The 57,368-nt window shown below is 71.7% G+C and carries 52 protein-coding genes (2 of these 52 cut by a window edge); 26 read left to right on the top strand and 26 right to left on the bottom strand.

What is annotated here, in order from left to right:
- The 4 genes from HEP85_RS42035 to HEP85_RS42020 form a co-directional block, all read left to right on the top strand.
- On the top strand, positions 1–113 hold the final stretch of the coding sequence (locus HEP85_RS42035) for a spherulation-specific family 4 protein (RefSeq protein ID WP_168532647.1). 550 nt of this gene lie to the left of the window's left edge; the window shows 113 of its 663 coding nt (coding positions 551–663); its start codon lies off the left edge, out of view; it ends in the stop codon at positions 111–113.
- A complete protein-coding gene (locus tag HEP85_RS42030) occupies positions 110–1,099 on the top strand; it encodes an endo alpha-1,4 polygalactosaminidase (RefSeq protein ID WP_369658074.1) in 990 nt (329 codons plus the stop codon). Before HEP85_RS42035 ends, HEP85_RS42030 begins: the two co-directional genes overlap by 4 nt.
- 278 nt (positions 1,100–1,377) lie before the next feature.
- Positions 1,378–1,794 carry a UBP-type zinc finger domain-containing protein gene (locus HEP85_RS42025; protein WP_348772482.1) on the top strand — a complete coding sequence of 139 codons (417 nt, stop codon included), beginning with the start codon at positions 1,378–1,380 and terminating at the stop codon, positions 1,792–1,794.
- Between the two features lie 246 nt (positions 1,795–2,040).
- The gene (locus HEP85_RS42020; protein ID WP_168534616.1) at positions 2,041–4,272 is read left to right on the top strand and encodes an FUSC family protein; all 2,232 of its coding nucleotides are present in this window, start codon (positions 2,041–2,043) and stop codon (positions 4,270–4,272) included.
- A gap of 79 nt (positions 4,273–4,351) precedes the next feature.
- Here the strand turns inward: HEP85_RS42020 and HEP85_RS42015 are convergent, their stop codons facing one another.
- Positions 4,352–4,981 (bottom strand): sigma-70 family RNA polymerase sigma factor, encoded by a 630-nt coding sequence (locus tag HEP85_RS42015; protein WP_168532643.1) that lies wholly within the window; start codon positions 4,979–4,981, stop codon positions 4,352–4,354.
- A 434-nt stretch (positions 4,982–5,415) separates the two neighbouring features.
- On the opposite strand from HEP85_RS42015, the gene HEP85_RS42010 reads away from it, so the two are divergent.
- From HEP85_RS42010 to HEP85_RS42000, 3 genes are all read left to right on the top strand, one after another.
- The gene (locus HEP85_RS42010) at positions 5,416–6,306 is read left to right on the top strand and encodes an oxygenase MpaB family protein (RefSeq protein WP_168532641.1); all 891 of its coding nucleotides are present in this window, start codon (positions 5,416–5,418) and stop codon (positions 6,304–6,306) included.
- 124 nt (positions 6,307–6,430) lie between these two features.
- Positions 6,431–8,464 (top strand): regulator, encoded by a 2,034-nt coding sequence (locus HEP85_RS42005; RefSeq protein ID WP_168532639.1) that lies wholly within the window; start codon positions 6,431–6,433, stop codon positions 8,462–8,464.
- A 215-nt stretch (positions 8,465–8,679) separates the two neighbouring features.
- Positions 8,680–9,711 carry a MerR family transcriptional regulator gene (locus HEP85_RS42000; protein WP_356012406.1) on the top strand — a complete coding sequence of 344 codons (1,032 nt, stop codon included), beginning with the start codon at positions 8,680–8,682 and terminating at the stop codon, positions 9,709–9,711.
- A gap of 152 nt (positions 9,712–9,863) precedes the next feature.
- Here the strand turns inward: HEP85_RS42000 and HEP85_RS41995 are convergent, their stop codons facing one another.
- The 9 genes from HEP85_RS41995 to HEP85_RS41955 all read right to left on the bottom strand — a co-directional run bounded on the left by HEP85_RS41995 (position 9,864) and on the right by HEP85_RS41955 (position 17,191).
- Positions 9,864–11,069, bottom strand: coding sequence for a cysteine desulfurase-like protein (locus HEP85_RS41995; RefSeq protein ID WP_168532637.1), 1,206 nt, complete (start codon positions 11,067–11,069; stop codon positions 9,864–9,866).
- A gap of 223 nt (positions 11,070–11,292) precedes the next feature.
- The gene (locus HEP85_RS41990; protein WP_168532635.1) at positions 11,293–11,811 is read right to left on the bottom strand and encodes an ATP-binding protein; all 519 of its coding nucleotides are present in this window, start codon (positions 11,809–11,811) and stop codon (positions 11,293–11,295) included.
- A gap of 46 nt (positions 11,812–11,857) precedes the next feature.
- Entirely contained in the window at positions 11,858–12,229 is a 372-nt protein-coding gene (locus HEP85_RS41985) for an STAS domain-containing protein (protein ID WP_168532633.1), read from the bottom strand.
- A 210-nt stretch (positions 12,230–12,439) separates the two neighbouring features.
- Positions 12,440–12,805, bottom strand: coding sequence for a PRC-barrel domain containing protein (locus tag HEP85_RS41980; RefSeq protein WP_168532631.1), 366 nt, complete (start codon positions 12,803–12,805; stop codon positions 12,440–12,442).
- A gap of 207 nt (positions 12,806–13,012) precedes the next feature.
- Positions 13,013–13,396, bottom strand: a complete 384-nt coding sequence (locus HEP85_RS41975; protein WP_168532629.1) for an STAS domain-containing protein — start codon at positions 13,394–13,396, stop codon at positions 13,013–13,015.
- Positions 13,393–14,508 (bottom strand): B12-binding domain-containing protein, encoded by a 1,116-nt coding sequence (locus HEP85_RS41970; RefSeq protein WP_168532627.1) that lies wholly within the window; start codon positions 14,506–14,508, stop codon positions 13,393–13,395. The genes HEP85_RS41975 and HEP85_RS41970 overlap by 4 nt, the downstream gene beginning before the upstream one ends.
- A complete protein-coding gene (locus HEP85_RS41965) occupies positions 14,505–16,217 on the bottom strand; it encodes a PP2C family protein-serine/threonine phosphatase (RefSeq protein WP_248002574.1) in 1,713 nt (570 codons plus the stop codon). Before HEP85_RS41965 ends, HEP85_RS41970 begins: the two co-directional genes overlap by 4 nt.
- 167 nt (positions 16,218–16,384) lie before the next feature.
- Positions 16,385–16,561, bottom strand: coding sequence for a hypothetical protein (locus HEP85_RS41960; protein WP_148014566.1), 177 nt, complete (start codon positions 16,559–16,561; stop codon positions 16,385–16,387).
- Positions 16,562–16,738: 177 nt separating this feature from the next.
- Complete coding sequence (locus HEP85_RS41955; RefSeq protein ID WP_168532623.1) at positions 16,739–17,191, bottom strand: hypothetical protein; 453 nt, start codon at positions 17,189–17,191, stop codon at positions 16,739–16,741.
- A 589-nt stretch (positions 17,192–17,780) separates the two neighbouring features.
- Between HEP85_RS41955 and HEP85_RS41950 the strand changes: the two genes are divergently transcribed.
- The 3 genes from HEP85_RS41950 (at position 17,781) to HEP85_RS41940 (ending at position 19,777) form a co-directional block, all read left to right on the top strand.
- A complete protein-coding gene (locus HEP85_RS41950; RefSeq protein WP_168532621.1) occupies positions 17,781–17,951 on the top strand; it encodes a hydrophobic protein in 171 nt (56 codons plus the stop codon).
- Between the two features lie 67 nt (positions 17,952–18,018).
- A complete protein-coding gene (locus tag HEP85_RS41945) occupies positions 18,019–18,594 on the top strand; it encodes a Dps family protein (protein WP_168532619.1) in 576 nt (191 codons plus the stop codon).
- 322 nt (positions 18,595–18,916) lie between these two features.
- Complete coding sequence (locus HEP85_RS41940) at positions 18,917–19,777, top strand: RNA polymerase sigma factor SigF (protein ID WP_248002573.1); 861 nt, start codon at positions 18,917–18,919, stop codon at positions 19,775–19,777.
- A 515-nt stretch (positions 19,778–20,292) separates the two neighbouring features.
- Here HEP85_RS41940 and fusA read toward each other — a convergent pair.
- Positions 20,293–22,404: an elongation factor G gene (gene fusA, locus HEP85_RS41935; protein WP_248002572.1), complete on the bottom strand. Its 2,112-nt coding sequence runs from the start codon at positions 22,402–22,404 to the stop codon at positions 20,293–20,295.
- Positions 22,405–22,952: 548 nt separating this feature from the next.
- A complete protein-coding gene (locus HEP85_RS41930; RefSeq protein ID WP_168532613.1) occupies positions 22,953–23,705 on the bottom strand; it encodes an alpha/beta hydrolase in 753 nt (250 codons plus the stop codon).
- A 352-nt stretch (positions 23,706–24,057) separates the two neighbouring features.
- On the opposite strand from HEP85_RS41930, the gene ligA reads away from it, so the two are divergent.
- Entirely contained in the window at positions 24,058–26,193 is a 2,136-nt protein-coding gene (ligA, locus tag HEP85_RS41925; RefSeq protein ID WP_248002380.1) for an NAD-dependent DNA ligase LigA, read from the top strand.
- 328 nt (positions 26,194–26,521) lie between these two features.
- Here ligA and HEP85_RS41920 read toward each other — a convergent pair whose 3' ends face one another.
- Positions 26,522–27,763 carry an NAD(P)/FAD-dependent oxidoreductase gene (locus HEP85_RS41920; protein ID WP_168532609.1) on the bottom strand — a complete coding sequence of 414 codons (1,242 nt, stop codon included), beginning with the start codon at positions 27,761–27,763 and terminating at the stop codon, positions 26,522–26,524.
- A gap of 238 nt (positions 27,764–28,001) precedes the next feature.
- Complete coding sequence (locus HEP85_RS41915; RefSeq protein ID WP_168532607.1) at positions 28,002–28,349, bottom strand: PRC-barrel domain containing protein; 348 nt, start codon at positions 28,347–28,349, stop codon at positions 28,002–28,004.
- 285 nt (positions 28,350–28,634) lie between these two features.
- Between HEP85_RS41915 and HEP85_RS41910 the strand changes: the two genes are divergently transcribed.
- Positions 28,635–29,741, top strand: coding sequence for a PP2C family protein-serine/threonine phosphatase (locus HEP85_RS41910; RefSeq protein WP_168532605.1), 1,107 nt, complete (start codon positions 28,635–28,637; stop codon positions 29,739–29,741).
- Positions 29,742–29,842: 101 nt separating this feature from the next.
- Here the strand turns inward: HEP85_RS41910 and HEP85_RS41905 are convergent, their stop codons facing one another.
- The gene (locus tag HEP85_RS41905; RefSeq protein ID WP_168534615.1) at positions 29,843–32,068 is read right to left on the bottom strand and encodes a M4 family metallopeptidase; all 2,226 of its coding nucleotides are present in this window, start codon (positions 32,066–32,068) and stop codon (positions 29,843–29,845) included.
- 454 nt (positions 32,069–32,522) lie between these two features.
- Between HEP85_RS41905 and HEP85_RS41900 the strand changes: the two genes are divergently transcribed.
- Entirely contained in the window at positions 32,523–33,458 is a 936-nt protein-coding gene (locus tag HEP85_RS41900; RefSeq protein WP_369658073.1) for an endonuclease/exonuclease/phosphatase family protein, read from the top strand.
- Positions 33,459–33,595: 137 nt separating this feature from the next.
- Positions 33,596–34,216 (top strand): L-threonylcarbamoyladenylate synthase, encoded by a 621-nt coding sequence (locus tag HEP85_RS41895; protein ID WP_168532601.1) that lies wholly within the window; start codon positions 33,596–33,598, stop codon positions 34,214–34,216.
- A 116-nt stretch (positions 34,217–34,332) separates the two neighbouring features.
- Here HEP85_RS41895 and HEP85_RS41890 read toward each other — a convergent pair whose 3' ends face one another.
- A complete protein-coding gene (locus tag HEP85_RS41890; RefSeq protein ID WP_248002379.1) occupies positions 34,333–36,150 on the bottom strand; it encodes a CdaR family transcriptional regulator in 1,818 nt (605 codons plus the stop codon).
- A gap of 272 nt (positions 36,151–36,422) precedes the next feature.
- Between HEP85_RS41890 and dnaK the strand changes: the two genes are divergently transcribed.
- The 8 genes from dnaK to HEP85_RS41850 all read left to right on the top strand — a co-directional run bounded on the left by dnaK (position 36,423) and on the right by HEP85_RS41850 (position 43,614).
- Entirely contained in the window at positions 36,423–38,318 is a 1,896-nt protein-coding gene (gene dnaK, locus HEP85_RS41885) for a molecular chaperone DnaK (RefSeq protein ID WP_168532599.1), read from the top strand.
- A gap of 10 nt (positions 38,319–38,328) precedes the next feature.
- The gene (locus tag HEP85_RS41880) at positions 38,329–38,871 is read left to right on the top strand and encodes a nucleotide exchange factor GrpE (RefSeq protein WP_168532597.1); all 543 of its coding nucleotides are present in this window, start codon (positions 38,329–38,331) and stop codon (positions 38,869–38,871) included.
- A gap of 6 nt (positions 38,872–38,877) precedes the next feature.
- Positions 38,878–39,216, top strand: coding sequence for a DnaJ domain-containing protein (locus HEP85_RS41875; protein ID WP_211118175.1), 339 nt, complete (start codon positions 38,878–38,880; stop codon positions 39,214–39,216).
- Positions 39,217–39,297: 81 nt separating this feature from the next.
- Entirely contained in the window at positions 39,298–39,837 is a 540-nt protein-coding gene (locus tag HEP85_RS41870; RefSeq protein WP_369658072.1) for a J domain-containing protein, read from the top strand.
- Between the two features lie 100 nt (positions 39,838–39,937).
- Complete coding sequence (locus tag HEP85_RS41865; RefSeq protein WP_369658165.1) at positions 39,938–40,228, top strand: chaperone modulator CbpM; 291 nt, start codon at positions 39,938–39,940, stop codon at positions 40,226–40,228.
- Complete coding sequence (clpB, locus tag HEP85_RS41860) at positions 40,219–42,861, top strand: ATP-dependent chaperone ClpB (protein ID WP_329525048.1); 2,643 nt, start codon at positions 40,219–40,221, stop codon at positions 42,859–42,861. Before HEP85_RS41865 ends, clpB begins: the two co-directional genes overlap by 10 nt.
- 5 nt (positions 42,862–42,866) lie before the next feature.
- The gene (gene trxA / locus HEP85_RS41855) at positions 42,867–43,310 is read left to right on the top strand and encodes a thioredoxin (protein WP_168534613.1); all 444 of its coding nucleotides are present in this window, start codon (positions 42,867–42,869) and stop codon (positions 43,308–43,310) included.
- A 37-nt stretch (positions 43,311–43,347) separates the two neighbouring features.
- On the top strand, positions 43,348–43,614 hold the full coding sequence (locus HEP85_RS41850) for a UBP-type zinc finger domain-containing protein (protein ID WP_168532591.1): 267 nt from the start codon (positions 43,348–43,350) through the stop codon (positions 43,612–43,614).
- Between the two features lie 118 nt (positions 43,615–43,732).
- Here the strand turns inward: HEP85_RS41850 and HEP85_RS41845 are convergent, their stop codons facing one another.
- Positions 43,733–44,521 (bottom strand): IclR family transcriptional regulator, encoded by a 789-nt coding sequence (locus HEP85_RS41845; RefSeq protein ID WP_168532589.1) that lies wholly within the window; start codon positions 44,519–44,521, stop codon positions 43,733–43,735.
- Positions 44,522–44,627: 106 nt separating this feature from the next.
- Here HEP85_RS41845 and HEP85_RS41840 point away from each other — a divergent pair, with 106 nt between their 5' ends.
- The 4 genes from HEP85_RS41840 to HEP85_RS41825 all read left to right on the top strand — a co-directional run bounded on the left by HEP85_RS41840 (position 44,628) and on the right by HEP85_RS41825 (position 49,912).
- A complete protein-coding gene (locus tag HEP85_RS41840) occupies positions 44,628–45,587 on the top strand; it encodes a 5-dehydro-4-deoxyglucarate dehydratase (RefSeq protein ID WP_168532587.1) in 960 nt (319 codons plus the stop codon).
- Positions 45,588–45,668: 81 nt separating this feature from the next.
- Positions 45,669–46,997, top strand: a complete 1,329-nt coding sequence (locus HEP85_RS41835; RefSeq protein ID WP_168534612.1) for an enolase C-terminal domain-like protein — start codon at positions 45,669–45,671, stop codon at positions 46,995–46,997.
- A 171-nt stretch (positions 46,998–47,168) separates the two neighbouring features.
- On the top strand, positions 47,169–48,572 hold the full coding sequence (sthA, locus tag HEP85_RS41830) for a Si-specific NAD(P)(+) transhydrogenase (protein ID WP_168532585.1): 1,404 nt from the start codon (positions 47,169–47,171) through the stop codon (positions 48,570–48,572).
- A gap of 236 nt (positions 48,573–48,808) precedes the next feature.
- Positions 48,809–49,912, top strand: a complete 1,104-nt coding sequence (locus HEP85_RS41825) for a Gfo/Idh/MocA family protein (protein WP_168532583.1) — start codon at positions 48,809–48,811, stop codon at positions 49,910–49,912.
- Between the two features lie 291 nt (positions 49,913–50,203).
- On the opposite strand, the gene HEP85_RS41820 is transcribed toward HEP85_RS41825, so the two are convergent.
- The 9 genes from HEP85_RS41820 to HEP85_RS41780 all read right to left on the bottom strand — a co-directional run.
- Positions 50,204–51,271: a MerR family transcriptional regulator gene (locus tag HEP85_RS41820; RefSeq protein ID WP_168532581.1), complete on the bottom strand. Its 1,068-nt coding sequence runs from the start codon at positions 51,269–51,271 to the stop codon at positions 50,204–50,206.
- 134 nt (positions 51,272–51,405) lie between these two features.
- Positions 51,406–52,371: a catechol 2,3-dioxygenase gene (locus HEP85_RS41815; RefSeq protein WP_168532579.1), complete on the bottom strand. Its 966-nt coding sequence runs from the start codon at positions 52,369–52,371 to the stop codon at positions 51,406–51,408.
- 10 nt (positions 52,372–52,381) lie between these two features.
- The gene (locus HEP85_RS41810) at positions 52,382–53,470 is read right to left on the bottom strand and encodes a 4-oxalomesaconate tautomerase (RefSeq protein ID WP_168532577.1); all 1,089 of its coding nucleotides are present in this window, start codon (positions 53,468–53,470) and stop codon (positions 52,382–52,384) included.
- Positions 53,467–54,186: a 4-carboxy-4-hydroxy-2-oxoadipate aldolase/oxaloacetate decarboxylase gene (locus HEP85_RS41805; RefSeq protein WP_168532575.1), complete on the bottom strand. Its 720-nt coding sequence runs from the start codon at positions 54,184–54,186 to the stop codon at positions 53,467–53,469. The genes HEP85_RS41810 and HEP85_RS41805 overlap by 4 nt, the downstream gene beginning before the upstream one ends.
- Complete coding sequence (locus HEP85_RS41800; protein WP_168532573.1) at positions 54,183–54,932, bottom strand: PIG-L deacetylase family protein; 750 nt, start codon at positions 54,930–54,932, stop codon at positions 54,183–54,185. Before HEP85_RS41800 ends, HEP85_RS41805 begins: the two co-directional genes overlap by 4 nt.
- A gap of 48 nt (positions 54,933–54,980) precedes the next feature.
- Positions 54,981–55,631, bottom strand: coding sequence for a GntR family transcriptional regulator (locus HEP85_RS41795; RefSeq protein WP_168532571.1), 651 nt, complete (start codon positions 55,629–55,631; stop codon positions 54,981–54,983).
- A gap of 551 nt (positions 55,632–56,182) precedes the next feature.
- Positions 56,183–56,659 carry a DUF5707 domain-containing protein gene (locus tag HEP85_RS41790; protein WP_168532569.1) on the bottom strand — a complete coding sequence of 159 codons (477 nt, stop codon included), beginning with the start codon at positions 56,657–56,659 and terminating at the stop codon, positions 56,183–56,185.
- A gap of 347 nt (positions 56,660–57,006) precedes the next feature.
- Positions 57,007–57,129: a type B 50S ribosomal protein L36 gene (ykgO, locus tag HEP85_RS41785; RefSeq protein ID WP_148014371.1), complete on the bottom strand. Its 123-nt coding sequence runs from the start codon at positions 57,127–57,129 to the stop codon at positions 57,007–57,009.
- 38 nt (positions 57,130–57,167) lie between these two features.
- Positions 57,168–57,368: the 3' portion of a type B 50S ribosomal protein L31 gene (locus HEP85_RS41780; RefSeq protein ID WP_168532567.1), read on the bottom strand. The gene runs 60 nt beyond the window's last position; 201 of the gene's 261 nt are visible here — the last part of the coding sequence; its start codon lies beyond the right edge, outside the window; its stop codon occupies positions 57,168–57,170.

The raw sequence follows: 57,368 nt of genomic DNA, 5'->3' as shown, positions 1-57,368 counted from the left end.
TCGCCGTGCGCACCGCGCGCGAACGCGGCGCGGCGGTCTCGGGACCCGTGACCGGCGAACCCCCGAATCCCTGGGCGCAGTTGACTCCCGCGCTGAGCGGGGCGGAGCGATGAGACACTCCGCGGGGGCGCGCCTGACACTGGTCGGCCTGTTGGTGGCCGCGATGCTGACGGGGTGCTCCGGGTCCGACGGCCAGGACCGGGCCTCGGGCGGACGCCCTTCCGCGGACGGACGTCATCCGGCTTCGGACGGTCGTCATCCTTCTTCCGACGGTCGTGATCCTTCTTCGGACGGCCCGGCCGACGGCTCCCCCGGCGCGACGCACCGGCCGCCACCCGGCGGCGGCGCGACCGCCTCGGCCGGCTCCACCGCACCGGCCGCCACCGGCCGTCACCGGCCCGGACGCTGGCAGCCCAGGCCGGGGGTGGCCTGGCAGTGGCAGCTCGACGGAGAGGTCCGGCCCTCGGCCGACGTGCCCGTCTACGACATCGACGGCTTCGAGAACACCGCGGCGGACGTGGCCCGTCTCCACCGTGCCGGCCGCAGGGTCATCTGCTACGTCAACGTAGGCGCCTGGGAGAACTTCCGGCCCGACAAGGACGACTTCCCACGCTCGGTGCTGGGGGCCGACAACGGCTGGGCGGGCGAACGCTGGCTGGACATCCGCCGTCTGTCCGTACTACGGCCGATCATGGAACGCCGCGTCGACATGTGCCGCGACAAGGGGTTCGACGCGGTGGAACCCGACCTCGTGGAGGGGTACGGCAACGACACCGGGTTCCCGCTGACCGCGCGCGACCAGCTGGCGTACAACCGCATGATCGCCCGCATCACACACGCGCGCGGGATGTCCGTGGGGCTCAAGAACGACCTTCCGCAGATCCCTCAGCTCCTGGGCGACTTCGACTTCGCGGTCAACGAGGAGTGCGCCCAGTACGACGAGTGCGCGCGGCTCAGTCCGTTCATCGCGGCGGGCAAGGCGGTCTTCCATGTCGAGTACAAGGAGCCGACGAGCGCGTTCTGCGCCGAGTCACGCAGACTGAAGCTGTCCTCCATGCGCAAGAAGCTGGAGCTCGGGGTGTGGCGTCAGCCCTGCTGATCCGCGCGCGGCACACGCCAGGCGTTTCCTTGCCTCGCGCTCACTCGTTCTCCGAGCATGTCACCAGCTGATCGGATCAACGAATCACCGGGTCAGGTCTCTCGGCGCAGGCTTTCTACCGCGTCGACCACGGCCACGGCGGCGTCCGCGCCCGTCGGGTCGGCGGCGGTGCGCGGCGCGGACGCGACGGACACGGTTCCGGGGCGTCGGGGCACGGCCGGACACGGGACCACGGCCGGACGCGGGACCCGGCCCGAGCAGCCCGCATCGGCCAATCGATGGGGCACCGTGATTTTCTGAACGGGTGGGGCCGGGCACCGTCGCCCGGAGGAAAACCCCGCCTACGCCGTGGAGGACCGATGGGGACATGGACGGTCGCCGCCGACGGGGGACGCCCCGAAGGGAGGAGCTGTTCGCACCTGGGGCAGGTGGTGCCGGGCATCGGGTCCTCCCCCGGGACCGGCGAAGGACCCGACGTCGCGACCGGTTGCGCGGAGTGCGCCGCCCAAGGACAACGGTGGGTGCACCTCCGGCGCTGCCTCACCTGCGGTCACCTGGGCTGCTGCGACAGCTCCCGCGGCCGGCACGCCACGGCACACCACGAACGGACGGGGCATCCGATCGCCCGGTCGGCCGAGGAGGGCGAGACCTGGGCGTGGTGCTACAGCGACGAGGTCTTCCTCGAGTGTCGCTAGGGCTGGTCCCGTAAACGCCGGTGGATCAGCGCGCGGTGGCCGTACCTGTCGTCGTGCGCGCGCCGGGGATCACGGGACAGCCCTTGGCCCCCGCTCGACAGCACGGACAGCGACTCGTGCCATGCTGGGAAACGCTGATCATGGCGGAGAGCGGGGACGAAAGGCAGCGTGAGGACAGCGACACGGGCGGGCCGGACAAGGATCTGGGACCGATTCGAGGCATCGGATCCCGGGCTGCTGCGGCTCATGGCCGGGCTGCGGACGGTGGGCGCCATCGCGCTCACGCTCGCCGTACTGGCTGTCCTGAGTGTAGATGTGACGCACATGGTGGCCGGAGCCATGGCGGCCATGGTCGGCACCTTCGCCATCAAGGACAAACAGCGCCGCGAACAGGCACTGACGCTCCTGCTCGGACTACCCGTGGCGCTCGCCGCGATGTCGCTGGGGGCGCTGCTCAACAAGACCGTCGTCGTGGGCGACCTCTTCTTCATCGCGCTGATCTTCGCCGCGGTGTACAGCCGCCGGTTCGGGGACCGCGGGACCGCCCTGGGACTCATCGGGTTCCAGATCTACTTCGTCTCGCTCTTCGTCAGGGCCACCTTCTCCGCGCTGCCCGGCCTGTGCGTCACGCTAGCCATCGCGTTCGTGTGCAGCGCGCTGGTGCGGTTCGTCGTCGTGCCCGAGACGCCCGAACGCGTTCTGGAGCGGCTGCGGAAGGCCTTCCGGGCCCGCATCGCCCAGCTCGTGTCCGCCCAGATCGAACTGCTGGACGCCGGACCCGACCGCGTGGAGAAGGCACTGGAGGATCTGCGGCGGCACACGGCCCGGCTCCACGAGAGCGCGATGATGATCCAGGGACAGCTGGCGGAGGGGACCAGCGACAGCGCCACCGCCTCGCTCGTGCAGCGCCGTGTCGCCGACGCCGAGATCGCCGCCGAGCGGCTCGGCGTGCTCCTGCTCACCGCCCGCAGCGCGGAACGGGCCGACACGCTCACCCTGCACCTTCCGCACGCACCCGTTCCCGCCGCCGGAGACCGCCTCCGGGCCCAGGACGGCATCACCGCAACCCTGCGCCGCGATCTCGACGCGCTGCGCCTGCTGGTCCTGCGCCCGATCACCGACGACCGCGGCACCGCGCTGGCCCACCTGCGCAACCGGCTCCTCGGCTACCGCGACGAGGAGAACCTGCCGCAGGCCTCGACCGCCGTGCAGGACGTCTTCCGCGGCATCGGCGAGACGGCGCGCTCCGTGCTCGGTCTGCGACTGGCTCTCGACGGGCCGCAGGACGAGTCCGACGACACTCCGTCGACGACCCGGTCCCGCGAGGAGCTGGACGCGGAGGACGTCTCCATCGCCGGGTCCGAGGAGGCCGAGCAGGAGGAGAGCGACCGCAGAGGCTGGGAGCGTCCGACGACGCGGACCGCGGTCCAGGTGTCGGCCGGCTCGGCGCTGGCCATCGTCGGCGGCGAGTTCCTCTCCAGTCAGCGCTGGTACTGGGCGGTGCTGACCTGCTGGGTCGTGTTCCTGAACACGGCGTCCACCGGGGAGATCCTCGTCAAGGGGTACCGCCGGCTCATCGGCACCGTCCTCGGTGTCGTCGCCGGTGCCCTCCTGGCGGGCCTGGTCGGCACCCACACATGGACGGCGTTCGGGCTCGTCCTGCTGTTCATCTTCGCCATGTTCTTCACCGCGCCGCTGTCCTACGCCCTGATGTCGTTCTTCGTCACGGCGATGCTGGGCCTGCTGTACACCCTGCTCAACACCTACAGCACCGCGGTGCTGGTCCTGCGCATCGAGGAGACCGCGCTCGGTGCCGTCTGCGGGGTCATCGCGGCCGCCCTGGTCCTGCCGGTGCACACCGACCGCCGGACCGACGAACTGCTGGCCACGGTGTTGCGCCGGCTCGGGGACGTCACGGGCGCGGCGGTGGACCAGCTCAGTGGCGGCCCCACGCTCGATCTGCTGGACAGGGCACGGGATCTCGACAAGGCGCTGGACGATCTGCGGTCCTCCGTCCAGCCGCTGACCCATCCAATCACGCCGCTGCGCTCCCGCCGCCAGACGGCCCGCTATCTGGTGGCCCTGCTGGAGACGTGCGCCTATCACGCGCGCTCGCTGGCGGCGACGGCGGAACTTCTCCCCCACAGCAAGACCATCGCGGCCGATCCGCGTCTGAAGAGGGCCGGCCGGCGCATCGCGCACAACATCGAGGTGCTCGTCGCGCGCGTCGAGGACGACGACACGGAGGGCGTGGCCGAGACCGGCGCGAGTCTCGCCGCCCTGCTGGAGCCGGAAGGACCGGACGGCCCCCGCCACGACCGGGTCACCACGCGTGTCCTGCGGCATCTGCAGCGGCTGGACGAGGGCGTGGTCGGTCTGGCCCGTCCGCTCGGCGTCCCCGTCTCGACTGGCGACGTGCCGTCCCCGGGGTCCGCGTCCGCCCGGCAGGCGGCGCCCTCCCGGGGTCCCGCCGTGTAGCGGAGCGGCGGGGGCGGTACGGCGCACCGTGCGTGTACGAGGCGGCCGGACCTCCTTCTTGCTTGTACGCGCGGACGCCTCAACCGCGCCGGCCGCCGGTGCCCGCTTCCTCCCTGAGTCGGCTGCCGAGTCGGTGCAGCCCGCGCCGGGCGTGACTCTTGACCGTCCCCAGGGGCCATCCGGTGAGCTGCGCGATCTGGGTGTGTGTGAGGTCGTCGTAGAAGGCGAGGCTGAGGGCCCGGCGTTGCGGTGCGGGCAGTCGGGCCAGCTCGTGCCGGAGGAGGACCCGGTCGAGCACCGTGTCGGCCGGGGACGCGGAAGCGTGAGCGGTCAGGGACATCACCGCGCCGGCCGCCGCGACGAGGTCGGCGCGCCGGGTGCGGGCCGTCAGCGCGTCGGCGATCTTGCGGCGGGTGATCCCCACGAGCCAGGCGGCGAGGGCGCCGCGCTCGGGCGAGAACCCGGCGCGCCCCCGCCACGCGGCGAGGAAGACGAGCTGGGTGACGTCCTCCGCCTCGGCGGCGTCCCCGAGGGAACGCCGGGCCAGGGTGTACACGAGCCGGCCCCAGCGGTGGTAGGCGGCGGCCAGACACTGCTCGTCGCCGCCCGCGAAACCGGTGGCGAGTTCCTCGTCGGTGAGCGACTCACTCGCCGCGGTCCTCGGCACCGCGGCGTCGGGGGTCCGCTCGGTGCTCTGTTGTGCGGTCATGGTGACTGCTCCTCGTGCCGGGCGGAATCCGTCCCGGTTCCGGGACGGTTCGCCCCGCCGTCAGGGCGTGGCCGTCCCGGAGGTGCCGGGGGCTCCAGTCGTTCGGAGCCGTTCCGTCCCCGCCACCATGCGGAGATTCGATGCGAAGCGGCAACTCGCATCGACTCTGCATCGACTCTGTCGCTGCTCCCCCGCGGGAGTCCGGAGCACGAGGACGAACGGAGAGGGACGGTGGCGGGGGATCGGGGAGCGGTCGCGGGCAAGGACCGGTCCCTGACCGCATCCGAGGGCGCGTGGGCAGGGAATCCATGACGGGACGGTGCCGTGTCCCCGGCCGAAGGGACAATGGAACGTGGTCCCCGGGCCTTCCGCCGTCGACGGCGGAAGGCCCGCACAGCGGGACCGACGGGAACACCGCCCGACGGAAGGCCACCATGACGAGACCGACCGGACCGCATGGCCCCCGCCTGCGCGAACGGCTGGGAGACAGCCTCTTCGCCCGGGTCGCGGGACCCGAGGGCCCCGCGACCCGGGCCCGGATCCACGGCACGCCCGGACCCCGGTGGTTCGGCCCGGACCGACCCATCCGCAGGGTGCACGGCGACGCGTCGATGTTCATCGGCGGGCTCTCGGCCCTGCTGCTCCAGTCGCTCCATCCACTCGCCATGGCCGCCGTGTCCGCCCACTCGGGCTTCCGGGGCGACCCCTGGGGCAGGCTGCAGCGCACGAGCACGTTCCTGGCGGTGACGACGTACGGCACCGCCGACAGCGCGCAGGAGGCCTGCGACCGGGTTCGCGCGGTCCACGAGCGGGTGCGCGGAGTCACCGGCGAGGGCACGCCGTACCACGCCTCGGACCCGCGGCTGCTCGGCTGGGTCCACCTCGCGGAGACGGACAGCTTCCTGCGCGCGCACCAGCGTTACGGTGTACGCCCGTTGTCCGACGACGACGGTGACGCGTACGTCGCGGACACGGCCCGGGTCGCCGTCGCACTCGGGGTCCCCGACCCGCCGACGAACCGCGCCGGGCTCGCCGCACGACTGACCGCGTACCGGGGTGAACTACGGGCCACCCCCGAGGCGCGGGCCACCGCGCGCTTCCTGCTGCTCGACCCGCCCGTGCCGCTCGTCGCCCGCGTGCCGTACGGGGTCCTCGCCGCCAACGCCGTCTCCCTGCTGCCCTCATGGGCCGCCGCGGAGCTCGGCATGCCCCGACTCCCGGTGGTGGACGGGCTGTTCGTACGTCCCCTCGGCGGTGCCGTGACCTCGGTGGTGCGATGGGCGCTGGCACCGTCGCGGAGCAGGCTGCCCTCCCCCGCCGAGTGACCGGCCGTCGACGGCCCCCCGGGCGGCGGAATCCCGGCGTCGACGGGAGCGGACTCCTCAAGTCCGGGTACCGGGCGGGCCAACCCCGCAACGCGGAGGGACACAGGACGACAGACTGTCGGGCGTGCTGAGAAACCTGCCCGAGGCTCCGCCCGGTTTCGTCGGACGCCGCGACGAACTCACCCATCTCACCGAGGCCCTGCGCGGGCACCGGTTGGTCACGCTGACCGGGGTCGGCGGCGTGGGCAAGAGCCGTCTGGCGCTGCACACGGCGGAACGCGTCCTGCGCCTCGGCGCACGCGGGGTGGCCTGGGCCGACCTCTGGACCCTCCAGGACGAGCGGCTGCTCGTCGCGACCATGGCCGACGCGCTGGACTTCTCCGACCACACGACGACGATGCCGCTGGACGCCCTGGGCACCTGGCTCGCGGACAAGGACGTCCTGCTGGTGCTGGACTCCTGTGAGCACCTGCTCGCGGCCTGCCGGCCGGTGATCGCCGGCCTGCTCAAGGCCTGCCCCGCGCTGAGCGTGCTCGCGACCAGCCGCGAACCGCTCGGTCTGCCGGACGAACACGTCGTCCCCGTGGGGCCGTTGCCGCCGGCCACCGACGCCGTGGAACTCTTCTGCCGCCGGGCCTCCGCCGCGGGAACGGTGCTGTCGGCCCCCGCGGACCTGGTGGCGGTCGCCCGGCTGTGCCAACGGCTCGAAGGGATGCCGCTCGCCCTTGAGTTGATCGCGGGGCAGCTGTCGCACCGTACGCTCGCGGAGGTCGAGTGGGAGCTCGGATCCCGGCTGGACATCGCGGCGGACGGCGGGAACGCCCTGCCCGCCGGTCCGGCGCGACACCGGGCGGTGCGGACCTCGGTCGGCTGGAGCCACGAACTGTGCACGCCCCAGGAGCGATTGATGTGGGCACGTCTGTCCGTGTTCCGTGACGTCGTGGACGCGGACACGGTGCGCGCCGTGTGCGCCGGGGGCCCGCTCCTCGCGTCGGACGTGGACCCGGCGCTGGCCGGGCTGGTGAGGAAGTCGGTCCTGTCGCGCAACGGCGATCACCACCGGATGCTCGACACCGTCCGGGAGTACGGGCGCATGTGGCTCGACGAACTCGGCCAGACCGCCGAGCTGTCGGACCGGCACGCCCAGTACTTCCTGGAGCTGGCCCGCGACGCCGACGCGGGCTGGCCGGGTCCGGAGCAGGCCCGCTGGTACGGGCGGATCGACCGGGCGAACGCCGATCTGTGCGCGGCGCTCGACCATCTGCTGTCCGTCCGGCCGCGCGCGGCACTCGAACTGGCCGGTCTCGTCGGCTTCTTCTGGAGCTGCTGCGGACATCTGCGGGAGTCGGCCTCGTACTTGGAGGACGCGTTGGCGCTGTCCGACGAGTCCGGGCCGGTCAGGACCAAGGCGCTGTGGGCGCTGGGCATCACCCGTGTCCTGCGCGGCGAGCGCGACCCCTTCCGGACACTCGCCGGGTTCTGTCATCGCCGGGCCCAGGCCCAGGACGACGACGAGGGGATCCTGCTGGCGGCGTATCTGCTGGGGCTGACCCATCTGCTCCAGGGCCTTCCGATGGCGGCCCGGAGCGAGGTGGACCGGACCCTGGCGGCCGTGGGCGGGACGGCGTTCTCCTCCGCGGGCCGCATGCTGTGCCGGCTGGTGCGCGTGTTCGCCCTGACCGCGGAAGGGCTGCTGGAGCAGGCGCGCGCGGAGGCCGAGGACCTGCGCGAAGGCTGTGTCGAGCGCGGCGAGTGGTGGACCCGTTCGTACACGGACTACCAGCTGGCGCTGATCTCCCTCTTCGAGGACCGCCCCGAGGACGCCACCGTCCACGCCCTGTCGATGCTGGACGGGAAACGGCACATCGGCGACAGTTTCGGCCTCGCGCTCGGCCTGGACCTGCTGGCGTCGGCGCTCGCCGCGCGGGGTGAGGCGGAGACGGCGGTCGCCGCGTACGGGGCCGGCGAGGTGTACTGGGGCGCGGTCGGGCATCCGCAGCGCGGAACGCCGGAACTGGGCCCGGTGTGTGAGCGGTACGAGGACACCGCCCGCTCGCTCCTGGGCGACGTGTACGAGGAGGCCAGGCTCCGGTCGGTGCTCTGCGACCCCGAGGCGGTGCTGCGGGCGCTTCTCGACGGCTCCGCCCGGGACTCCTGAACCGGCTCCGGTCGAGGCGGCCGGGTCCTCGTGCATCCGTGGAGCCCCCGAGCGCCGAAGAAGCGGTGAGCCGGGCGGACCGCCGCTCCCGGACGGTGCTCGAATCGAGGCGAACCACTGGTGACGATCCGCTGCTTCCGCCCACTCGGACGCCTCACGAGGCCGTGCTCCCGTACCCCGGCGCCACCCGGCGCCCTGCCGGCGGGGGCCGCCCCATGCAGGTGAGCGAGCAGGCGGCCACGCGACCCACGGACGCGGGGGTGACCACCGGTTCCCTGGCGCGGAAACTCGGGGTGTCGCCCACGACGCTGCGGTCCTGGGACCGCCGGTACGGGATCGGTCCCGCCCTGCGGACCGACGGCCGCCACCGGCGGTGGACAGCCGACGACGTGGCCATGCTCCAGGAGATGTGCCGGTTCACGGCCGCGGGTCTGCCTCCCGCCGAGGCCGCCCGCGCGGCGAAGGAACGGGCCCGCGGACGCGGCCGGTCCCCCGCGCTCGCCCTCGTACGGCCCCCGGCCGAACCGCGGGCGGCGAAGTCACCACCCGCGACGGTCCGCCCAGCGGAGGCGCCGACCTCACGGTCGGGGACCGGTCTGCCGCTCGGAGACGTACGACAGGAGTGCCGGGGCCTGGCGCGTGCGGCCGTACGACTGGACGCTGCGGCCGTCCAGAGCCTGCTGACGGCCGTGGTCGAGACCCACGGACTGGCGACGGCCTGGGCCGAGGTGATGGCGCCCACGCTCCGCGCGGTCGGGCGCAAGTGGGAGTCGTCGGGCGACCGGTACGTCGAGGTCGAGCACCTGCTGTCCTGGCACATCTCGGCCACCCTGCGGCATGTGTACGTGTGTTCGGTGCGGAAGCCGCGCACGGGCGGCCCGCCCGTCCTGCTGGCCTGCCTTCCGGACGAGCCGCACACCCTGCCGCTCGAGGCACTCGGCGCCGTGCTGACGGAGCGGGGGGTGCCGGCCCTGATGCTCGGCGGCGCCGTGCCCGCCGAGGCATTGGCCGCGGCCGTACGACGGGTCGGCCCCTCGGCGGTGGTCCTGTGGGCGCAGTCGCGCACCACGGCGAACCTGCCCCTCGCCCGGCACGTCGCCGGCACGCGGTGGGGCGTACGCGGAGCGCGGACGCGGAGCCTGGTCCTCCTCGGCGGCCCGGGCTGGGACGGGGACTCGGGACCCGGACTGCCGCGGCCGCTCCGACTGGACGACGCGCTGCGGATGCTCGGCGCGCCGGAGCACTAGGCGTATTGCCCTATGAGGTTGGGGACGGCAAGGGCCTACCGGTCTCGGTATCGGGGCTCACCGGTATCCGGGGCCTGCCGATCGCGGGGCACGCGGGCCGCCGCCGATACCGGTGAGCCGCGTCGCGCGGGAGTGGTTCCTCCCCTGCCAGGTCACGACTTCAGGAACGCGGCCAAGCCCTCCAGGAGTCGCTCGACGTCGCCCTCGTCGTTGTACGGCGCGAACCCGACGCGCAGGCCGCCGGTGTCGCCCAGCCCGAGGTGCCGCGACGCCTCCAGCGCGTAGAAGGAACCCGCGGGCGCGTGGACGCCCCGTTCCGCCAGGAAGTGGTAGGCGTCCACCGCGTCGCGGTCGTCGAAGGTCAGGAGCAGGGTGGGCGTGCGTTCGGCGGCCCGCGAGTGGACCGTGACGCCGTCCAGTGCGGCCAGTCCGGATTCCGTCCGGTCCCGCAGCTTCCGCTCGTGGCGCTCGATCGACCGGAGCGCGGATCCGAGGCGTGCGCGGCGTCCCTGCGCAGGGCCGGTTCCGAGACCGGCGAGCAGGTCGACGGCGGCGCGGGTGCCGGCGAGGAGTTCGTAGGGCAGCGTCCCGAGTTCGAAGCGCTCCGGGACCGCGTCGGTGGACGGCAGCAGCTTGTCCGGCCGCAGCGTCTCCAGCAGGTCGGGGGACGCGGCCAGGACACCGTGGTGCGGGCCGAGGAACTTGTAGGGCGAACACACGAAGAGGTCGGCGCCGAGTTCCGCGAGGTCCACGAAGGCGTGTGCCGCGTAGTGCACTCCGTCGACGTGGAGCAGGGCGCCCGCGCGGTGGACCAGGCGGCCGATCGCCGGGATGTCGGGGATCGTGCCGATGAGGTTGGAGGCGGCGGTCACGGCGACCAGCCGGGTCCGCTCGGTGAGCAGTTCGCCCACGGCCGACGGCGGGAGTTCGCCCGTCGCCGGATCGAAGTCCGCCCACCGGACCTCGGCGCCGGCCCACCGCGCGGCCTGCAGCCAGGGCCGGATGTTGGCGTCGTGGTCGAGCCGGCTGACCACGATCTCGTCGCCGGGCGCCCAGTCCTTCGCGAGCGTCCGGGAGAAGTCGTACGTGAGCTGGGTGGCACTGCGGCCGAAGACGACCCCGGAGGGGTGCACGCCAAGCAGGTCCGCCATGGCCTGCCGGAACTCCCTGACGAGCGCCTCCGCGTTCGCCTCTCCCGGGGCGACACTGCCACGGATCGAGAGGGGGCCCTCGAGCGCGCCGGCGATCGCCGCGACGACCGGGGCGGGCGTCTGTGTTCCGCCCGGACCGTCGAAGTGCGCGAGGCCGGCCCGCAGGGCGGGGATCTGGGCGCGCAACGCGCCGACGTCAAAGGTCAACTCGGGCTCCTCATCGGCGACGTCGGATCCTGCCCCGGTCCGGCTCGGACGCGTCCGGGCGGGCGACCGCCCACGGGCGCGGCCACGGTCCGCTGACGATCATCGCAGGCGGTCGCGCGGCGGGGAAGGCGGGGCGGCCTCCCCGGCCTCCGGGACTCGTCCGTCTCCCGCGGGGCGCCGTCCCGCGTGGCGCCGCGGCGCGGGGACGGCCGCCGGCGGGCTGTCATGTCAGCGGGACGAGGACCCGGATCGTCTTGCCGCCGCCCGGGGACGGTTCGACGGTGATCCCGCGGGCGAGGCGGTTGATCAGGGGCCATCCGTACCCGTTCGGCCGATACCCCTCGGGAACCGACGCGAGGCCGAAGGCGCCGGCCGGCACGACGTCGCTGTTGTCGCCCACGTCCAGACGGACGCCCTCCTCGGTCGGCGTCGCCCGGAATCCGACCAGGCCGTCACCGTGGCGGATGGCGTTCGTGACCAGTTCCGAGACCACCAGAAGCAGGTCGACGACGGCCTCCTGACGCATCCCACCGGCGGAGTCCCAGTGTTCCCAGTGTTCGCGCACGAGCGACCCCACATGCCGGCGTGCCGACGCGGGGCTCGTCACCTCGGCCGTCCCGGCCGCCCGAGCCGCCGATGGCGAGGATGTCGGCGGCCGGGCGGACGGCGCGGTGAGAGACGTGCGCTGGAGTGCGTCGTTCTGGTCCGTGATGGTGATGTCCCTGCGTTCTGCTGCTCTCATACGGTTTCCTCGCGGGTCGCACCTTGCCGGGGGAGGCCGACCGCGTTCATCGCCCGACCGCCGGATCCGGCACCGTCATCGCCGCCCGCACGCTGTCGGTGAGGACGAAGAACCCTTCCGTTCCCGTCACGTCGAACAGCCTCCGGACGATGTCTCTGAAGGGCCCGCACACCACCATGAACGTGCCGCAGGCCCGATGGGCGCGCTGCGCTTCCAGGAGGACGTGCAGGATCGACGAGTCCGCGAAGACGGTCCCCGACAGGTCGACGACCGTGCGAGCGGCGCCCACCCGTCGTGCGAGATCAAGGGCTTCCTCCAGTTGGGGCGCGCTCTCGTGGTCGATGTCGCCGCCGACTCGCACCACGAACGCGTCTTGGGCCTCCGCGTACGTGACGGTGGCCTCCAACTCGTCGGGCATCTGAACACTCTTTCTGGTCTGCTGGTGCGAGGACACCCTTCAGGCCGGGCATCACGGACATCACGTGTCCCGTGTGCGTTTCGGCTCGAGAAGGGTCTCCGGACGCACGCCTGCGGATACGACGTCCACTCCGTGGGACCGGGGCGTGCGGCGGCCGCGCCGCGTACCGCCGGCGGCCCCGGGCCCGGGGATTGTTCTCTGCGGCCGCCATCAGGCGGGCTGCCTCGGCGGCAGGCTCCGGTAGTACTTGCCGACCCGGGCGAGGTATTCGGGGTCCAGGGTCTCGCTGTCGGTCCGGAAGCGCGGCGCCGACTTGATCTCGTCCCTGGTGCATGCCATCGTCACTTTCTGCGCGTGCGAGTCGATGTCGGCGACAACGCCCACGGGTACCAGGACGCTCTTTCCGAACACCCACACACCGGTGTCGACGACGAGGTGGCGCATCCCGGAATCGTCGGCCTGCCGGTCCACATGCCCTATCGTCCCGTCGGTCGCCTCGACGGCGTACCCCGTGAGGTCCTGCGCTTCCGGGCTGCGGAAATGCGGCGCATACGACCAAATTCTTTCGATCGTCATCTTTTCTTCCTCCTGCGTGGCCGGTTCGCTCCGCCGGTAACTCACCCGTGGGAAACCCGGTGGAGGGAGAACACGGGAGGGGGGAAACCGCCTCCAGCGTGCTCCAGAGCAGCAAATACCCTGCTATCCGGATCGCATTCGGCGGAGATTCCGGCGCGTCGGCGTATTCGCCATGGCGCGTGACAGCCGCGTACAGCCGTTCGGAGGTCAGCCCGTGCCGGGCCGTCGCTCACCGCCGTGTTCGGCGCGGGGCGCGGTGAGGTGGTGGAGCGTGGCGGTGATGCCCAGGAGCCGGTCCAGGGCGAGGGGACGCTCGTCCAGATGGAGTCGGACACCTGCCAGGTCCGTCAGCCGACGGATCATCAGCAGCGTGGACAGGCCCGTGGAGTCGATGCTGCCGAGCCCGGAGAAGTCGACGCGCAGATCGGCCGGCTCCTCACCGGCGTCGCGCCGGTCGCCGAGACACCGCTCGACGGCCTTCATCAGCTCGTCGCACGTCTCGAAGTCGAGGTCTCCGGCGACACGGACCAGGACGGTGCCGTCCTCGGTCTCGACGGTGACCGTGAAGGGCGGGGGGTTCGAAGGGGTCATGCGGACTTTCCGTGGCCGGGGACCTGTGGTGACGGCGTTCGGGTGGCGAGCGCCTCCCGCGCCCGGGCCAGGGTCCGGCGGGCCCGCGGGAAGTCCTTGAGCTGCACGGCCAGCAGGTCCATCGCGATGTCGAGGCTGTGGGCCGGGACATGACGGGCCGTGAGGATGTCGGCCGTCCACAGGACGAACCGTGTGAACAGCTCGTCGTCCGCGACATGGAGCGAGGTGGCAAGGTACTCGACGAGGTGGGCGAGATCCTCGGCGGTGTGCCGGCGCTGCCGGTCGGTGAAGCTGCTCATGGGTTCGAAGCGCGCCTCCAACCGGGCCATCGTCTCCCTGACGAGCAGGTGGCCCGTGCGGACGACGATCGTGTACTCCTGGTCGCCCAGGTGGGGCAAGGCGTCCACGGCCTGGTGGGCGGCGAGCGGATCGGGGCGGCGCACGCCCCGTTCGAGGGTCGCGGCCGCGTCTCGGGCGTGCGGAGCCCAGGCGTCCGCCCCCAGTGTCCGGGCGTAGCGGCCGTCGGGTCCGAAGGCGGCGCCGCCCGCGATGACCGGCACTCCGGCCGCCTGGCAGGCGGTGATGGCCGTGTGCGCCGTGGGCAGATGGGTGGGGATGGAGGAGGAGAGGGCCACGGCCTGCGCGCCCGTGCGGTGCAGATGCCCTATGAGATGTGCGGTGGGTACGTGTGCGCCGAGAAAGTCGACCTTCCAGCCGCGCAGCCGCAGGACCTCCGTCAGGAGCCGGGCGGGCAGTCCGTGCCATTCGCCGTCCACACAGGCCACCGTGACGCGGGGGCTCTCCGGGGTGTCGTTCCGGTGGCCGGGGCGCCGGGTGAGGGCTCCGATGACCCGCTCGTGGATCGCGGTGGCGGTGTGTTCCTGCGCGACGGTCAGCCGGTTCGCCGCCCATTCCGCGCCGACCCTCACCTGCACGGGGGCGATCACGTCGAGCAGAACCGTCTCGGCGTCGGTGGCGGGTCCCAGGGCGTCGAAGACCGCGGCCGCGGCGCCACGCTCGTCGCCCGCGCGGACCGCCGTCCACAGGCGGTCGCGGGCACGTTCGAGCACGGCGCCCTCGTGGTCGTCGCAGCGGACGGACAGACGCGTCATGCGGTGTACCTGCCCCGGGTGTGGCCGTTCACCGCGCTCAGGTGCGCGTGGTGCGGTGCCGTGACCGCGACGGTCGCCATGTCGTCGTGGCCGCCACGCCCGACCCACTGCGCGGCGAGCATCTGGATGTGCTCGACCACGGCCTCGGCGGGCAGGCCCGCGCACCGGGCCAGCGCGGACTCCAGTCGCCGGACGCCGAACAACTCGTTCCCCAGCGGGCCGCCCCTGCCCTCGGTGATGCCGTCGGTGAAGAACAGACAGGTCTCCCCCGGGGCGAGTTCGACCTGGACGGTGGTGGAAGTGATGTCCCAGAACGCGCCGACCAGTGTGCCCCGCGTCTCGACCGTCTCGACCAGACCGTCGGCCCGGACGATCAGCGGAGCGGGATGTCCGGCGCTGGTGACCCGCAGACGGACCGTCCCGCCGCTGCGGACGACGGACGCCAGGGCCAGGGTGACGAAGCGGGTGTGATGGGAGTTCATCAGCGCCCCGTTGAGCAGTCCCAGCAGCCGTTGGTGGTCCTCGGCCAAGGGCAGCAACGCCTGCACCGTGTTGCGGACCTTGCCCGTGAGCACCGCGGCGTCCAGGCCCTTGCCGCACACGTCCCCGAGGACGACCAGGGTTTCCTGCCCCTCGTCGGTGCCGGGGTGGACGTCGTAGAAGTCGCCTCCCACGCGGTCGGCCTGGCCCGAGGGGAGGTACTTCCCGGCGAACTCCACGCCGTGCACGCTGTGGAGCTGGGGCGGCAGCAGATCGCGCATCAGGGTGGTCGTGATGGCCGCCTGCTCCGCGTACATGCGGGCCGCCGACATCGCGGCCCCCGCCCGGGAGGCGAAGAGGCGGGCGAAGAACTCCTCGCTCTCGGTGAACGCCGACTGCCGTCCGGAGCGCAGCAGCACGAGGGCGCCCGCCGGTACGCCGTGGCCGGGCAGGGGTGTCACGACGGCGGAGCCGACCGGATCCGTGAACCGGTCGGGGACGGCCCACTCGGGAACGGCGGCCGGATCGATCCAGCGCGACGGTACGGGTGGGAATCCGCGCAGGGCGTCGCTCAGGCCGGGCAGTTGCTCCAGGTCGGCCTGGACCTGCCGGTGCACGACGTCGCCGTCGGGCCCGCAGTACGTCAGCGGTACCTTCCGCCCGCGCGGCGGAGCGACGATCACGGCGGCGTCGGCGAGGTGTTCGGCGGCCAGGCGGGCGGTGACCTCCATGCAGCGTTCGACGTTCAGTGACGACAGCAGCGCGCTGGAGGCGCCGGCCAGGAACGCGGTGCGCTTGCGTTCGCTCGCGAGTGCGTCCTCGGCGAGTCGCCGGTCGGTGTCGTCGACGAGCCACCACATCACGTCACCGTCGTCCGTGCGGGTGGGATGCGCTTCGAAGGTCCGGTCACCGACCGGGCCGTGGACGGGAGACGTGGGAGGTCCGGACGCGGCGTCGCCGGGCTCCACGGCGGGAGATCCGGACGCGGCGTCCCCCGGGTCCGCCGCGGGGGAACCGGTTCGGGCGTGCGCGTCCGCGATCCACGCCGGGACCACACAACGCAGCCACGCGCCGGGAACGGCGCTCGGGAACAGGGCGGCCGCCGCCGCGTTCACCTCGACGACATCACCGGACGGATCGGCGACCAGGACGGGGTAGGGGGCGGCGCCCCACGTCGTACCGGAATCGATACCGCGCGGGCCGGCGGGAGGCTGCTGGGAAGTGTCCACGAGCAAGGGCGCGTGACTGCGTGCCCACAACCTTCTTTCCGAGGACGAGAACAGTTTCCTTCCGGCAACCATCTCGCGTCGGCCCGCAAGACTGCAAGTCACCCCCCACAAGTGCCGTCAGGCCGCACGGCCGAACCGGCGTGCGCGTATCCTCCGCCCGCCCCGCGTCAGCGCCTGCGGCCACGGGCCGCCCAGCCACTGCCGATCCCCGCGACGTGAAGAGCGAGCAGGGCCAGTCCTATGAGCATGACGTTGGTTGATGTGAACACGTCATTCGTCGAGATGTCGGCGGCGTTGATCAGGAACGCGATGAACAGCAGGACCGCCGCGACGATGCCGAGCATGATGTCTCCTCTTCCGAAGTAATGGTGACCTCCGGATGCCCCCAAGACGCCTGCCGACACAACCTCGTGGGCGGCCTCGTCACCCGCCCGGGAGGAATACGAGTATCTCGGACATCGAGCGGGCGGGGGCGCGCCCGGCGGAGGAGACACCTTCGCCGGGCGCGCCTTGACGAGTCGCTAGGAGACGACGGGCTCGGGTGCCTCTTCGCGCTCCGGCGCTCCGGGCTCCCGGCCCGCGCCGGCCGCCCGCCAGAGGGACTCCTCCCGCACGACGAGCCCCTGGTCGGCCAGCCCCTTCAGATGCCGCAGGACGGTGGCTTCCTGGAAGCCGACGGCCGCGCAGAGTTCGTCCAGGCCGGACCCCTTCACCCCGGCGCTCGCCAACTGCTCCCATGTACGCACCGCATGGCGGCTCAGTCCGCTCTCCCGCACCCTGCGCAGAACGGCGGGGTGCTCCTCGTCCCCCTGGCTCTGTTCGGGAAGCGGGGCGCGGGCGGCCGCCGACACGCCCTCGTCCCCGGTCGCCGGTGCCTCGCGACTGCTTCTCGGTTCCTCGCGACCGGCTGTCGGCTCCTCACGACCGGTCGCCCGCGCCGCGCGCCCGGTCGCCGGCGTCTCACGACCGGCCATCACTTCCTCACGACCGGCCGTCGCCGGTGGCACAGCACGGGGTGCCCCGGCCCGTCCGACCGGACGCGGCGTCATGTTCACCGTGCGGTGCCTGCGCCCCTTGCGTTGTCGGCTCATCGGTTCCTCATCTCCGCATCGACGATGCTCACGACAGGACAACGAGCCAGTCACCAGAAAGTCGTTCAGCCGTTCGAATGACGTCTGGGCCGGGCCACGAGGGGCCGCCACACACAAGTCCAGCCGTTCCGGACGGGTCTCAACGGCGCGTCCCGAGGCCATCATTGAGGCCCCGCCACCCGGGCCCGCGCGTACCGTTCGGCCTGTTCTCTTCGCCGTACGGATCGAGCCGGCCCGCAGTTCATCGAAAGCAGACACCCATGGCACACACCCCGGCCGCTCCGGCCTGCCTGCCGGTCGGAGCCGCGTCGTGATCGCGGCCCGCATCCCGGGCCTGATCCTGCCCCTCGCCTCGCTCCTCGCGCTCGTCGCGGGGGCGATCTGGTATTGGCGCAATCGGGGCGAGTAAGCCCCGCGGGGAATGTGTGGCCCAAGGGAACCGGGGCACCTGACGTCCTGGAGGTTGATACCGATGGTTCCCCTGATCGTGGTTCTTCTGCTCGCCCTGCTGCTTTTCGGCGCCGGCTTCGCCGTCCAGGCCCTGTGGTGGATCGCTGTCATTGTGCTGACCGTCTGGCTCCTCGGATTCGTGGTACGCCCCGGTGCGGCCGGCGGCCGCCGTGGACGCTGGTACCGCTGGTAGCCACGCCGCCGACGCGGCATTCCGAGAACTCTCGCAGGGAATACGACGCGAAAGAAAGAATAAAATCATGGCATCTTCGACAGCCCCGAACTACACGATTCCCGGGATCAGCACGAGCGACGGCGGCAGGATCATCGATCTGCTCCGTACACGCCTGCACGCCCTCAACGACCTTTCCCTCACCCTGAAGCACATTCACTGGAACGTCGTGGGCCCGCATTTCATCGCCGTGCACGAGATGCTCGACCCGCAGGTGGACTCGGTACGGGGCATGGCCGATGACACCGCCGAGCGCGTCTCCGCCCTCGGCGGGGTGCCCCACGGCACCCCGGGCGCCCTGGTGGCCGAGCGCACCTGGGACGACTACAGCGTCGGCCGGGCGGACGCGATCGCCCATCTCGGCGCCCTCGATCTGGTCTACACGGGGATCATCGAGGAGCACCGCGCGGCCGTCGCCGAGATCGGCAAGCTCGATCCGGTGACCGAGGACCTCCTCATCGGGCAGCTGCGGTCCCTGGAGCAGTTCCAGTGGTTCGTGCGCGCCCACCTCGAAAGCTCCGGCGGAACCCTGGCGAACGCCGACGCCCGGACGGAACGTCAGGCGGCGCAGCTGACCGGGCGGAGCGGCGAGAAGCGGCAGTAGCCGTCGGTGGACACTCCTGCGGGCGAAGGCCCGGACCCGCGCAACGGGTCCGGGCCTTCGCCCATCCGTCATCCGTCATCCGTCATCCGTCATCCGTCATCCGTCATCCGTCATCCGTCATCCGTCGAGACAGGGTGCATCCGGAAGGCCCGTCCGGTGAGAAGGAGTGCGTGAACCGGTGTCGGCGCACCTCGGCGCGAACAAGTTTCAAGAATTTCGGGGTGTTGACCGGCATGACTCGCATAAGGCAGGGCACACGAGCCCTGTCTTCAGTTCCTTCGGACGATTTGGGGTGGATCGCATGGCAGCCGTGACGGCAGCGATGGCAACGGACGCGGCACGGCATGCGGTGACGGCCGAGGGGGAGGCACTCCCCCTGATCAACGAGCCTCTGAAGGTCAGCCCGAAGGACGCGCGTACTCTGTCGCGTCAGTTCTTCGACCGGCTGGCCGTGCTGGAGGAAGGCACCCACGAGTACCAGTACGCGCGCAACACCCTGATAGAGATGAACCTCTCCCTCGTGCGGTACGCGGCGGCCCGCTTCCGCAGCCGCAACCAGGACGAGATGGAGGACATCGTCCAGGTCGGCACCATCGGGCTCATCAAGGCGATCGACCGCTTCGAGCTGACCCGCGAGGTCGAGTTCACCTCCTTCGCCGTCCCGTACATCGTCGGCGAGATCAAGCGCTTCTTCCGCGACACCAGCTGGGCGGTCCACGTGCCCCGGCGTCTGCAGGAGGCCCGTATCGAGCTGGCCAAGGCGACCGAGGAGCTGCGCACCCGCCTGGGCCGGACCCCGACCACGCGCGAGCTGTCCGCGCTGATGTCCCTCTCCGAGGAAGAGGTCATCGAGGCCCGCAAGGCCTCCAACGGCTACAACTCCTCGTCCCTGGACGCCGCGCTCACGGCCGACAACGGCGCGGACGGGGAGAGCGTCCTCGCGGACTTCATCGGCGAGGACGACCCCGCGCTCGAACTGGTCGAGGACTTCAACTCCCTGGCGCCGCTGATCGCAGGCCTCGACGACCGTCAGCGCCAGATCATCCACATGCGTTTCGTCGAGGAGCGCACCCAGGCCCAGATCGGTGAGGAGCTCGGCATCTCGCAGATGCACGTCTCCCGTCTGATCACCCGCATCCTGAAGCGTCTGCGCAGCGGGCTGCTCGATCCGTCGGTCGCCTGACACAGCAGGCTCCGTCCTGGGTCCCTCATGCCGGGGGCCGTTTCCCTACCGGATGTCCGATAGGGAAACGGCCCCCGGCATGACGCGTTTCCGGGCGTCCCGGACTCGGACTCGGTGAGGTCGCCGCACCACATGACGCGGCCCCGCCCGCAGTCGGGGGGGTGACTGCGGGCGGGGCCGTGGGGCTCGGGGTTGCCAGGGGGGTGGGCTTCCTCGAGCTGCCTGTGGTTGCGTGTGCCCCGGTCGGGACGAAGCATGCACGGCACTTCCGGCGTGTACCGCGTTCCTCTTTCCCGCGTTCCCCGTTCCCGCGTTCCCCGTTCTCCCTTCCCCTCCCCCCCTTCCGCGGTGATCCCGTCACCGGTCCCGCCCAAGTAGGGGCGGGACCGGCATCAGCGGGACCGGCCCGGGTGCGGGCCGAACCGGTACGCGGGTCGCCGGCCCGGATGCGGGCGGATCCACACACAGGTCACCCGGTCGGTGTCCCCTGGGTCACCCGGTCGGTGTCCCGTGGGTCACCGGGTCGGTGTCCCGTGGGACGCCGTGCTCGGCGCCGGGGCGTAACCGGCGGGCCGGGTGGTGAAGACGCCGCGGCCCCGGGTCCGGCTGCGCAGCCGCGTCGCGTACCCGAACAGTTCGGCCAGCGGCACGACGGCACTGATCACCACGGCGCCCGCACGCGTGACGGAGCCAGAGACCTGCCCGCGGCGTGCCGCGAGGTCGCCGAGCACCCCGCCCACGGCGTCGTCGGGCACGGTGACCGTGAGGTCGACCACCGGTTCCAGCAACACCATCGCGCAGGCCCGCAACGCCTCCCGCAGCGCGAGCCGGCCGGCCGTGCGAAACGCCATCTCCGAGGAGTCCTTCGGATGGGTCGCTCCGTCGGTCAGGACGACCCGCACCCCGGTCACCGGATTGCCGCCGAGCGGCCCCTCGGCCAGTGCGTCCCGGCATCCGGCCTCCACCGCACGGACGTACTCCTGCGGTACCCGGCCGCCGACCACGGCCGAGCGGAACCCGAACCGTGTCGCACCATCGTCCGCGAGGTCGCCGACGGAGTCCCGGCCGGCCTCCATCGGCTCCACGTCGATGACGACATGGGCGAACTGGCCCGCGCCGCCGTCCTGTTTGACGTGCCGGTGGACCAGCCCGGACACCCCGCGGACGACGGTCTCCCGGTAGGCCACCCTCGGCCTGCCGACACGGACGTCCAGCCCGTGCGCGCGCCGGATCTTCTCCACCGCCACCTCCAGATGCAGTTCTCCCATGCCCGACAGCACCGTCTGACCGGTCTCGGGGTCGGTGCGGACGACCAGCGAGGGATCCTCCTCGGCCAGTCGCGCCAACGCCGACACCAGGCGGTCCGCATCGGTGTTCCCGCCGGCCTCGACCGCCACGGAGACGACCGGTTCGGCGACGGCCGACGGCTCGAGTACCAAGGGGGCCCCGGGTGCCGACAGCGTCGACCCGGCGCGGGCCGACTTCAGCCCGACCACCGCGACGATGTCACCGGCCACCGCCCGTTCCAGCGGGGCGTGACGGTCGGCCTGGACCCGCAGGATCCGGCCGATCCGCTCGACGCGCCGCGCGCCCGACTCCCACACCGTCTCTCCCTTCCCGATCGTTCCCGAATAGACGCGCAGGTACGTCAGCCGCCCCGTGCCGGTGGCGTTCACCTTGAACACCAGGGCCGCGAACGGCGCCCTCGGGTCGGCGGCCCGTTCCTGTTCCACGCCGCCCTGCGTGCCGCGTACCGCGGGCACGTCCAGCGGCGAAGGAAGGTAGGCGACGACCGCGTCCAGCAGCGGTTCGATGCCGCGATTGCGGTAGGCCGAACCGCACAGCACCACGACGCCGTCACCGGTCCGGGTCAGGTCGCGCAGCGCGGCGACCAAGGTCGGTGCGGAGACGCTCCCCTCGGCGCAGAACTCCTCCAGCGCGGCGGGATGGAGCTCCGCCACCGCTTCCTCCAGGAGCCGTCGACGGCGGCCCGCCTCAGCACGCAGTTCCTCCGGCACCGGACCTTCCTCGGCCGTGTCGCGGCCGTCGGTCCAGACGAGCGACCGCATGCGCGGCAGGTCCACCACACCGGTGAAGCCGGACTCCGTACCGATCGGCAACTGGACGACGAGCGGGGCCGGATGCAGCCGCCGCCGGATCGACTCGACCGCCGAGTCGAGGTCGGCACCCGCACGGTCCAGCTTGTTGACGAAGGCGATCCTCGGCACGCCATACCGGTCTGCCTGCCGCCACACCGCCTCGCTCTGCGGCTCCACTCCGGCGACGGCGTCGAACACCGCGACGGCCCCGTCGAGGACCCGCAGCGAACGCGCCACCTCGTCGGAGAAGTCGACGTGGCCCGGGGTGTCGATCAGGTTGATGCGGTGGCCGTCCCAGGCACAACTGACGGCCGCGGCGAAGATGGTGATGCCACGATCGCGCTCCTGCGGGTCGAAGTCGGTGACGGTCGTGCCGTCATGGACCTCACCGCGCTTGTGCGTGGTCCCGGTGACGTACAGGATCCGCTCGGTGAGGGTGGTCTTGCCGGCGTCGACGTGGGCGAGGATGCCCAGGTTGCGGACGGCGGTCGGTGGATTCTCGGGATGACGGTGCAGGTCGGTGCGCACGGCCACGGCCTTTCGGGACGATCCGGAACGGAACGGCGCGATTGCCGGACGAAGCGGCCCATGATCGGACCGGTGAAGGACCCCTGACAGGGTGGAGCGACGGCACCCGCGCATCGAGGCGTACGGGGCCGGCCGACCCGACAACGGACAGGCAGAGGTCAGAAGTTCGTCGCGGACGACCGGTGCGGGCCGCGCGGCCGGCACCGGTTCCACGAGGACACGAGGATCACCTCGTACCGCGCGGGGGGAACGACGAAAGCGATGCGGTGACGCACGGCTCGGCTCCCCTCGATCGGTGACGGCGCGCGCCGCGATGTCCCGCGGAGCCGCCGGCCGGGCCGGCAGGGATGCCGTCGGCTGTGCATGCGGCTCCGCTTCCGGCGCGCGATGTAGGGCGAGTGTAGGGAATCCGGAGGGCGCGGGGCATCGGGTTTTCCGTCCGCCGTCCCCAAGACCGTCCCATCAGCCGGTACTTCGGCTGCTGCGGGTCGACGGGTCGTGCCGCACGGCTCGGGACGCGGGTCGCAGTCCGCGGATCGCGGATCGCGTCAGAGCACACCGGCCCCGGACGCCGCCAGCGCGGTGGCCAGCAGTCCGTCGGCCGATCCGGGCGGTCCGGGCGGCCCACCGGACGTCAGCAGTTCGGCGACCGCCGCCGCGGTGGCCCGGTGCCAGGTTCCGCACCGCCGGAGCATGGCGTGGTCACCGGCCTTCACCAGCAGGACACCGGCGTGCGATCCGGCGTCCCGGGCACGGCGTACGAACGAGACGGACGCCTGTGGATCGGTGACCCGGTCCCGGTCGCCATGGAGCACTATCACCTTCCTGTCCCGCAGTTGGGCCACCGGTTCGCCCTCCGGGCACCAGGGGGCGAGCGCCACCACTCCCCTGACCTGTGGTGCGTCGGCGACACGCAGTGCGGTACGGCCTCCCATGGAATGGCCCACGAGGATCACGGGCACGTCCCCGACGAGCCGGGTGAGCTCGGTCAGGGCCTGCCGGGCGTCCTGGACCGGGTCGGCCCGGGAACCGTTCCATCCCCGGTGGCGATAGCGGACCCGGCCGAGGAACACCTCCTCGTCCGGCACCGCCGCGGCGACGGCACGGGCGACGGGCCGCATCCGCAGCGCCGCCACGTTCCAGGGCCGTGAGGGCGCCAGGCTGTCGGCCCTGCCCCCGTGCAGGACGAGCACGGCCGCGCTCGCCGGACCCCCGTGCCTGAGCGGCACCAGGGCCGGACGCTCCCCGGCGGGCCGACGACCCGGCGCGCCCAAGGGTGTCCTCCGCGTACGGCTGTCCATCGCACCTCTTCCTGTGGCCCGGCTCAGCCGACGGGCACAGTGTCCCGTCGCCCACACATCATCCGTCGCCGGGCACAGCGCGGATTGGTCACCCTCGCGCGGACCGCCCGCCGTCCCTGCGACAAGGGTGCTCGCACGGCGGTGCCGGAGGAAGAGGGCCTCGCGGGATCAGACGCCCAGGTCGGCTTCCGGACACCCGAGGCCGTGCCGGGCCGGCGTGAGGTCGCCGCGGTCCCTGTCACCACACCGTCGAGTCGGCTCGCCGCGGTCTCCCACGAGCAGCCCGCAAGCACTCCGTAAGTACTCCGCGGACGACGGTCGTACGGGGGCGATGTCAGTGGTGGCGTGCAGGATGGCGGGTATGACAACACCAGCTGCAGTGATCGTGGATGCCGTCGCCTACGCGCAGGCGGTCGAGGACGCGGTGCGGGCGTCGGCCGCGTACTACGCGGGCGGCACGTCGGTACTGGACGACGACGCCTACGACCGGCTGGTGCGCGGTATCGCGGCGTGGGAGGCGGAGCACCCCGAGGAGGTGCTGCCCGACTCGCCGACGGGCAAGGTCGCCGGCGGCGCCGTGCAAGGCGATGTGCCGCACACGGTGGCGATGCTGAGCCTGGACAACGTCTTCTCTGCCGAGGAGTTCACCGCGTGGACCGCGTCACTGGCCCGCCGGATCGGCCACGACGCCACCCGCTTCAGCGTGGAGCCGAAGCTCGACGGGCTCGCGATCGCCGCCCGCTACACCCGTGGCCGTCTGGAGAGACTCATCACCCGGGGCGACGGGACGGCCGGGGAGGACGTCTCGCACGCCATCGGCACCGTCGAGGGTCTGCCGCGGCAGCTCACCGAGCCGGTCACGGTGGAGGTGCGCGGTGAAGTCCTGATGTCCACGGCCCAGTTCGAGTACGCCAACGAGGTGCGCACCCAGCACGGCGGGCAGCCCTTCGCGAACCCGCGCAACGCCGCGGCGGGCACCCTGCGCGCCAAGGACCGCGCATACACCGTGCCGATGAGCTTCTTCGGGTACGGCCTGCTGCCGCTGCCCGGCACGGACAGCGCCCTCGCGGAGAGTCTGGCCGAGCTGGCGCACAGCGACCTCATGGCACGGACCGGCGCGTACGGGGTGAGCACCACCGCCACCACCGCCGTGCCCGGCATCACCGCCGACACCGCCGAGGAGGTGCTGGCGCGCGTCAAGGAGATCGCGGCGCTGCGAGCCGAGCTGCCCTTCGGGATCGACGGAATCGTGATCAAGGCCGACCTGGCCGCCGACCAGCGGGCCGCCGGGTCGGGTTCGCGTGCCCCGCGCTGGGCTACCGCCTACAAGCTGCCCGCGGTCGAGAAGATCACCCGGCTGCTGGGGGTGGAGTGGAACGTGGGCCGCACCGGCATCATCGCCCCGCGCGCCGTCCTGGAGCCGGTCGAGATCGACGGTTCCACCATCACCTACGCCACGCTCCACAATCCGGCGGACATCACCCGCCGCGATCTGCGCCTGGGCGACCACGTCATGGTGCACCGCGCCGGTGACGTCATCCCGCGCGTCGAAGCCCCGGTCGCCCATCTGCGCACCGGCGACGAGGAGCCGATCGTCTTCCCCGATGCATGCCCGCGGTGCGGGTCCGCCATCGACACCGGCGAGCAGCGCTGGCGCTGTGCGAACGGTCGCAACTGCCATCTGGTCGCTGCCCTCTCCTATGCCGCCGGACGCGACCAGCTCGACATCGAGGGCCTCGGCTCCACCCGTGTCGTCCAGCTCGTCGAAGCCGGTCTGGTCGCCGACCTCGCCGATCTGTTCGCCCTCACCCGCGAACAACTCCTGGGGTTGGAGCGGATGGGTGAGACCAGCACGGACAATCTGCTCGCCGCGATCGCAGCGGCCAAGGGACAGCCGTTGTCACGGGTGTTGTGCGCGCTCGGTGTCCGCGGCACCGGGCGCTCCATGTCCCGACGTATCGCGCGGTACTTCGCCACCATGGACCTCATCCGTGCCGCCGACGCCGAGACGCTGCAGCAGGTCGAGGGCGTCGGCACCGAGAAGGCCCCGTCCATCGTCGCCGAGCTGGCCGAACTGGCCCCGCTCATCGACAGACTCACGGCCGCCGGGGTCAACATGACCGAACCGGGCGCCACTCCGCCGGTCCCCGCGACCGCCGCCGACGGCGACGCCACCGACTCGGGCTCGGGCTCGGGCTCGGACGCAGCAGCGGACGGGGAGGGCCAGGCGGCGGGCGGCCCACTGGCCGGGATGACGGTCGTCGTCACCGGCGCGATGACCGGTGCCCTCGAGAAGCTCAGCCGCAACCAGATGAACGAGCTCATCGAACGCGCCGGTGGCCGCTCCTCCTCCAGCGTCTCGAAGAAGACCACCCTGGTCGTCGCGGGGGCCAACGCCGGGTCCAAGCGTGCCAAGGCCGAGGACCTCGGCATCCGCCTGGCCGCCCCTGAGGAGTTCGCCACGCTCGTCGCCGACTTCCTCGGCTGAGGACGCCGCGTCCGCGGATGTTCCGCACCTCACAGCGGTGACGGGGAGGCCCCGGGAACAACCCGTGACGGCCGACCGTTGGTGGGTGTGTGGCTGCGGAGGGGACAGTGTCCCCGGGCCCTACCCGAAGCCCATGGGGACGATCGTCCGGCTGAAGCCCCATGGTGCCCTCCGCCGAGAGGCGACCGCCCTCCGCCGGCCACACCGCAAACGGCCCCGGCTGGTCTCCCCCGTCCAGCCGGGGCTCTCTCATGCGAACCTCGGGCTCTCCCATGCGAAAGCCCGCGTTCTCCCATGCGAAGCCGCGGCGCCGTGGCCTGCCGCACCACTACGACGCCAGGTCCCTCGCCACCGCGCGGGCCGCGCGTGCGCCCGAGGCCAGTGCTCCCTGGACGGACCCGGTGGCCCGGTGGTCGCCGCACACGTAGCGGCCCGGAGCGAACCGGGCGGTGCGGCTCAGCGGCTGCGGTGGCGGCATCGCGGGCAGCGCGTCGGGTACGGTGCGCGCGCTCAGGAGCTGCCAGGCGCCCGCGTCGGTCCCGTACACCTCGGAGAGCGCCCCGCGCACCTCGTTCTCGCGGCCCTCGCGGTCGTCGCCGAGCACGGACGTGGCGATCAGCGCCCTCCCGGCGGGGGCGTAGCCGGGCACCACCTCGCTCAGGACGCAGGTGTTGAGGAACCTCCCACGCGCGTCCGTCAGGAGGGTGGGTTCGGTCAGCGGGGAGGGCGTCGCGGCGTGGTAGTACGTCGTCACCACCCGGTAGGCGGGTACGTCGAGCCCCGGCAGCAGCGCGGCCGCCGGGTCCGGCCCGGTCGCCACCACCACCGCCCGCGCGGGCAGTTCGCCGCCCGAGGCCAGGGCGACCCCGGTGTCCGTGAGCCGGGCCACCGGGGTGTCGAGGCTCACGGCCTCCGGCGGCAGCGCGGCGGCGAGCAGCCGCGGCACCGCCCCGATGCCCTCGGACGGCAGGCACAGGGTGCCGCGCAGCATGCTGCGCCAGATCAGGTGGAAGACCCTGCTGGAGGTCTCCAGCTCGTCCTCCAGGAAGACCCCGGAGAGGAGCGGACGGAAGAACCTCTCGACGAACTCCTCGGAGAATCCGGCATCCGCCAGCGCGGTGCGCGTCGTGCGGTCGTCGCCGCGGGCCGGCGAGCGGACCGGAGCGACCATGTCGCGGGCCGACAGTACGCCCAGGGCGAGCAGATCCCGGCTCCCGGCGAACCGCCCCGGGCGCAGATCGCCGAGCCGGTGCGGTTTCCGGGTGGGGTCGCCGAAGCGCAGCACCCCGTCGTCGGTGTGCACGAGGAAGCCGGGGGTGAAGGGCCGCAGCCGCAGCTCGCGCAGCGGAAGGCGACGCCGGACCTGTGGATAGGAGGTGTTGAACACCTGGAATCCGCGGTCGAGCACGAACCCCTCGTGGCGGTCCGACCGCATGCGTCCGCCGACGCCGTCCGACGCCTCCAGGACACGGACCCCGAATCCGGCGCGGACGAGGTCGTGGGCGCAGGCCAGACCGGCGAGACCGGCGCCGACCACCAGCACATCGGGCACACCGCGGGTGGCGGCCATGAGACTCTCCTTCGCTGAGCGGCTCCGTCGGGCGCGGGGTGTCCGGGCACACGGCCCCGGTGGCACGCCTCCGCGCTCTCCTGAACCGGTCTACCCGTCGCACCGACCGCCCGGATGCGGAAGGGCGTGGATCACTCCTTCGCCGGACCGGCCGAGGCACTCCGTGACGACGCGGACGCCGGTGCCGCCCCCGGGGAGGAGGCGGCACCGGCGAAGGAGTGCTTTCGGGGAGGCGGTGTCAGTGACCCGACCCGTAGTGTCCACCCAGCTGGTCGCGGTAGTGGGGGTCGCCGAGGTGCTTCTCCTTGTCGAACTCCGGCGCCGACTTGATCTCGTCCTTGGTCCGGGAGACGTGGACGGTCTTGTCCTCGTGGCTGATCGCGGTGATCGTCCCGGCCGGCAGCAGAACTTCCTTGCCGAAGATCCAGATGCCGGTGTCGACGACGATGTACTGAGAACCGACCTCATCGGAGTGCTTGTCGACCTTGCCGATGTGGCCGTCGCTCGCGTCCACCCGGTACCCGGTCAGATCGGCGTCCGGGGTGTGACCGGCGGTAGGAGCGTAGGCCCACAGGTTCTCGTTCACGAAGAAGTCCTTCCATTTGTCAGTGTGCGGGTCCCCGTTCTCCGCGGGTCCGCGTTCTGTGCGGGTGCGCGTTCTGTGCGGGTGCGCGTTCTGTGCGGGTGCGCGTTCGAAGGACCGGGTGTCCTCTTCTCCGGCGCCGACACGTGTTCCGCGGGAGAATTCCCGGCGGGAAATTCCGAATTTCAACCACCGCTCCGGGCCTTCTCCGTTCGGCCCCATGAAATGCCCCACCGTAATGCGCCCGGGCGCCGGACGTAGGAGCGTGGTGGAGGAGGGAGGAGTGCTATGGGCGCGGCCGTCCCACGGCTACGGGAGAAGAAGGAGCGTGGCTGGCTGCGCGGAGCGCCGCCCCCGCGTTGGGTACGGGTGCTGCCGCCGGTTCTGCTGGTGGTGGTCTGCGGCACGGAACTGGCCAGCCAGCGACCGGTGGACATCGGATTCCTGCTGGGCGTCGTCCCGTCCCTGGCCGTGCTCTCCTACGGGCCGCTGGTGACGGCGGTCTACGGCGCCATCGTCGTCGCCCTGCTGGTCGTTCCGGCGCTCCAGCTCAACCATCCGGGCAACGCCGACCTGCTGACCATCGTGTTCATCGCGGCGCTCAGCGTGGTCCTGTCCCTGGTGCGCAGCCGTCGCGACGCCGACCTGGTCACGGTACGAACCGTCGCGGAGGCGGCCCAGCTCGCCGTGCTGCCGCCGCTTCCCGAGTCCGTCGGACCCGTGCGATGCGTGGGCCTGTATCGCGCGGCGCAACGCGAGACCCTGGTCGGCGGTGATTTCTTCGACGTACGGGACGGACCCTACGGCGTGCGAGCCGTGATGGGTGACGTCCAGGGGCACGGTCTGTCGGCCGTCGGAACGGTCGCCTCGCTCCTGGGGGCGTTCCGCGAGTCGGTGCTCGACCAGCGCGACCTGACCTCGGCGGCGGGCCGCCTCGACCGCCGGCTGATCGTCGACTCGGCGCAGACCGAGCACGCCGAGTTGTTCGCCACCGCCCTGCTGCTGGAATTCTCCGCCATCGCGGACAGCGTACGACTGACCTCGTGCGGGCACCCGCATCCGTATTTGCTGCGCGGCGGAAAGGCTGTCGAACTGGTCCTGGAACCCGGGGCCCCGCTCGGTCTGGGATTCTTCAAGCTCTCTCCGCCCCATGTCCGCACGGTCCTGCTCGAACCCGGCGACCGACTGTTCCTGGGGTCCGACGGTGTGACCGAGAGCAGGGACGCGACGGGGGCGTTCTATCCCCTGGCCGAGCGCCTGAGCCTGTTCGCGCACGAGACACCGTCCGACCTCACCACCCGTCTCTGGGAGGACCTCCTGCACTTCTGCGACGCGGTGCGTGACGACGTCACGATGCTCGTCCTCACCCCCCGCACGGAGCACGTCACGGGGTAGACGGGCCCGGCGGCAACGGGCTCGCCCGTCCGGTCCGCGCGAGGCGGTCCGGACGGGCGAGTCGGGTCAGCGGGGACAGGACCGGGTCGGAGCGGCGGGCGTCAGGGCGTGAGCTGCCACTGCTGGATGTAGCCGACGTCGATCGCGGCGGTGTCCCGGACGCGGAGGATCCAGGTGCCGTCGACGGGCTGGTCGGACGCGTCGACCGTGAAGGTCTGGTCGACGTTGTCGGCGGAACCGCCGCTGTGGTTCAGCAGCGAGTAGACGGTGCCGTTCGGGCCGACGAGGTCGACGGTCAGGTCACCGCGGTAGGTGTGGACGATCTTGACATAGACCTGGGTGGTGGCCGAGGCGTTGCCGGTCCGGCCGGTGACGGTGATCGGCGACTCGACCGCGGGTCCGACGTCGGGGATGTCGACGCGTGTCCCGTTGACGTAGATGTTCGCGATCCGCCAGTCGAAGCCGGTCGAGACGGTCGCACCCGTGCTGTCGGTGACCGTGAGAGTGACGGTGCTGGTTCCGGTCGTCGTCGGGACGCCGGAGATCAGCCCGGTGTCGCTGATGGTCAGACCGTCCGGGAGGCCGGTGGCCTCGTACGTCAGACCGGCGCCGGAGTTGGTGGTGTAGGCGCTGGTCTGCAGGGAGACCTGCTGGCCGACGCCGCTGACCTGGTCGTCGATCGGGGAGACGTTGACGCCGAGCGCTATCCGGTCGCCGACGTGGATCCCGGCCCAGGCGGCCGCGACGGCGAGGTAGGTGTCGCTGTAGGCGCCGAAGAGGTCGGCCGCGGCCTGCAGGGTCGCGACGCGGGCGCCGGCGTAATTGGTGCTGGAGGTCATGTAGGTGCTGAGCGCCCGGTACCAGATCCGCTGGGCGTTCTCGATTCCGATGCCGGTCACGGGCACGCCGTCGAAGGTCGGGCTGTCGTACGAGACCCCGTTGACGGTCTTGGCGCCGCTGCCCTCGGACAGCAGGTAGAAGAAGTGGTTGGCCGGTCCCGAGGAGTAGTGGACGTCGACGCCGCCCAGCGAGGAGTCCCAGTAGTCGCGGGACGCCCCGTCCTTGGAGGGCTTGTCCATGTACCGCAGCGGGGTCCCGTTGCCGTTGATGTCGATCTTCTCGCCGACGAGGTAGTCGGGGACGTCGGAGGCCAGGTCGGCGTGGAACTCCACCGCCGCGGCGAAGATGTCCGAGGTGGCTTCGTTGAGGCCGCCGGACTCGCCCGAGTAGGTGAGGGCGGCGGTGGCGGCGGTGACGCCGTGGCTCATCTCGTGCGCGGCGACGTCGAGGGCGGTCAGCGGGTGGGCGTTGCTCGCGCCGTCCCCGTACGTCATGCAGAAGCAGGTGTCGGACCAGAAGGCGTTGACGTACCCGTTGCCGTAGTGCGCCCGGCTGTAGGCGGCCACCCCGTCGTTGCGGATGCCGTTGCGGCCGAAGACGTCCTTGTAGTAGTCCCAGGTGGCCGCGGCGCCGAAGGCGACGTCCACCCCGGCCGTCTGCCGGTCGCTCTGGTTGCCGTCTCCCCAGACATCGTTGTCATCCGTGTACAGGGTGCCGGTGCCGGAGGTGCCCTGGTTCAGGTCGTAGGTACGGTGTCCCGCGCGGTCGCCGTCGACCAGTTGGTACGTGGAGCCGGAGAGCGTGGAGCCGACCGGCACCGTCCCGCTGTACTGGCCCGTGCCGGTACCGGTCCGTACGCCCTGGTAGTCGAAGACCGCCTTGCCCGAGGTGGCGTCGGTGATGACGTGGAGCTCGCTCGGGGTGCCGTCGTCCTGGGTGCCCTCGACCACGGACTCCCAGGCCAGCGCCGGCTTGGCTCCGGCGGCCCAGACGACCAGCCGGGGCGTGCCGTCGACCTTCGGACGTGTGGCGTCGGCCTTCTTGGCGACCTTCAGTGCCTTCTGGGCGGCCGTGGCCGACCCGACCCTGGCGGTGAGGGTGGGCACCTTGATGGTGGCCTTGGTGGCCTCGGACAGGGTGCTGCGGCCGTCCTTGGTGTGCACGACGAGGTCGCCGCCGAGGACCGGGAGGCCGGCGTAGGTGCGCTCGTAGCGGGTGTGCGTGGTGCCGTCGGCGTCCTTCGCGACGTCCTTGACGATCAGCTTCTCCTTGGAGCCGAGGTCGAGGATCCGCGCGGTGTCGCCGACCGCGGCGGTCGCGCTCCTCAGCAGCGAGGCGTGCCGGCCGGGAGACAGCTTCGCGGGAGCCGCACCGGCCCGGGGAGTGGCGGCGATCTTCGCGTGACCGCTGCCGTGGGGCGCCGCGGACGCGATGCCGGCCTGGAATCCGGCGGCGAGCAGAGTACTCGCGGTGGCGAGCGCCAACACCGCCGTGTATCTGCGGCGGTACGAGGAATGGCGTGGCCGTGACAAGGGCTTCTCCTTCTGGCGACGATCGGCCTGTGGTCGAGGCCGAGAGAGCGGGCCGGCGGGGTGGGGCCGGCGGGCAACGCGCTGAGCAGGAAAGGGCGCCGCACGAGGCGACGCACGGGGGCGTGACCGAGATCGGCGGCGCGCGAGAGGTGGGGGGAGGTGAAGGAACGGTGAACGTTCATGAGCAGACTGGCATCATGGTCGACGCTTTGTCATGGCGATGACAAATCAACGGCTGAAATTGACCATTGCTTGCTGGACATTCCCCGCTGCCCAGGGCTCTTTTCGGCCGCCGCCGGGCGCTGACCGGCCTGCCACATCCATCGCCGGACCCGGTGAAGTCCCTAGTCGGTGACGCGCCGTCGACGCCTTCGCCGTTCGGCCCGTCCCGCCAAGTACTACTTTCTCCATGGACTCCCCTTCACACTCCGCCCACGCCGTGGGGCGCGCCGATCACGGCGCGCCCCACGGTCGGCTGCGGTTCGCGACGTTCAACGTGCTGCACGGCCGGCCCATGGTGGACGGCCGTCCCGTGCCCCCGGCGGCCGCGGACGAACCCGCGGAACCGCTCTCCCGTGCCGTCATGTCCCTGGACGCCGACGTCCTCGCGCTGCAGGAGGTGGACCGGTTCCAGGAGCGGTCGGGCCGGGTCGACCAGGCCGGCGCCGCGGCGCGGGCGGCGGGCCTGGACGAGTGGCGCTACGCGACGGCGTTGCACGCCCGTGCCACCGGGGACCGGGGGTGGGACCTCGACCCGACGGAGCCGGGGCCGCGCATGTACGGCCCCCGGGACACCGGGACGGACGCCGGTGTCCCCTCGCACGGACTCGCGCTGCTCACCCGCCTCCCGGTCCGGGACTGGCGGATCAGGCGGCTGGCCCCGGCGCCGCTCGGCATGCCCCTGCTCGTGCCCGGCCGGCCCGGCCTCACCCCGGTCCGGGACCGGCCGCGCGCGGCGCTGGCCGCCGTACTGGAGGGACCGCGGGGGCCGTTCACCGCCGTGGCGGTGCACCTGACGTTCGTGCCGGGATGGAACGTCCGCCAGTTGCTCACCGTCCGCGACTGGATCGCCGGCCTGCCCCTGCCGCACGTCCTGCTGGGCGACTTCAACCTGGTCGGCGCCGTACCGAGGGCCGTACTGAACGCGCCCCGGACCACTCGTTCCACGCCGCCGCGCCGCTGGCGGGACACCGCTCGCACGCCGACCTATCCCGCGCACCGCCCGGTCGTGCAGTTCGACCACGTCCTCACGGCCGGGATCGGCGCGGAGGCGGTCGGCACCGCGGGCACGGTGCGGACGGCGATCTCGGACCACCGCCCGCTGGTGGTCGAGCTGTCCCTGTGAGACCTGCCGGGCCCATGCGGCGGCGGTGTTCCACGATGCCGGCACAGACCCCGGCGCCGCGTCCCGTGGACCGATCGAACGGCGGCAGCCCTCGGCACGTTCCTGAGCGTCACCGCCGGGCGATCTAAGCTCGGCGTATGGCCAAGTACTTCGACGTGCATCCGGAGAACCCCCAGCCGCGGATCATCGGCCAGGTGGCCGAGATCATCCGCGGCGGCGGTCTCGTCATCTACCCGACCGACTCCTGCTTCGCGCTGGGGTGCCAGCTCGGCAATCGGGAAGGACTCGATCGCATCCGCTCCATCCGCCGGCTCGACGACCGGCATCACTTCACCCTCATGTGCCAGGACTTCGCGCAGCTGGGCCATTTCGTGCACATCGACAACTCGGTGTTCCGCACGGTCAAGGCCTCGACCCCGGGCAGCTACACCTTCATCCTGCCGGCGACGAAGGAGGCACCGCGCAGACTGCTGCACCCGAAGAAGAAGACCGTCGGCGTCCGGATCCCCGACCACGCCGTCGCCCAGGCGCTCCTCGCCGAGCTCGGCGAACCACTGCTGTCGAGCACCCTGCTCCTGCCCGACCAGGACAAGCCGCTCACCCAGGGCTGGGAGATCAAGGACGAGCTCGACCACGTGGTGGACGCGGTCCTCGACTCCGGTGACTGTGGCGTCGAGCCGACCACCGTCATCGACTTCTCGCAGGGAGAGCCCGAGATCGTACGCCGCGGGGCGGGCGATCCGTCACGGTTCGAGTAGGGGGCCCGGCCGACTACGGGCAGAGCTGCCGGTGATGCGCGTCGTGGGCGAATTCGCCTGCCGGGCGCGGGGGTTGTGACGCGTTCACACCCCGTTCGTACCGCCCGTCACCGGGCTCACCCGCCGGGTAGCGGGTCGGAGTGCGCGTTCCCCTCGGCCGCCGGACCGCTCACCTTCCAGATCCGCGTGGCCACTTGGAGGTTGAAGCGGCTGTCCACGTCGTCAAGTCGCCGTCCGCCGACCTCCCGGATGCGCTGCAACCGGTACCGCAGCGTGCTGCGGTGGACGGCGAGGGCCCGCGCCGTCTCGTCGTAGTTGCCGCCGTGGTCGAAGTACCGGGTGAGGGTGTGCACCAGGTCCGTGCCGTGGGTGGCGTCGTAGTCGAGCAGCGGGCCGAGCCACTCGCGGACGAAGAAGGTGACGTCCCGTGCGTCGTTTCCCCTGGCCAGGATGCGGTAGAGGCCGAGCTCCTCGTAGACCGCGGTGCCGTACGGGGGTTGTGACTGCCGGCGTACGTGCAGCGCGCTGACGGCCTGTTCGTAGGAGTGGGGAAGGCCGCCCGTCGTCTCGCACAGGCTTCCGATGCCCACCGCGCCGCCCCACGAGCCCACTTCGCCGGCGACGGCGCCGTACAGTCCGGGGTCGCGCGGCCCTCCCTGGACGATCAGTACCGCCATGTCCGAGCGCCGGGCGAGCAGCGACCGCAGCCCCAGTCCCCGCGCGGCGCGGTCGACGGCGTCCAGGAACCGGTCGTCGGCGGCCGTGGCCTGCCACTGGGCGACCACGACATGGTGCGGTCCGTGCAGATCGTGGCCGACGGCCTCGGCGCGGGCGTACGCGCCGCCCTCGTCGGCTCCGGTGAGCAGGTCCTCCACGAGATCCCGGCTCATGCGCAGTTCGGTCTCCGCCAGGCTGCGGCGGTGGGCGAGCTCCAGGGCCAGCGCGGTGCACGCGTGGCCGAGCGCGAACGCCTCGGTGTCACCGGCCACGCCCCCCGGGTCGATGAGTTCGATCGTGCCGAGGATCTCACCGTGGTGACGGGCCACTCCGATCAGACGGCCCTCGTGCCGGACCGGGTCCGGGGTCCGCATCGCGCGGTGCAGGAGTTGTTCGCGCAGCGTCGGATCGGGCTTCTCATGGGCTCCGTCCACGCCGGGTCCCGCCCGGGCGAGCGGGTTGCCGAAGCGGTCCTCGATGCAGGTGGCGAGGCCGGTCAGCTCGTACACGGCGGCGGCGATACCGTCCTCTCCCGGGTCGCCGTCGTGGGCGCGGAAAAGGACGTCGTGCACGGTGTGCTGCGCCTCCAGCTCCGCGACCAGCGTGGTCAGCCGTTCGTTGACCGCGTCCCGCTCCTCGATCGCCCGGAACAGCTGCCGGGCGTACTCCCGGTCACGGCTGCGGGCGTCGGCGTTGGAGAGGGCGGCGGCGGTCGGCCGTGCGAGGGCGTACAGGAGGAAGCGCTCGTCGTCGGACGGCGGCTCGGGGGCGCTGACGACGAGGTAGCCGAGGAGTCCGCGGGAACTGCGCAGGCCCGCCGCCCACCCCCAGCCGCCCTCCCGGAACCCGAGGGCGCCGTCCTGCCCGTCCAGCGCGCTCAGCTGTCGGATCGCCGCGGGCAGCTCCTTCGGGGCCCGGCCGTCGAGGGAGGGTGCGCTCGGTGGGGTGTCGAGTTCGAAGCGCCCGTCCCGGAGCAGGTAGCAGCCCTCGGGCCGGCAGCCGGTGAGGCGCGGCACCGCGTCCATGGCCAGGCGCAGGATCTCCTGTGCCCCCGGGGCGTCGAGCATCGTCACGGTCAGCACGAACACGTCGTACAGGCTCGCCAGCTGTTTACGGCCCCAGGAGGCCGGGGCGGTGGTGGGCACCTGGCTGGGAGAGCCGCGCGGTCCGATGCCCTGGTGCCCCGCACCGGAGGCGTCCTCAGCCATGCCAGGCATGCCGCAATAGTAGCTTTTGCGCCTTTCGGCCGCCTGTCGTAGGGGGAGGCGTGCCCTGTCCTGCCAGGTCGAGGCCGGGGGCCGAATTTCACCCCGTCGGGCGCAGGCGTCACTCCGCGCCCCGTAACAGTCTGGCAGGGACGCGAGCCACGACGCGGGGGCGCTTCGGGCGCCCGACGGGCGTGCGCCCGCCGACGCACGGACCCGACCTGAACACGACCGCCGTCCCCGGACAGGGGCGCACGCCGGGGCGGCAGGCGAAGGAGTTCCTCATGGGCAAGGCAGTCGGAATCGATCTGGGCACCACCAACTCGGTGATCGCCGTGTGGGAGGGCGGTGAACCCACTGTCATACCGAACGCCGAGGGCTCGCGTACGACGCCCTCCATCGTCGCCTTCGCCGAAGGGGGCGAACGTCTGGTGGGCCAGCTCGCCAGGCGCCAGGCGATCCTCAATCCCAAGGGCACCATCTACTCGGCCAAGCGCTTCATCGGCCGGCACTACGACGAGGTGTCCGCCGAGGCCAAGGCGGTGGCGTACGACGTCGTCGAGGGCGAGGGCGGGGTCGCCCGCTTCAAGGTGCGCGACAAGCTGTACTCGCCCGAGGAGATCAGCGCGCAGGTGCTGCGCAAGCTCGCCGACGACGCGGGCAAGCAGCTGGGCGAGCGGGTCACCGAAGCGGTCATCACCGTGCCGGCGTACTTCAACGACGCGCAGCGCCAGGCGACCAAGGACGCCGGCCGCATCGCGGGCCTCGAGGTGCTGCGGATCATCAACGAGCCGACGGCGGCGGCGCTGGCGTACGGGATGGAGAAGAAGCAGCACGAGACCGTGCTCGTCTTCGACCTGGGCGGCGGCACCTTCGACGTGAGCATTCTGGACGTCGGCGACGGCGTGGTGGAGGTGCGGTCGACCGCGGGGGACAGCCACCTGGGCGGCGACGACTTCGACCGTCGGATCGTCGACCTGCTCGCCGACACCTTCCAGCAGGAGAACGGCATCGACCTGCGCAAGGATCCGCAGGCCCTGCAGCGGCTGTTCGAAGCCGCGGAGAAGGCCAAGACCGAGCTGAGTTCGGTCACCCAGACGCAGGTCAGCCTGCCGTTCATCACCGCGGACGCCTCCGGGCCCAAGCACCTGACCGAGACGATCATGAGGTCCAAGTTCGATCAGATCACCGCCGACCTGGTGGAGCGGACCCTGGAGCCGGTCAAGCAGGCGATGACCGACGCCAAGGTCAGCGAGAACGACATCGACGAGGTCATTCTCGTGGGCGGCTCGACGCGTATCCCGGCCGTACAGAACCTGGTCCGCCGGCTGACCGGCGGCAAGGACCCGAACATGAGCGTGAACCCCGACGAGGTCGTGGCACTGGGCGCGGCGATCCAGGCCGGCGTGCTCAAGGGCGAGGTCAAGGACGTCCTGCTGCTCGACGTCACGCCGCTGTCGCTGGGTGTGGAGACCCGTGGCGGGGTCATGACCAAGCTCATCGAGCGGAACACCACGATCCCGGTGCGCCGCTCCGAGACCTTCTCCACGGCGGAGGACAACCAGGAGGCCGTCGATGTCGTCGTGCTGCAGGGCGAGCGCGAACTCGCCGCGGACAACCGGGTCCTGGGCCGCTTCCAGCTCAAGGACATCCGCCCGGCACCGCGCGGCGAGCCGCAGGTGGAGGTCACCTTCGACATCGACGCCAACGGCATCCTGAACGTGACCGCGCGGGACAAGGACACCAGCAAGGAACAGAGCATCACCATCAGTGAGGGGTCCAACCTCGACCAGGGCGAGGTCGAACGGATGGTCCAGGAGGCCGAACAGCACCGCGGCGAGGACCAGGCACTGCGCGACGCCGTCGACGCGCGCAACGAACTGGACGCCGTCGCCTACCAGGTCGAGCGCCGCCTCGGCGAACTGGGCGAGGCCGCGCCGGAACACGAGCGGGCCCGCGCGGACATGCTCGTCTCGGACGCCCGCGAGGCCGTCCAGCAAGACGCGCCGCCGGAGAAGGTCCGGCCGCTGACCTCCGAGCTGCAGCAGGTGCTGGCCTCCCTCGCCGCCCATCAGGCGGGCGCGGGCCAGGCCGCGGGGGCCGCGCCCGGCGCGCAGGACGCCACGAGTGCCCCGACGGGTTCCGACGACGTGATAGACGCCGAATTCGACAAGAACTGAGGTGCGGGCCATGGCCACCGGACAGGAGCCTGTGACGCCCCCTGAAGGCGAACAGCGCACCGACGACGCCGCTTTCCCCGCGGACCCGGCCGCCCCGGCGCGGCCGGAGTCGGCGGACCAGGCCGCGGAGCTGGACGAACTCCGGGACCGCTGGCGCCGCGCGCTCGCCGACCTGGACAACCTGCGCAAGCGCCACGCGAAGGAACTGGAACGGGTGCGCGGTGAGGAACGCGCCCGGACCGCGGCGGCCTGGCTGCCGGTCCTCGACAACCTGGAACGGGCCCTGGCGCACGCCGACGCCGACCCCTCCGCCGTACTGAAAGGCATCGAGACCGTGCGCGACCAGGCGGTCGAGGTGCTGCGCGGCCTCGGATACCCGCGCCACGAAGAGACCGGGGTGCCCTTCGACCCGACCAGACACGAGGTCGTCGGGGTCGTCGACGACCCCGGCGCCGAGCCGAACACCGTGGCCCAGGTGGTGAGTCCGGGCTATGGGGCGGACGGCAACCAGTTGCGGCCCGCGTTCGTCATGGTCAGCAAGCGGCAGGAGTGACGCCTCATGGCACGCGACTACTACGAGGTCCTCGGGGTGCCGCGCACCGCGAGTGCCGAGGAGATCCAGCAGGCCTTCCGCACGCTGGCGCGCAAGCACCACCCCGACGTCAACAAGGATCCGGGGGCCGAGGAGCGCTTCAAGGAGCTCAACGACGCCTACAGCGTGCTCTCCGACCCCAAGACCCGGCAGCGCTACGACCGCTTCGGCGACGACTTCCGGCAGATCCCGGAGGACTACGACGAGCGGGTGGCCGCGGCGGCGGGCGCCCACGGCGGCCGGGCCGGGTGGGCGGGCGGCGGCGGGGGCGGCGGGGTCCGCTTCCGGAGCGCCGACGGCGCTTAAGCTTCGACGGCTCGGGCGTCGACTTCGAGGACCTGTTCGGCGGGATGTTCGGACGGGGCGGCGGAGGCGGCGGCTGGGGCAGTGCCCGGCGCCGACCAGGAGGCCGAGATCCAGCTCGGCGTCGAGGAGGCGTACCGGGGCGGCCGGCGCAGCATCACGCTGGGCGGCCCGAACGGACAGCGCAGCTACGACGTCACCGTCCCGCGCGGTGTGGTGGACGGCCAGCGCATCCGGCTGGCCGGCGAGGGCGGCCACGGCAGCGGCGACGCCCCGCCGGGGGACCTGTATCTCCGGGTGCGCATCAAGCCCGACGGACGCTTCCGGCTGGAGGGGCGGGACATCCACGTGGTCGCCCCGGTGACGCCGTGGGAGGCGGCGCTCGGCGCGACGGTGCCGGTGCCGACCCCCGGCGGCACGGCCAAGGTCACCGTCCCCGCGAACTCCTCCAGCGGCCGCTTACTCCGGCTGCGCGGCGAGGGCATGCCCAACCCGCGCGGCCAGGACGGTGACCTCTACGCGGAGATCCGCATCATGGTGCCGCCCGAGCTCACCGCCCGCGAACGCGAGCTCTTCGAGGAGCTGGCCGCCGCGTCCACCTTCGACCCGAGGAGGCCCCGATGACCACCGCCCCCGTCCCGGCGGCGCGAGCCGCCGCACCGCCACACCGGCCGCCTCGCCGGTCCTCACCGTCCGGGTACGCGCCGCCCCCCTCGGTCCGCCCCTGAGGCTCGGTCTCGACGCCGTCGCCCTCCGCTCCGGTATCCACCCGGATCTCGTACGGCGGTTCGTCGCCCTCGGCCTCGTCGACGCCGCCCGGGACGCGACGGGGCGGCTGTGGTTCGACCCGTCCGCACCCGTCGCCCTCGCCCGCATCCAACGTCTACGGGCCGCGCTCCCCCTCAACTACGCCTCCCTGGGTCTGGTGGTCGATCTGCTCGACCGGATCAGTGAGCTGGAGGACGCGCTGAGGCGCAGCAACGCCGGCTCCAGGAGTGATGAATCGTGGATATGAACCGGCTCACCCAGAAGTCACAGCAGGCGGTGCAGGAAGCACAGACGATCGCCGGCCGGCTCAACCAGACCGAGGTCGACGGCGAGCATCTGCTGCTCGCCCTCCTCGACCAGCCGGACGGTCTGATCGCGCGCCTGGTCGACCAGACCGGTGCCGACACCCAGGCTCTGCGCTCCGCCCTCTCGGACGAACTGGCACGCAGGCCGAAGGTCACCGGGCCCGGTGCCACGCCCGGTCAGGTGTACGTCACCCAGCGGCTGGCCCGGGTGCTGGACTCGGCCGAGCAGGAGGCCAAGCGGCTCAAGGACGAGTACGTGTCGGTCGAGCACCTCCTGCTGGCGCTGGCGGAGGAGGGTTCCCAGACCGCCGCCGGACGCCTGCTCAAGAAGTTCGGCGTCACCGAGGACGCGTTCCTGGCCGCGCTGACCCGGATCCGCGGCAACCAGCGCGTCACCTCGGCGACCCCCGAGGCGTCGTACGAGGCCCTGGAGAAGTACGGCCGTGATCTGGTGGCCGAGGCCCGCGGCGGCAGGATGGACCCGGTGATCGGCCGGGACGCGGAGATCCGCCGGGTGATCCAGATCCTGAGCCGCAAGACCAAGAACAACCCGGTGCTCATCGGCGACCCGGGCGTGGGCAAGACGGCCATCGTGGAAGGTCTGGCGCAGCGCATCGTTCGGGGTGACGTGCCCGACGGCCTGCGCGACCGGACGATCTTCTCGCTCGACATGAGTTCGCTGGTGGCGGGCGCCAAGTACCGCGGCGAGTTCGAGGAACGGCTGCAGGCCGTACTGAGCGAGGTCAAGGCGGCCGAGGGGCGCATCCTGCTGTTCGTCGACGAACTGCACACGGTCGTCGGCGCGGGCGGTGGTGCCGAGGGCGCCATGGACGCCGGGAACATGCTCAAGCCGATGCTGGCCCGCGGCGAACTGCACATGATCGGTGCGACGACCCTGGAGGAGTACCGCAAGTACGTCGAGTCCGACGCGGCACTCGAACGCCGCTTCCAGCAGGTGGTGGTGGACGAGCCGAGTGTCGAGGACACCGTGTCCATCCTGCGCGGGCTGCGCGAGCGGCTGGAGGTGTTCCACGGTGTGAAGATCCAGGACACCGCGCTGGTCGCGGCGGCCACGCTCAGCCACCGCTACATCACCGACCGGTTCCTGCCCGACAAGGCCATCGACCTGGTCGACGAGGCGTGCGCACGGCTGCGGACCGAGATCGACTCCATGCCCGCCGAACTGGACGAGATCACCCGCCGGGTGACCCGGCTGGAGATCGAGGACGCGGCGCTCGCCAAGGAGAGCGACCCCGCCAGCGCCAAGCGTCTGGAGGAACTGCGCCGCGAACTGTCCGACCTGCGCGCCGAGTCCGACGCGATGCACGCCCAGTGGGACGCCGAACGCCAGGCCATCCGCCGGGTGCAGGAACTGCGCCAGGAACTGGAGCAGGTACGGCAGGAGGCCGAGGAGGCCGAACGCAGCTACGACCTCGACCGCGCCGCCGAACTGCGCTACGGCAGACTCACCGAGCTGGAACGCCGGCTGGCCTCCGAGGAGGAGCGGCTCGACTCCAAGCAGGGCGACAACCAGTTGCTGCGCGAGGTGGTGACGGAGGACGAGATCGCGGAGATCGTGGCGGCCTGGACGGGCATCCCGGTCACCCGGCTGCAGGAGGGCGAGCGCGAGAAGCTGCTGCGCCTGGACGAGATCCTCACCGAGCGGGTGATCGGCCAGGACGAGGCGGTCAAGCTGGTCGCCGACGCGATCATCCGGGCCCGCTCCGGCATCCGTGACCCGCGCCGGCCCATCGGCTCGTTCCTCTTCCTCGGCCCCACCGGTGTCGGGAAGACCGAACTCGCCAAGACGCTCGCCGCGGCGCTCTTCGACTCCGAGGAGAACATCGTCCGCCTGGACATGAGCGAGTACCAGGAGCGGCACACCGTCAGCAGGCTGGTCGGAGCGCCTCCCGGTTACGTCGGTTACGAGGAGGGCGGCCAGCTCACCGAGGCGGTGCGCCGCAAGCCGTACTCCGTGGTCCTGTTCGACGAGGTGGAGAAGGCCCACGCGGATGTGTTCAACACCTTGCTGCAGGTCCTCGACGACGGCCGCATCACCGACTCGCAGGGCCGCACGGTCGACTTCCGCAACACCGTGGTGATCATGACGTCCAACATCGGATCGGCGCACCTGCTGGACGGGGTGACCGCCGACGGCGAGATCAAGCCCGAGGCGCGCGCCCTGGTACTGGGCGAGCTGCAGAGCCACTTCCGGCCCGAGTTCCTCAACCGGATCGACGACATCGTGCTGTTCAAGCCGCTGGGCCTGCCCCAGATCGAGCGCATCGTGGAACTCCAGTTCACCGACCTGCGCAGGCGCCTGGCCGAACGGCAGATCACCGTCGATCTCACGCGGGCGGCGCTCGAACTCATCGCCCGGCAGGGCTTCGACCCCGTGTACGGAGCACGTCCGCTGCGCCGCTACATCTCGCACGAGGTCGAGACGCTCGTGGGCCGGGCGCTGATCCGCGGTGACGTGCAGGACGGATCGACGATCCGGGTCGACGCGCAGAACGGCGAACTGGTCGTCACCTACGGCGAACCGGCGGCGCCGGACGTCCGGAAGGCCGCGTGAGCGCGGTGGGCACGAGTCGGGCCGGGACGGTCACCTGCGACCGGTGCGGCCGTGGCAACCGGGTGCCGGCGGCGGCCGCGGGTACACCGCGCTGCGGGAACTGTCAGGCCCCGCTGGCGTGGATCACCGAGGCCGGTGACGCGGACTTCGCGGAGATCGCCGAGCAGGCGAGGCCGTACGTCCTCGTCGACCTGTGGGCCACCTGGTGCGGGCCGTGCCGGATGGTCAGCCCCGCGCTGGAGGAGGTCGCCCGCCAACTGGCCGGACGGGTCAAGCTGGTCAAGGTCGACATCGACCGGAGTCCGCGGCTCGCCCAGCGGTTCCAGGTGCAGGCCGTGCCGACCCTGCTGCTGCTCGACAAGGGTGAGGTCATCTCCCGGAAGACCGGAGCGGCCCCCGCGTCGGCTCTGAAGCAGTGGGTCGAGGAGAGCCTGTCCGTTCGCCGATGAACCGCCCCGCGCGAAGGGCGGAGGAAGGAGGCTCGCCATGGCGACCGCGCGGCCCGACCCTCATCTGTCGTACATCCGCTCCGTGACACCGCGCACCCCGGACGGCTGCGACGAGTGCATGCACATCGGCTCCACCTGGCTGCATCTCCGGATGTGCCTGACCTGCGGGCACGTCGGGTGCTGCGACTCCTCGCCGCTCCAGCACGCGCGGGCGCACGCCGCCACGGCCGGTCACCCCGTCATCGGGTCGTTGGAGCCGGGCGAGGACTGGCGCTGGTGCTACCTCGACAAGGCCATGGTCTGAGGTGCGCCGCTCGACCACGGAGCACGGGTCCGGGCAGCCGGACCGCGCGGCGCGGTCCGGGAGAGCCCTGGCCGGCCGGGGACCGGCCCCGGTCGGCTCCGGGCCGGCGCTCCCCCGGTCAGCGCCAGTCGGGAGTGCCCGGTGCCGGAGCGGCGAGGGTTTCGATCCTGGTCCGCAGTTCCCGCATGACGGAGACGATGCGGGCCTCGTGCTCGTCCGTGAGCCGGGTGACGGGAACCGAGCAGCTGACGGCGTCGACAGCCGGTGTGTCGTAGCGCAGGGCGAAGCCGAAGCCCGCGATACCGGGCACCGTCTCCTCGCGGTCGACGGAGTGGCCGCGCTCGCGCACCCGGGCGAGGTCCGCGAGCAGGGCGGCCCGGTCGGTGTGCGTGTTCTCCGTCAGGGCGGCCAACGGACCTACGGGGAGCGGGAGTTCCTCGTCGGGACGTTCGGCGAGCAGCGCCTTGCCGAGGGCGCCGGCGTGGGCCGGGACCCGGCGGCCGACCCGGCTGAGAGTGCGCGGGTACTCGTGGGACTCGCGGGTCGCGAGGTACACGACGTCCGAACCGTCGAGCCGCGCCAGGTGGATCGTCTCGCCGAGCGTGTCCGAGGCTTCGTCGAGGCAGGGGCGCACCGCCCGCACATGCGCGTCGCCGTCGAGATAGCCGGTACCCGTGAGCAGGGCGCGGATCCCGATGCCGTAGAGGGAGCCGGTGGTGTCGGAGCGTACCCAGCCGCAGTCGACGAGGGTCTGCAGCAGCTGGTACATGCTGCTGCGCGGCACCTCCAGTTCCGCCGCGAGTTCGTCCAGGCGGGCAGGCCGGTCGCCGCGCCCCGCGAGCAGTTCCAGCAGGGCGACCGTGCGGGACGCCGACTTCACGGCGCGGACACCTCTGCTCTCGGACATGGGCCCCATCGTAAAACCGCCTCCCCGCCCCATTGACCCGCGATGGTTCACCCACCTAACCTTCATCTGCATACATAAACGTCATCTGCATATGAGGATGAGAATGATGGCACGGTTCAGCACGGAGGCCGAGGACGTGGCGCGGCGGCTGCGGGACGGCATGGCGGGCGGGGTGCTGTCCTTCCCCCTCACGAGCTTCCGGGACGACGGGAGCCTCGATCCGGATTCGTACCGCGCCTATCTGACCGCCCAGCTCGCGACCCGGCCGGGCGCGGTCTTCCCCGCCTGCGGAACCGGCGAGTTCTTCTCCCTGGACGAGGACGAGTACCGCGCGGTCGTCGCGGCCACGGTCGAGATCGCCGACGGACGGCTGCCGGTGGTCGCGGGAATCGGCTACGGCTGGGCCCAGGCGCTGCGGTTCGCCCGGATCGCGGAGGAGGAGGGCGCGGACGCCGCGCTGGTGCTGCCGCACTACCTGATCGCCGCCCCGCAGGACGGTCTGGTGGAGCAGCTGCGCCGGATCGCCGCCGGGACGTCCCTGCCGCTCATCGCCTACCAGCGCGGACAGGTCGCCTTCGACGCCGGGAGCCTGCGCCGGATCGCGGACATCCCCACGGTCATCGGCCTCAAGGACGGCCACAGCGACCTCGACCGGCTCCAGCGCCTCACGCTCGCCGCGCCCGACGGCTTCCTGTTCTTCAACGGCGCCTCGACCGCCGAGATCCAGGCCCGCGCCTACGCCACCGTGGGTGTGCCCGCCTACTCCTCCGCGGTCCACGCCTTCGCGCCGGACATCGCGAACGCCTTCTTCACCGCTCTGCGGGACAACGACGACGAGCGGACGACCGTGTTGCTGCGGGAGTTCTACGTCCCGCTCGTCGAGCTGCGCGACCGGGTGCCGGGCTACGCCGTCTCGCTGGTCAAGGCCGCCGCCCGGCTGCGGGGACTGCCCGTCGGTCCGGTCCGGGCACCGCTCACCGACCCGGGCCCCGACGACCTCGCCGTTCTCGCGAAGATCCTCGACGCCGGGCAGCTCCTGGCCGAAGCGGCGCCCCGACCCGTCTGACCGCCCCGGCGCTCCGCCTCCGTCATCCTGCACCTCCTCCCCCAACCCACCCCGTACGCAAGGAATCCGAAGACCATGGGCATCAGCCGGCCGACCGTCACCGCGTTCTCCGTCTATCCGGTCGCGGGACGGGACTCCATGGAGCTGAACCTCTCGGGTGCGCACGGCCCCTACTTCACCCGCAACGTGGTCGTCCTGACGGACTCCGAGGGCCGTACGGGGCTCGGCGAGGTCCCGGGCGGAGAGAAGATCACCCGGACCCTGCGGGACGCCGGGCCGCTGGTCGTCGGGGCCAAGGTGGGTGACTACCAGCGCGTCCTGCGGGAGATCGGGGCCCGGTTCGCCGACCGGGACTCCGGCGGACGCGGCGCCCAGACCTTCGACCTGCGGACCACCGTCCACGCCGTCACGGCCGTCGAGTCGGCGCTGCTCGACCTCCTCGGGCAGCACCTGGACGTACCCGTGGCGGCTCTGCTCGGCGACGGGCAGCAGCGTGACTCCGTACGGGTCCTCGGCTACTTGTTCTACGTCGGTGACCCCGACCGCACGGACCTGGAGTACGTCCGCGAACCCGACGCCGGCGTGGACTGGTACCGGATCCGCCACGAGGAGGCCCTGTCCCCCGGGGCGATCGTCCGGCAGGCCGAGGCCGCGTACGACCTCTACGGCTTCCGGGACTTCAAGCTCAAGGGCGGTGTCCTGCGGGGCGCCGAGGAGGTCGAGGCCGTACGGGCCCTGAAGGACCGCTTCCCCGAGGCGCGGATCACCCTCGACCCGAACGGGGCGTGGTCGCTGCGCGAGGCGGTCGAGCTGTGCACCCCCCTGGTGGGCACCCTCGCCTACGCCGAGGACCCCTGCGGGGCCGAGGACGGCTACTCGGGGCGGGAGATCCTGGCCGAGTTCCGGCGTGCCACCGGTCTGCCCACGGCGACCAACATGATCGCCACCGACTGGCGGCAGCTGACCCACGCCCTGGCCCTGCAGTCGGTCTCCATCCCGCTGGCCGACCCGCACTTCTGGACCATGCGGGGCTCTGTGCGGGTGGCCCAGCTGTGCCACGCGACGGGACTGACCTGGGGCTGCCACTCGAACAACCACTTCGACATCTCGCTCGCCATGGTGACCCACTGCGGAGCCGCGGCGCCGGGCGCCTACAACGCCCTGGACACGCACTGGATCTGGCAGGAGGGGCTGGAGCGGCTCACCGTCGAGCCACCGCGCATCGTCGACGGGGAGGTCGCCGTCCCGGACGCCCCCGGGCTCGGGGTCCGTATCGACATGGACCGGCTGCTCGCGGCCCACGACCTCTACCGGGAGAAGGCTCTGGGGGCGCGTGACGACGCCGTCGGGATGCGCTTCCTGATCCCCGGGTGGGAATTCGACGGGAAGCGTCCGTGTCTGGTGCGCTGACGTCCGAAGCGAGGTGCGCCGGATTCCGGCCTCCCGTGCGCCGACCCCCGGCGTGCGATGCGTCCGTCTCCGGCGTCAGGTGCGGTGACCACCGGAATTTTCCCCGGGCGAAGTGGTCCGTTTCCCATTCACCCTTCCGGGGAGGGACTTCGGCCTGACAGACTTCGGAGAGTGCGCGACTTCGACATGCTTGTCATAGGATCCGGCCCCGGTGGGCAGAAAGCCGCCATCGCCGCGGCCAAGCTCGGCCGCCGGGTCGCCGTCGTCGACCGGCCCGACATGGTCGGCGGGGTGTCCATCCACACCGGGACCATCCCCTCCAAGACCCTGCGCGAGGCGGTCCTCTACCTCACCGGTCTCACCCAGCGCGACATGTACGGCCAGAGCTACCGGCTCAAGGAGGACATCACCGTCGCCGACCTGACCGCGCGCACCCAGCACGTGGTCAGCCGCGAGGTCGACGTCATCCGCAATCAGCTCTCCCGCAACCACGTCTCCCTCTTCGCCGGCACCGGCCGCTTCGTGGACGACCACACCGTCGCCGTGACCGAGGCGAACGGCAACGAACAGCTGTTGACCGCCGAGCACATCGTGATCGCCACCGGCACCCGGCCGGCCCGGCCCGCGGCCGTCGAGTTCGACGGGCGCACGATCATGGACTCGGACAACGTCCTCAACCTGGAGCGGGTGCCGCGCTCCATGGTCATCGTCGGGGCCGGTGTGATCGGCATGGAGTACGCCTCCATGTTCGCCGCCCTCGGCAGCAAGATCACGGTGGTCGAGAAGCGGTCCTCGATGCTCGACTTCTGCGACGTCGAGGTCATCGAGTCGCTGAAGTACCACCTGCGGGACCTGGCCGTCACCTTCCGTTTCGGGGAGACGGTCGCCGCGGTCGAACGCCATCCGCGGGGCACGCTCACCGTCCTGGAGAGCGGCAAGAAGATCCCCGCGGACACCGTGATGTACTCCGCCGGCCGGCAGGGCCTCACCGACGAACTCGAGCTGGACAAGGCGGGCCTGTCCGCCGACCCGCGCGGCCGGATCAAGGTCGACGAGAACTACCGCACCGAGGTGCCGCACATCTACGCCGTCGGCGACGTCATCGGCTTCCCGGCCCTGGCCGCGACCTCGATGGAGCAGGGCCGCACGGCGGCGTACCACGCCTTCGGCGAACCGGTGCACCCGATGCACGACCTCCAGCCGATCGGCATCTACACCATTCCGGAGATCAGTTTCATCGGGCGCACCGAGGACCAGCTCACCGAGGACTGCGTGCCCTTCGAGGTCGGTATCTCCCGCTACCGCGAACTGGCCCGGGGCCAGATCATCGGCGACTCGCACGGCATGCTCAAACTGCTGGTCTCCCCGGACGACCGGAAACTGCTCGGTGTGCACTGCTTCGGCACCGGGGCCACCGAGCTGATCCACATCGGCCAGTCGGTGATGGGATGCGGCGGCACGGTCGACTACCTGGTCGACGCGGTGTTCAACTATCCGACGCTCGCGGAGTCCTACAAGGTCGCCGCCCTGGACGCCACCAACAAGATCCGCCAGATCGACCAGCTCAAGGACTGACCGGCCACGGCCGGGCGGCGGGGCGGGGCGGGAACACGTCGCGCCCCGCCGTCACTCCCTCGCGCCGATCCCCTCGACCTGCGGGCCAGGGTCGGCCCCGTGGGACTCACCGGACATGGCCGGCCGGGTGCCCTCCCGGGACACGCCCGCGGGTGCCGTAGCTGTCGTCGTGCGCCCGCCGGGGATTACGGGGCAGCCCTTAGACTCGGGGCGAGGACGCGGGGAGGAACGGACACTTGAGGACAGGACCCATACGGTTCGGCATCGTGGGCAGCGGGTGGCGGGCCGAATTTTTCGTCCGGCTGGCGAGGGCACTGCCCGAGCGGCTGGCGGTGGCGGGCGTCGTGACGCGTTCGGCCGAACGCGTCGCCCAGCTGAAGGCGGAGTGGGGTGTACCGGCCTTCCGAACCGTCAGCGAACTGTGCGCCGCTGAACCGGAGTTCGTGATCCCGTCGGTCCCGTGGGAGATCACGCCGCAGGTCGTACAGGAACTGGTCGAGCGTGAGGTGCCGGTCCTCGCCGAGACTCCGCCGGCGCCCGACGTACGCGGCCTTCGGGACTTGTGGGATGCCGTGGGAGGCGCGAAACGCGCCGGGGGCGGCGGACTCGTCCAGGTCGCGGAACAGTACCCCCTGATGCCCGGCCACGCCGCTCGCATGGCCCTCGTACGCGAGGGCGTGATCGGCAAGGTCACGTCCGTCCAGGTGTCCTCGACGCACATGTATCACGCGATGTCGCTGATCCGGCACACGCTGGGTGTCGCCGGCGGGCCCGTCACCGTGACGGCTCGGGCCTTCACCGCCCCGCTCGCCGATCCGCTGTCCCCCGCCGGCTGGTCGGACGATCTCACGCCCAAGGACGCCGTCAACACCCTCGCTCTCCTGGACTTCGGCGGGGCCCGCACGGGCCTGTACGACTTCACGGACAACCAGTGGTGGAATCCGCTGCGCGCCCGACGGATCGTGGTACGCGGCTCGCTCGGCGAGATGGTGGACGACACGGTGGTACGGATGGCCGGTCCGCGCACACCCGTGGAGTCCCCGCTGATGCGCCGCCGGACCGGGACGGATCTCAATCTCGAAGGAGCGGAGGTGCACCACATCTCGTTCGACGGACGGGTGGTGTGGCGCAACGACTATCTGGGCGCGAGTCTGTCCGAGGACGACCTCGCCGTGGTGGACCTGCTGTGCCGTACGGGGGCATGGGTCCGGGACGCCGGCCCCGAACCGTATCCGCTGGCCGAGGGCTGCCAGGATCATCTGCTGGCGTTGGCCATCGAAGAGTCGGCGCGTACGGGAGCGCCGGTGACGACCGCGGTGGAGGCGTGGGCGGCACGCTGATCCCTGGCCTTCAAAGCGTGGTGTCGTAAAGCTGACGGATGGCGATCTCGGCAGCGACGTCTCGTCGGCCGATGTCCCTGGCGCCTCGTGCCGGCGGCCGGTGCCTCGTGCCGGCGGCGTCACGGCCCGAGGCCCAGCAGCCGTGACAGATTCCCTGGGCGCCGGGCACCATGGTGTGGTCCGTTCGTTCGATCGACGATGGGGCATCCGTCTCCGTCCATGGGTTCCCCAGCACCCTGATCCGGCTGCATCCGACTGGTCTGGGCGGGCCGGATCAGGGTGAACGTACCGTCAGTCCTCCAGGCGGACCGGCATCAGGATCGAGAAGGTGCCCTCGTCGTCGGGCCGGCGGATAGCGATCGGCGTCGTGGAGGTGCCGAGCTCCAAAATCAGTCGGTCCCTGGCCCCGGCGGTCAGCGCGTCCAGCAGGAACTCACGGTTGACGGCGACGCGGTTCGGGTCCTCGACACCCTCAGCGCAGAGGGTCACGGTGCCGCCATCCTCCACCCTGAGCATGCTGAGGTCGTACGCTCCGGTTTCTCCGGACCGGACCGGACCGGTCTCCAGAGCCTTCCGGAAAGCCGCCACCTCGACGACGGCGCGGCGCCCTGCGACCTGCGGGAGGAGACGACGGTAGTCGGGGAAGTCGTGGTCGAGGCACTGACCGGCTGCCTGCGTGCCCCCAGCCTCCAGTGCCACGCGGTCACCGTCGACGGAGAGCCGCACGGGTCCCTCGCCGTCCAATAGCGCCCGCATCGCGTCGGCGAGCGGGGTGGGCACGATGACCTGCACTCGGCTCCCGTCGTGCCCGGCGATACCGACCTGCGCGACGGCCATTCGGTACCGGTCGGTGGTCACGACGTGAAGGCTCTCACCCTCGATGTCGAACAGGACCCCGCCGAGCATCGGCAGCTCCGGGTCGGTGCTCGCCGCGAAACGAACCGCGTCCACCGCGGCTGCCAGTCGGGGCGCGGTGATGGACAGCCGGACGGTGGCGATGCGGAGCGAAGTCATGACATTCTCCCTGTGATCGAGTAGGGCTCGGAGCGCGGAGAACTCGCTGCGGGCATCGGACAGTCCCTGCTCGAGGCGGCGCAGGTGCGCCTTCAGCAGTTTCCGGACCAGATCGGTGTCCGCGCCGGACCAGCTGGCCAGCACCAGCCGGATGTCCGCCAGCGGCATCCCTGACCGGCGCAAGCGGGCCAGCAGCCGGGCCTCTTCGAGCTGCTCGGGTTCGTACCAGCGGTAGCCGCTCACCGGATCCACCCAGGCCGGGACCAGCACTCCGGCACGGTCGTAGAACCGCAGGGCGCTCACACCCAGGCCGCTGTCGCGGGCCATCTCGCCAATGCTGCGCATGTCGTTCTCCACACCCAGCACTCTGGACCCTGCACAAGGTCGAGGGTCAACCCGGTTCCGGAACCGATCGTGCGGCGGTCCCGCCACCGTCAGCGGTGCAGGGGCCGCCGTCCCGCGTGCTCGTCCCGCCTGTGTCAGGTGTCCTGGGCCTGGTCGAGAGGTGGTGTGCCGTGGGTGTGGAAGGACTCGATGGTCTTCAGGCCCCATGCCTGGCCCTTGGCCCGCTCGGCCTCGGTCCAGGTGATCAGCGGCCAGTCGGGGGCCAGGACGAGCCGGGTGAGCGGGTTGCAGAGTTCGACGCGGTTGCCGCCCGGCTCGTAGACGTACAGGAAGAACGTCTGCTGGATGGCGTGCTTGTGCGGGCCCGTCTCGATGAACACGCCGGTGTCGAGGGCGAGGTCCGCGGCGCGCAGGATGTCCTCACGGGTGTCGGTCGCGAACGCGATGTGGTGCAGCCGCCCGCGCGAGCCCGTCCGGTCCTCCGTGTAGACGACGTCGTACGACTTGTCCGTGAACGTCAGCCACTTCGCGGCGATCCGGCCGGTGTCGAGGCGGATCTGCTCGGTCGGCCGGGCGCCGAGCAGGCGGTGGTGGAAGTCGGCGTTGGCGGCGACGTCGGCCGCGAGGTAGTTGACGTGGTCCAGACGACGTACGCCCACGCCGTGGCCTGGCTTGGCCTGGGGCTGGTTCTTCAGGCCCGGCCTGAGCCCGTCCGGGGCCCGGTACCACTCCGACTCCCAGTACAGGGCGACCTCGTGGCCGTCGGGGTCGCTGGTGACGTACAGCGGGCCGAGGCCCGGCTCGTCCTCGGTCCAGCGGCCCGCGTGGCCCGCCGTCTCCAACTCCCCGACCCTGCGCCGCAGGGCCTCCTCGCTGGAGGCACGCAGCGCGGTGCGGCGCAGGCCCGAGGTCTCGTGCGCGGTGAGGACCAGGCTGTGGTGCTCGTAGTCGTCCCAGGTCCGCAGGTAGACCGAGTCGCCGTGCCTGCCGTTGACCGTCAGGCCCAGGTAGTCGGTGAAGAACCGCAGACTTCCGTCCAGGTCCGGGGTGAGCAGTTCGACGTGCCCGAGGTGGGCGATGTCGCCAAGGGGCGGGGCCATCCAGGCCTCCTCACAGGTGGGCTGCGGCTGCGGCCGGCCGGGCGAAGACCGTGCCGTCGAAGATCTTTCGTGCGGTGCGGACTACGACGGTGCGCCGGGCCACCGGGGTGGCGCCGGCGGCGCGGTGGTCGAGGGCGGCCTCGATGTCGAGGAATCCCGTGGGGTGCTCGATACGCAGCAGGTCCCCGTGGGCGGGCAGCCGGGCGATGCCCTCGCCCACCCCGCCCCCGACGCGCAGGCCCGCGGCGACGCCGGCGGCGCCCAGCACGCCGATCGAGGGGTGGCAGCGCACCGGGATGAAGGTACGGGTCATGACCGCGCCCCCGTGCAACGGCGGGGCGAGCAGGCTGAGTTTGGGAACGGTGGCCGCTTCCACGTCACCGAGGCCCATCAGCTTCCCGGCCTCGAGCCGGATCGCCCGCAGTCGCCCGGCGAGCGCGTGGTCCACCTCCAGCTCCCCGGGTTCCTCGTATCCGGTGACGCGCAGGGCGGCCGCGGCGATCAGTACGGTCGGCATCCCGTTGTCGACGCAGGTCACCGGAGTGCCGGCCGCGGTGTCGCGGACGCGCCCGGTGGGCAGCAGCGGACGGGGTCCCGGCGGGAACTCGACCATCACCGGGGCGGCGGTGCCCGGCACGCCGGAGATCTCGGCCGTACCGGTGTAGTCGACGCGCCCGCCGGGTGTGGCGAAGGCGGCGACGGCGAGGTCCCCGGAGTTGACCATGCGGATCCGTACGGAGGTCCGCTCCTCCCCGGCCCGGACCAGTCCGCGTTCGACGGCGAACGGGCCGACCCCGGCGAGCAGGTTGCCGCAGTTCTGCCGGTCGGAGACCTCGGGCCGGTCGACGCCGACCTGGAGGAACAGGTAGTCGACGTCCGTTTCGGGGCCGGCCGACGCGGAGATCACGGCCACCTTGCTGGTCAGCGGGTGCGCTCCGCCGAGGCCGTCGGTCTGGCGCGGGTCGGGGCTGCCCATGACCCGCAACAGCAGATCGTCGCGTGCGCCGGGAACGGGCGGGAGATCGTCGGCCAGGAAGTAGGCGCCCTTCGAGGTGCCTCCGCGCATGAGCATGCAGCGCACCTCCTCGCCCGCGCTCATGACCCGGTTCCGTCGCGGACGTCGGGGGCGCACTCCTCGTAGGACCGGTACCGCACGCCCAGTTGCGCGAGGGTCTCACGCAGACCGTAGCGGTCCAGGCTCAACTGGCCCCCGGTGAAGGCGGTTCGGGTGGCGTCCTCCTTGGCGGCGCGCGCCTCGGCCGCTCTGACGGCCGCGCCTGCCTGCTCGCGGGGCACGCACACCACGCCGTCGTCGTCGGCGACGACGACGTCCCCCGGCCGGACGATCTGGCCGCCCAGCACGACGGGTACGTTCACCGAGCCGGCCGTGGCCTTGACCGTGCCACGGGCGCACACCGCGGTCGACCACACGGGGAAGCCCATGGCGCGCAGGCCGGCCGTGTCGCGTACCCCGGCGTCGATGACCAGGCCGCGCACCCCGCGGTGCTGGAGCGCGGTGGCGAACAGGTCGCCGAACATGCCGTCGGTGGAGGGCGAGGTGGTGGCGACGACGAGGATGTCGCCCGGCGCGCACTGCTCGACGGCCGCGTGGATCATGAGGTTGTCGCCGGGCCGGCACAGTGCGGTGACCGCGTTGCCCGCGACGCGTACGTCCTGCTGGATGGGCCGGAAGCCGGGGCCGAGGCTGCCGCGGCGGCCCATGCCCTCGTGCACCGTGGCCACGCCGTGGCCGGCGAGCGCCTCGACGTCCTCGGCGTGCGCGCGCGGCGGATTGGTGATGATCAGACCGCTCACGCCAGTTCCTCCGTGACCTGTGGGTAGGGGCGCATGTAGGCCTCGCCGTAGGTGGTGTGGGGCAGGCCGAGGTTGGGACCCGCGTTGCGCCTGAGCTGTACGCCGCGTCGCTTCCCCAGGTCGGTGTAGTACTCCCACAGGTGCTGTTGGGTGGCCAGGCACTCCATGGCCGCGCGCTTGGTCTCCCACACCGGGGTGATGTCGAGGAGGACCTCCGGCCTGAAGCCGCACATCTCCGGCTGGTGCGGCTCGAAGAAGAACACCGGAGGGGCGCCGATGACCTCGCCGTCGGACGGGTACCCGATGGCCTGGGCCAGGACGCGCGCGTCCAGCGCCATCCGCGCGGCGGCCGGGTGGTCGCCGTTGTAGGGGTCGTCCCGGGGGTGGGTCAGCACCACGTCGGGCCGGGTGTCGCGATAGATCCGTACGAGACGGTCGGTCAGGTCCTGGGTCACCGGCAGGGGGTAGTCGCCGGCGTCGAGGAAGCGGACCTCGGCACCGAGCACCGCGGCCGCCGCCTCGGCCTCGGTACGGCGTATCTCCTTGATCTCCGCCAACTTCCTGCCCTCGCGCCAAGCTTGGGCGGACTCACCGCGCTCCCCGTAGGTGAGACACGCGAGGGTCACCTTCTCTCCTCGGGAGGCGGCCAGGGCGATGGCTCCTCCGGCCCGCCAGACGAAGTCCCCGGCGTGCGCGGTGATGACGAGCGTCGATCGTGGGGTGGTGGGCGCCTTGCCGTGCGTCATGGCTCACATCTCCTTGGTGGACAGGCCGGTCGGCCCACCTCCGAGACGTCATTGGCGCAGTGCGTCGATGACTCCCGCGAGGTGGCCGCGGACGGCCGCTTCGGCCGCCTGCGGGTCCCGGGCCCTGATCGCCTCGATCATGGCCAGGTGCTCGCTCAGGGACTGCTGGGGACGTCCGGGCCTCAGCGCGAGCTGGAAACGATGGCGCACCAGTTGTCCGTTGAGCCGCTCCAGCAGTTCCACGGCGACCCGCTGGCCGGAGAACTCCCTGATCCGGGCGTGCAGTTCGTGGTTGAGCCCGGAGTAGACCAACGGCTCACCGTCGGCGACCGCCTTCGACATCGCCGTTCCCAGGCCGGCCAGTTCGGTGAGCTGGTCCTCGGTGGCCGCGACGGCCGCCTTGGCCGCGCACAGGCCTTCGAGGGCCATACGGCATTCGGTGATGGCCACCGCTTCCTCGACCGTCACCACCCGCACCCGCGAACCGCGGTTGCGGATCCGCTCGACGAGTCCCTCCGACTCCAGCTCGATCAGCGCGGCCCGGACGCTGGCCCGGGTGACGTCGAACCGTTCGGCGAGTTCGTTCTCCACGAGCCGTTGGGCCGGCGCCATCTCGCCCAGCAGGATGGCCTGCCGCAGCTGTGCCAGTACGTGCTTCCTGGCCTGCTCGCCGGTGCCCGGACGGGCTTCCTTCGGCATCGTGCCCTCCCTGAGTGAGTGCCTGTCGAACGTAAATCCAGGCCGAGAAGATTGTCAACAATTTTGTCCGGTATGTTGCCGACACGCGCTGCGGGCGCTGCGGTCAGCCGTCACCGCGGCCTCGAACCGGCCCAAGCGTCCCATGGGTGCGGTGCGGTTCCGCGTCGGCCGGACGGGACCGATCCGCGGATCCGGTGCGCGCTCCGACCGCCGACCAGCACGTGGCACGGGCGCCGTCCGCAGGCGGGCTCGGGAGCGACGTCCGCACAGTGAGACGCGTACCGCGGGGGGTTTCCGGAAAACACATGAGCCCCGCTCTCCGAATCGGAGAGCGGGGCCGTATGGAGCGCCGGGCAGGCCTTGCACCTGCATCTCCCCGCAGGAAGCGGGGCGTCTTTCCTTGGACCACCAACGCCGGGCCCGCTACCGGAGATCCGGCCGCGTGCTCAAGATCGACTATAGCGGAGAAGCGCCGCGGGACACAACGCGGCCGCGGCGGCGGCCCGTTCCCCCGCGGGGCTGTCGCCGGACCGGCGACGTTCGGGTGGCGCTCAGCCCGCGTGACGCGTGACGGTGAAGGTCGACGCCTTCGCCGAGAACGTCGTGCCGTGGTCCTTGGCGGTGACGAGGACCGCGATGTACCACGTACCGGCCGGGACGTCGGCGGCGTCCTTCCCGTCGACCGGAGACCGGTAGGCGCACACCGAGGTGGTCGCCGAGGAAGCCTTGCACGTGGCGCTCTCGACGTACGCCATCTCCGACGCCTTGGGCGCCAGGTGCGAACTCCTCGGCCAGGCCAGGACCTTCACGCTCCTGATGCCCGAGTCGTCGGACACGGAGGTGGTGAAGGTGAAGGTATGGGTCCCGCCGTTCCCGAGGACCACCGGGTCCGAGGAGGACTTCCCGATCACCGGATCTCCCGTCCGTCCGGCCGCGTCGGCGGTTCCGACGAGGGCGACGGTGGCAGCGGCGCCGCCACCCAGGACGACGGCACCGGCGAGTGCGGACACGACGAGGCGCTTGGACATGTGATTCCCCCATGACGAGAAGGCCGACGGACCGACCACCGCACACGCGGGGCCGGTTCGGCACGACGCACACCAAGTCCCTTGAACGGAACCAGAGCTGACGGTCAATCAGCGTGCGATGTTCGTCGTGCCGTGTGAGGTCCATGGTGTGGGCCACCGGGGTCGCCGGGCATGAGTACGGCTACTCAACCCGCCTCGGTCCGCTCCCGTGAGTACCTCGCTCCGGCGAATCGGCGGGCGGGTTCCGCACCACGCGGTGGTTCCGGCCTCGCGACAAGCGGCCGGCCCGGTCCTCGCACCGTGCGAGGACCGGGCCGGCCGTCACTCTGTCCGCCCCGGGTGCTTCGTCAGCCCTGGCGGGCCTTGAAACGCGGGTTCTTCTTGTTGACGACGAAGGTCACACCGCGCCGGCGGACCACCTGGGCGCCGGGCTTCGACTTCATCGAGCGCAGGGAATTACGTACCTTCACAGCTCTGTTCTCCTTCTCCTGGGCAGGCGGGCCCGCGGTCAGTGCCGCGGCGCGGCCGCGCGGCCGTAGCGGCGCTCGAAGCGCTCCACCCGGCCGGCGCTGTCCACGACCCGCGCGTTCCCGGTGTGGAACGGATGACTGGCCGACGAGATCTCGACATCGATCAGCGGGTAGGTGTTGCCGTCCTCCCACTCGATCGTCCTCGACGAGCGCGCCGTCGAACGTGTCAGGAACGCGAC

The sequence above is a fragment of the Streptomyces sp. RPA4-2 genome, assembly GCF_012273515.2.
Taxonomy (GTDB): Bacteria; Actinomycetota; Actinomycetes; order Streptomycetales; family Streptomycetaceae; genus Streptomyces; species Streptomyces kaempferi.
The sequence above is the reverse complement of the archived record's forward strand: the minus strand, read 5'-3'. Positions and strand labels throughout refer to the sequence as shown.

Coding starts and splice junctions, on each gene's coding strand:
- HEP85_RS41820 (WP_168532581.1), bottom strand. CDS start 51,271: ATGCGCAGCATTGGCGAGATGGCCCGCGACAGCGGCCTGGGTGTGAGC.
- HEP85_RS41975 (WP_168532629.1), bottom strand. CDS start 13,396: ATGACCCCTTCGAACCCCCCGCCCTTCACGGTCACCGTCGAGACCGAG.
- HEP85_RS41800 (WP_168532573.1), bottom strand. CDS start 54,932: ATGACGCACGGCAAGGCGCCCACCACCCCACGATCGACGCTCGTCATC.
- HEP85_RS41880 (WP_168532597.1), top strand. CDS start 38,329: ATGGCCACCGGACAGGAGCCTGTGACGCCCCCTGAAGGCGAACAGCGC.
- HEP85_RS41900 (WP_369658073.1), top strand. CDS start 32,523: ATGGACTCCCCTTCACACTCCGCCCACGCCGTGGGGCGCGCCGATCAC.
- HEP85_RS41920 (WP_168532609.1), bottom strand. CDS start 27,763: ATGGCCGCCACCCGCGGTGTGCCCGATGTGCTGGTGGTCGGCGCCGGT.
- HEP85_RS41875 (WP_211118175.1), top strand. CDS start 38,878: ATGGCACGCGACTACTACGAGGTCCTCGGGGTGCCGCGCACCGCGAGT.
- HEP85_RS41840 (WP_168532587.1), top strand. CDS start 44,628: ATGGCACGGTTCAGCACGGAGGCCGAGGACGTGGCGCGGCGGCTGCGG.
- HEP85_RS41790 (WP_168532569.1), bottom strand. CDS start 56,659: ATGTCCAAGCGCCTCGTCGTGTCCGCACTCGCCGGTGCCGTCGTCCTG.
- HEP85_RS41895 (WP_168532601.1), top strand. CDS start 33,596: ATGGCCAAGTACTTCGACGTGCATCCGGAGAACCCCCAGCCGCGGATC.
- HEP85_RS41985 (WP_168532633.1), bottom strand. CDS start 12,229: ATGCCCGACGAGTTGGAGGCCACCGTCACGTACGCGGAGGCCCAAGAC.
- HEP85_RS41950 (WP_168532621.1), top strand. CDS start 17,781: ATGGTTCCCCTGATCGTGGTTCTTCTGCTCGCCCTGCTGCTTTTCGGC.
- HEP85_RS41810 (WP_168532577.1), bottom strand. CDS start 53,470: ATGAGCGCGGGCGAGGAGGTGCGCTGCATGCTCATGCGCGGAGGCACC.
- HEP85_RS41945 (WP_168532619.1), top strand. CDS start 18,019: ATGGCATCTTCGACAGCCCCGAACTACACGATTCCCGGGATCAGCACG.
- HEP85_RS41845 (WP_168532589.1), bottom strand. CDS start 44,521: ATGTCCGAGAGCAGAGGTGTCCGCGCCGTGAAGTCGGCGTCCCGCACG.
- HEP85_RS41795 (WP_168532571.1), bottom strand. CDS start 55,631: ATGCCGAAGGAAGCCCGTCCGGGCACCGGCGAGCAGGCCAGGAAGCAC.
- HEP85_RS42020 (WP_168534616.1), top strand. CDS start 2,041: ATGGCCGGGCTGCGGACGGTGGGCGCCATCGCGCTCACGCTCGCCGTA.
- HEP85_RS41850 (WP_168532591.1), top strand. CDS start 43,348: ATGGCGACCGCGCGGCCCGACCCTCATCTGTCGTACATCCGCTCCGTG.
- HEP85_RS41815 (WP_168532579.1), bottom strand. CDS start 52,371: ATGGCCCCGCCCCTTGGCGACATCGCCCACCTCGGGCACGTCGAACTG.
- HEP85_RS41980 (WP_168532631.1), bottom strand. CDS start 12,805: ATGACGATCGAAAGAATTTGGTCGTATGCGCCGCATTTCCGCAGCCCG.
- HEP85_RS41955 (WP_168532623.1), bottom strand. CDS start 17,191: ATGGCCGGTCGTGAGACGCCGGCGACCGGGCGCGCGGCGCGGGCGACC.
- HEP85_RS41910 (WP_168532605.1), top strand. CDS start 28,635: ATGGGCGCGGCCGTCCCACGGCTACGGGAGAAGAAGGAGCGTGGCTGG.
- ligA (WP_248002380.1), top strand. CDS start 24,058: ATGGCGGGTATGACAACACCAGCTGCAGTGATCGTGGATGCCGTCGCC.
- HEP85_RS41960 (WP_148014566.1), bottom strand. CDS start 16,561: ATGCTCGGCATCGTCGCGGCGGTCCTGCTGTTCATCGCGTTCCTGATC.
- HEP85_RS41970 (WP_168532627.1), bottom strand. CDS start 14,508: ATGACGCGTCTGTCCGTCCGCTGCGACGACCACGAGGGCGCCGTGCTC.
- HEP85_RS42025 (WP_348772482.1), top strand. CDS start 1,378: ATGGGGCACCGTGATTTTCTGAACGGGTGGGGCCGGGCACCGTCGCCC.
- HEP85_RS41940 (WP_248002573.1), top strand. CDS start 18,917: ATGGCAACGGACGCGGCACGGCATGCGGTGACGGCCGAGGGGGAGGCA.
- HEP85_RS41930 (WP_168532613.1), bottom strand. CDS start 23,705: ATGGACAGCCGTACGCGGAGGACACCCTTGGGCGCGCCGGGTCGTCGG.
- HEP85_RS42015 (WP_168532643.1), bottom strand. CDS start 4,981: ATGACCGCACAACAGAGCACCGAGCGGACCCCCGACGCCGCGGTGCCG.
- HEP85_RS41990 (WP_168532635.1), bottom strand. CDS start 11,811: ATGAGAGCAGCAGAACGCAGGGACATCACCATCACGGACCAGAACGAC.
- HEP85_RS41890 (WP_248002379.1), bottom strand. CDS start 36,150: ATGCCTGGCATGGCTGAGGACGCCTCCGGTGCGGGGCACCAGGGCATC.
- dnaK (WP_168532599.1), top strand. CDS start 36,423: ATGGGCAAGGCAGTCGGAATCGATCTGGGCACCACCAACTCGGTGATC.
- HEP85_RS42000 (WP_356012406.1), top strand. CDS start 8,680: ATGCAGGTGAGCGAGCAGGCGGCCACGCGACCCACGGACGCGGGGGTG.
- HEP85_RS42010 (WP_168532641.1), top strand. CDS start 5,416: ATGACGAGACCGACCGGACCGCATGGCCCCCGCCTGCGCGAACGGCTG.
- HEP85_RS42030 (WP_369658074.1), top strand. CDS start 110: ATGAGACACTCCGCGGGGGCGCGCCTGACACTGGTCGGCCTGTTGGTG.